Annotated in this window: 51 protein-coding genes and 2 tRNA genes (2 of these 53 only partly in view); 5 read left to right on the forward strand and 48 right to left on the reverse strand. The window is 49.1% G+C overall.

Annotated elements, in window-relative coordinates; translation table 11 throughout:
• A protein-coding gene (locus IMCC21906_RS13315; RefSeq protein ID WP_047012570.1) for a TonB-dependent receptor crosses the window boundary here: on the reverse strand, nt 1–1,095 show its 5' portion. The gene continues 1,062 nt to the left of window position 1, outside the view; the window shows 1,095 of its 2,157 coding nt (coding positions 1–1,095); it begins with the start codon at nt 1,093–1,095; its stop codon lies beyond the left edge, outside the window.
• 606 nt (nt 1,096–1,701) lie between these two features.
• On the opposite strand from IMCC21906_RS13315, the gene IMCC21906_RS13320 reads away from it, so the two are divergent.
• On the forward strand, nt 1,702–2,250 hold the full coding sequence (locus IMCC21906_RS13320; protein WP_197085901.1) for a TetR/AcrR family transcriptional regulator: 549 nt from the start codon (nt 1,702–1,704) through the stop codon (nt 2,248–2,250).
• A 67-nt stretch (nt 2,251–2,317) separates the two neighbouring features.
• Here the strand turns inward: IMCC21906_RS13320 and IMCC21906_RS13325 are convergent, their stop codons facing one another.
• The 12 genes from IMCC21906_RS13325 to IMCC21906_RS13380 all read right to left on the reverse strand — a co-directional run bounded on the left by IMCC21906_RS13325 (nt 2,318) and on the right by IMCC21906_RS13380 (nt 13,278).
• A complete protein-coding gene (locus tag IMCC21906_RS13325; protein ID WP_047012572.1) occupies nt 2,318–4,168 on the reverse strand; it encodes an AMP-binding protein in 1,851 nt (616 codons plus the stop codon).
• Nucleotides 4,169–4,193: 25 nt separating this feature from the next.
• Nucleotides 4,194–4,973 (reverse strand): fumarylacetoacetate hydrolase family protein, encoded by a 780-nt coding sequence (locus tag IMCC21906_RS13330; RefSeq protein ID WP_047012573.1) that lies wholly within the window; start codon nt 4,971–4,973, stop codon nt 4,194–4,196.
• 48 nt (nt 4,974–5,021) lie between these two features.
• Nucleotides 5,022–5,534 (reverse strand): aromatic-ring-hydroxylating dioxygenase subunit beta, encoded by a 513-nt coding sequence (locus IMCC21906_RS13335; RefSeq protein ID WP_047012574.1) that lies wholly within the window; start codon nt 5,532–5,534, stop codon nt 5,022–5,024.
• 1 nt (nt 5,535) lies between these two features.
• Nucleotides 5,536–6,789: an SRPBCC family protein gene (locus tag IMCC21906_RS13340; RefSeq protein ID WP_047012575.1), complete on the reverse strand. Its 1,254-nt coding sequence runs from the start codon at nt 6,787–6,789 to the stop codon at nt 5,536–5,538.
• A 76-nt stretch (nt 6,790–6,865) separates the two neighbouring features.
• The gene (locus IMCC21906_RS13345; protein ID WP_231580272.1) at nt 6,866–7,573 is read right to left on the reverse strand and encodes a class II aldolase/adducin family protein; all 708 of its coding nucleotides are present in this window, start codon (nt 7,571–7,573) and stop codon (nt 6,866–6,868) included.
• 11 nt (nt 7,574–7,584) lie between these two features.
• Entirely contained in the window at nt 7,585–8,619 is a 1,035-nt protein-coding gene (gene dmpG, locus IMCC21906_RS13350; protein WP_047012576.1) for a 4-hydroxy-2-oxovalerate aldolase, read from the reverse strand.
• A gap of 16 nt (nt 8,620–8,635) precedes the next feature.
• Nucleotides 8,636–9,532, reverse strand: coding sequence for an acetaldehyde dehydrogenase (acetylating) (locus tag IMCC21906_RS13355; protein ID WP_047012577.1), 897 nt, complete (start codon nt 9,530–9,532; stop codon nt 8,636–8,638).
• A 56-nt stretch (nt 9,533–9,588) separates the two neighbouring features.
• Entirely contained in the window at nt 9,589–10,416 is an 828-nt protein-coding gene (locus IMCC21906_RS13360; protein WP_047012578.1) for an alpha/beta fold hydrolase, read from the reverse strand.
• Between the two features lie 36 nt (nt 10,417–10,452).
• On the reverse strand, nt 10,453–10,818 hold the full coding sequence (locus IMCC21906_RS13365; RefSeq protein WP_047012579.1) for a non-heme iron oxygenase ferredoxin subunit: 366 nt from the start codon (nt 10,816–10,818) through the stop codon (nt 10,453–10,455).
• A gap of 11 nt (nt 10,819–10,829) precedes the next feature.
• Nucleotides 10,830–11,594, reverse strand: a complete 765-nt coding sequence (locus IMCC21906_RS13370; RefSeq protein WP_047012580.1) for an SDR family NAD(P)-dependent oxidoreductase — start codon at nt 11,592–11,594, stop codon at nt 10,830–10,832.
• Nucleotides 11,591–12,496, reverse strand: a complete 906-nt coding sequence (locus IMCC21906_RS13375; protein WP_047012581.1) for a VOC family protein — start codon at nt 12,494–12,496, stop codon at nt 11,591–11,593. Before IMCC21906_RS13375 ends, IMCC21906_RS13370 begins: the two co-directional genes overlap by 4 nt.
• 275 nt (nt 12,497–12,771) lie before the next feature.
• Nucleotides 12,772–13,278 carry a MarR family winged helix-turn-helix transcriptional regulator gene (locus IMCC21906_RS13380; protein ID WP_052763540.1) on the reverse strand — a complete coding sequence of 169 codons (507 nt, stop codon included), beginning with the start codon at nt 13,276–13,278 and terminating at the stop codon, nt 12,772–12,774.
• A gap of 294 nt (nt 13,279–13,572) precedes the next feature.
• On the opposite strand from IMCC21906_RS13380, the gene IMCC21906_RS13385 reads away from it, so the two are divergent.
• Together IMCC21906_RS13385 and IMCC21906_RS13390 are read left to right on the forward strand one after the other, a co-directional pair.
• Nucleotides 13,573–13,649, forward strand: a tRNA-Pro gene (locus tag IMCC21906_RS13385).
• A 218-nt stretch (nt 13,650–13,867) separates the two neighbouring features.
• Nucleotides 13,868–14,845 carry a sterol desaturase family protein gene (locus tag IMCC21906_RS13390; RefSeq protein WP_047012582.1) on the forward strand — a complete coding sequence of 326 codons (978 nt, stop codon included), beginning with the start codon at nt 13,868–13,870 and terminating at the stop codon, nt 14,843–14,845.
• A gap of 75 nt (nt 14,846–14,920) precedes the next feature.
• Here IMCC21906_RS13390 and IMCC21906_RS13395 read toward each other — a convergent pair whose 3' ends face one another.
• From IMCC21906_RS13395 to IMCC21906_RS13410, 4 genes are read right to left on the reverse strand one after another with little or no spacing between them, the layout of a single operon-like run.
• Nucleotides 14,921–16,048, reverse strand: a complete 1,128-nt coding sequence (locus tag IMCC21906_RS13395) for a thiolase family protein (protein ID WP_047012583.1) — start codon at nt 16,046–16,048, stop codon at nt 14,921–14,923.
• A 34-nt stretch (nt 16,049–16,082) separates the two neighbouring features.
• Nucleotides 16,083–17,018 carry a nitronate monooxygenase family protein gene (locus tag IMCC21906_RS13400; RefSeq protein WP_047012584.1) on the reverse strand — a complete coding sequence of 312 codons (936 nt, stop codon included), beginning with the start codon at nt 17,016–17,018 and terminating at the stop codon, nt 16,083–16,085.
• Nucleotides 17,019–17,031: 13 nt separating this feature from the next.
• Complete coding sequence (locus IMCC21906_RS13405) at nt 17,032–18,183, reverse strand: acyl-CoA dehydrogenase family protein (RefSeq protein WP_047012585.1); 1,152 nt, start codon at nt 18,181–18,183, stop codon at nt 17,032–17,034.
• A gap of 31 nt (nt 18,184–18,214) precedes the next feature.
• Nucleotides 18,215–19,354 (reverse strand): CaiB/BaiF CoA-transferase family protein, encoded by a 1,140-nt coding sequence (locus IMCC21906_RS13410; protein ID WP_047012586.1) that lies wholly within the window; start codon nt 19,352–19,354, stop codon nt 18,215–18,217.
• A 418-nt stretch (nt 19,355–19,772) separates the two neighbouring features.
• Here IMCC21906_RS13410 and IMCC21906_RS13415 point away from each other — a divergent pair, with 418 nt between their 5' ends.
• On the forward strand, nt 19,773–20,984 hold the full coding sequence (locus IMCC21906_RS13415; RefSeq protein WP_047012587.1) for an acyl-CoA dehydrogenase family protein: 1,212 nt from the start codon (nt 19,773–19,775) through the stop codon (nt 20,982–20,984).
• A gap of 209 nt (nt 20,985–21,193) precedes the next feature.
• On the opposite strand, the gene IMCC21906_RS13420 is transcribed toward IMCC21906_RS13415, so the two are convergent.
• The 5 genes from IMCC21906_RS13420 to IMCC21906_RS13445 all read right to left on the reverse strand — a co-directional run bounded on the left by IMCC21906_RS13420 (nt 21,194) and on the right by IMCC21906_RS13445 (nt 27,609).
• Nucleotides 21,194–23,395, reverse strand: coding sequence for a TonB-dependent receptor (locus IMCC21906_RS13420; protein ID WP_197085902.1), 2,202 nt, complete (start codon nt 23,393–23,395; stop codon nt 21,194–21,196).
• 377 nt (nt 23,396–23,772) lie between these two features.
• Nucleotides 23,773–25,008 (reverse strand): acetyl-CoA C-acetyltransferase, encoded by a 1,236-nt coding sequence (locus tag IMCC21906_RS13430; RefSeq protein ID WP_047012590.1) that lies wholly within the window; start codon nt 25,006–25,008, stop codon nt 23,773–23,775.
• A gap of 39 nt (nt 25,009–25,047) precedes the next feature.
• Entirely contained in the window at nt 25,048–25,809 is a 762-nt protein-coding gene (locus IMCC21906_RS13435; RefSeq protein ID WP_047012591.1) for a crotonase/enoyl-CoA hydratase family protein, read from the reverse strand.
• Nucleotides 25,810–25,860: 51 nt separating this feature from the next.
• Nucleotides 25,861–26,643: an enoyl-CoA hydratase/isomerase family protein gene (locus tag IMCC21906_RS13440; protein WP_047012592.1), complete on the reverse strand. Its 783-nt coding sequence runs from the start codon at nt 26,641–26,643 to the stop codon at nt 25,861–25,863.
• A 192-nt stretch (nt 26,644–26,835) separates the two neighbouring features.
• Nucleotides 26,836–27,609 (reverse strand): SDR family NAD(P)-dependent oxidoreductase, encoded by a 774-nt coding sequence (locus IMCC21906_RS13445; protein WP_047012593.1) that lies wholly within the window; start codon nt 27,607–27,609, stop codon nt 26,836–26,838.
• A gap of 266 nt (nt 27,610–27,875) precedes the next feature.
• On the opposite strand from IMCC21906_RS13445, the gene IMCC21906_RS13450 reads away from it, so the two are divergent.
• A complete protein-coding gene (locus IMCC21906_RS13450) occupies nt 27,876–28,877 on the forward strand; it encodes an AraC family transcriptional regulator (protein ID WP_047012594.1) in 1,002 nt (333 codons plus the stop codon).
• A gap of 36 nt (nt 28,878–28,913) precedes the next feature.
• Here the strand turns inward: IMCC21906_RS13450 and mce are convergent, their stop codons facing one another.
• From mce to ruvB, 26 genes are all read right to left on the reverse strand, one after another.
• A complete protein-coding gene (gene mce / locus IMCC21906_RS13455; protein WP_047012595.1) occupies nt 28,914–29,318 on the reverse strand; it encodes a methylmalonyl-CoA epimerase in 405 nt (134 codons plus the stop codon).
• Nucleotides 29,319–29,379: 61 nt separating this feature from the next.
• Nucleotides 29,380–32,220 carry a biotin/lipoyl-containing protein gene (locus IMCC21906_RS13460; protein WP_231580273.1) on the reverse strand — a complete coding sequence of 947 codons (2,841 nt, stop codon included), beginning with the start codon at nt 32,218–32,220 and terminating at the stop codon, nt 29,380–29,382.
• 43 nt (nt 32,221–32,263) lie between these two features.
• Nucleotides 32,264–33,997, reverse strand: a complete 1,734-nt coding sequence (locus IMCC21906_RS13465; protein ID WP_047012597.1) for an acyl-CoA carboxylase subunit beta — start codon at nt 33,995–33,997, stop codon at nt 32,264–32,266.
• Between the two features lie 437 nt (nt 33,998–34,434).
• Nucleotides 34,435–35,664 carry an MFS transporter gene (locus IMCC21906_RS13470; RefSeq protein ID WP_047012598.1) on the reverse strand — a complete coding sequence of 410 codons (1,230 nt, stop codon included), beginning with the start codon at nt 35,662–35,664 and terminating at the stop codon, nt 34,435–34,437.
• Between the two features lie 37 nt (nt 35,665–35,701).
• Nucleotides 35,702–36,370: a glutathione S-transferase family protein gene (locus tag IMCC21906_RS16410; RefSeq protein ID WP_052763541.1), complete on the reverse strand. Its 669-nt coding sequence runs from the start codon at nt 36,368–36,370 to the stop codon at nt 35,702–35,704.
• Nucleotides 36,371–36,430: 60 nt separating this feature from the next.
• Nucleotides 36,431–39,949: an indolepyruvate ferredoxin oxidoreductase family protein gene (locus IMCC21906_RS13480; protein ID WP_047012599.1), complete on the reverse strand. Its 3,519-nt coding sequence runs from the start codon at nt 39,947–39,949 to the stop codon at nt 36,431–36,433.
• A gap of 167 nt (nt 39,950–40,116) precedes the next feature.
• Nucleotides 40,117–40,878 carry an SDR family NAD(P)-dependent oxidoreductase gene (locus IMCC21906_RS13485; protein ID WP_047012600.1) on the reverse strand — a complete coding sequence of 254 codons (762 nt, stop codon included), beginning with the start codon at nt 40,876–40,878 and terminating at the stop codon, nt 40,117–40,119.
• A 59-nt stretch (nt 40,879–40,937) separates the two neighbouring features.
• Nucleotides 40,938–41,927: an EthD domain-containing protein gene (locus tag IMCC21906_RS13490; RefSeq protein ID WP_047012601.1), complete on the reverse strand. Its 990-nt coding sequence runs from the start codon at nt 41,925–41,927 to the stop codon at nt 40,938–40,940.
• Nucleotides 41,928–42,299: 372 nt separating this feature from the next.
• Entirely contained in the window at nt 42,300–43,727 is a 1,428-nt protein-coding gene (locus tag IMCC21906_RS13495) for an FAD-binding oxidoreductase (RefSeq protein ID WP_082117481.1), read from the reverse strand.
• Between the two features lie 5 nt (nt 43,728–43,732).
• On the reverse strand, nt 43,733–44,047 hold the full coding sequence (locus IMCC21906_RS13500) for a Rieske (2Fe-2S) protein (RefSeq protein WP_047012602.1): 315 nt from the start codon (nt 44,045–44,047) through the stop codon (nt 43,733–43,735).
• A gap of 39 nt (nt 44,048–44,086) precedes the next feature.
• On the reverse strand, nt 44,087–45,286 hold the full coding sequence (locus tag IMCC21906_RS13505) for a cytochrome P450 (protein ID WP_052763542.1): 1,200 nt from the start codon (nt 45,284–45,286) through the stop codon (nt 44,087–44,089).
• 65 nt (nt 45,287–45,351) lie between these two features.
• Nucleotides 45,352–45,768: an ester cyclase gene (locus tag IMCC21906_RS16415; RefSeq protein ID WP_052763543.1), complete on the reverse strand. Its 417-nt coding sequence runs from the start codon at nt 45,766–45,768 to the stop codon at nt 45,352–45,354.
• Between the two features lie 118 nt (nt 45,769–45,886).
• Nucleotides 45,887–46,648 carry an SDR family oxidoreductase gene (locus tag IMCC21906_RS13515; protein WP_047012603.1) on the reverse strand — a complete coding sequence of 254 codons (762 nt, stop codon included), beginning with the start codon at nt 46,646–46,648 and terminating at the stop codon, nt 45,887–45,889.
• A 9-nt stretch (nt 46,649–46,657) separates the two neighbouring features.
• On the reverse strand, nt 46,658–48,058 hold the full coding sequence (locus tag IMCC21906_RS13520) for an aldehyde dehydrogenase family protein (protein ID WP_082117482.1): 1,401 nt from the start codon (nt 48,056–48,058) through the stop codon (nt 46,658–46,660).
• Nucleotides 48,059–48,268: 210 nt separating this feature from the next.
• Nucleotides 48,269–49,336, reverse strand: a complete 1,068-nt coding sequence (locus IMCC21906_RS13525; RefSeq protein WP_082117483.1) for an AraC family transcriptional regulator — start codon at nt 49,334–49,336, stop codon at nt 48,269–48,271.
• 639 nt (nt 49,337–49,975) lie between these two features.
• Nucleotides 49,976–50,050: transfer RNA gene (locus IMCC21906_RS13530), tRNA-Lys, on the reverse strand.
• A gap of 110 nt (nt 50,051–50,160) precedes the next feature.
• Nucleotides 50,161–50,832 (reverse strand): 7-cyano-7-deazaguanine synthase QueC, encoded by a 672-nt coding sequence (queC, locus tag IMCC21906_RS13535; RefSeq protein WP_047012606.1) that lies wholly within the window; start codon nt 50,830–50,832, stop codon nt 50,161–50,163.
• Between the two features lie 30 nt (nt 50,833–50,862).
• Nucleotides 50,863–51,516, reverse strand: coding sequence for a 7-carboxy-7-deazaguanine synthase QueE (queE, locus tag IMCC21906_RS13540; protein WP_047012607.1), 654 nt, complete (start codon nt 51,514–51,516; stop codon nt 50,863–50,865).
• 60 nt (nt 51,517–51,576) lie between these two features.
• Nucleotides 51,577–52,476, reverse strand: a complete 900-nt coding sequence (gene ybgF, locus IMCC21906_RS16420) for a tol-pal system protein YbgF (protein WP_052763544.1) — start codon at nt 52,474–52,476, stop codon at nt 51,577–51,579.
• 20 nt (nt 52,477–52,496) lie between these two features.
• Complete coding sequence (locus tag IMCC21906_RS13550) at nt 52,497–52,991, reverse strand: OmpA family protein (RefSeq protein WP_047012608.1); 495 nt, start codon at nt 52,989–52,991, stop codon at nt 52,497–52,499.
• Between the two features lie 90 nt (nt 52,992–53,081).
• Nucleotides 53,082–54,371: a Tol-Pal system beta propeller repeat protein TolB gene (tolB, locus tag IMCC21906_RS13555; protein ID WP_047012609.1), complete on the reverse strand. Its 1,290-nt coding sequence runs from the start codon at nt 54,369–54,371 to the stop codon at nt 53,082–53,084.
• Nucleotides 54,371–55,135: an energy transducer TonB gene (locus tag IMCC21906_RS13560; protein ID WP_047012610.1), complete on the reverse strand. Its 765-nt coding sequence runs from the start codon at nt 55,133–55,135 to the stop codon at nt 54,371–54,373. The genes tolB and IMCC21906_RS13560 overlap by 1 nt, the downstream gene beginning before the upstream one ends.
• A 3-nt stretch (nt 55,136–55,138) precedes the next feature.
• Nucleotides 55,139–55,579 (reverse strand): protein TolR, encoded by a 441-nt coding sequence (gene tolR, locus IMCC21906_RS13565; protein WP_047012611.1) that lies wholly within the window; start codon nt 55,577–55,579, stop codon nt 55,139–55,141.
• Nucleotides 55,580–55,590: 11 nt separating this feature from the next.
• The gene (gene tolQ / locus IMCC21906_RS13570) at nt 55,591–56,265 is read right to left on the reverse strand and encodes a protein TolQ (RefSeq protein WP_047012612.1); all 675 of its coding nucleotides are present in this window, start codon (nt 56,263–56,265) and stop codon (nt 55,591–55,593) included.
• Between the two features lie 3 nt (nt 56,266–56,268).
• Nucleotides 56,269–56,682, reverse strand: a complete 414-nt coding sequence (ybgC, locus tag IMCC21906_RS13575) for a tol-pal system-associated acyl-CoA thioesterase (RefSeq protein WP_047012613.1) — start codon at nt 56,680–56,682, stop codon at nt 56,269–56,271.
• A protein-coding gene (gene ruvB / locus IMCC21906_RS13580) for a Holliday junction branch migration DNA helicase RuvB (protein ID WP_047012614.1) crosses the window boundary here: on the reverse strand, nt 56,679–57,671 show its 3' portion. The gene runs 72 nt beyond the window's last position; only the last 993 of its 1,065 coding nucleotides appear in the window; its start codon lies off the right edge, out of view — the gene reads right to left on this strand; it ends in the stop codon at nt 56,679–56,681. Before ruvB ends, ybgC begins: the two co-directional genes overlap by 4 nt.

Genomic DNA, 57,671 nt, shown 5'->3' on the forward strand with positions numbered 1-57,671 from the left:
CATAAAGAAAAGCCCACTAGTCCATTGCAGGGCGCCACCATCTGTCGAATTAAACTGAAATTCCTGGGTAAACTGATTGTTCTTTTCGTTAACAACAAAGTTCACCACATGAGATGGCCCTGAGTCCTGATCCAACAGTGTGTAAGAAGACACATCCGCCAATGCGGACGTCGCGATCAACTCAACACCCTCGAACTGGTGGGTAAGTTTGAAAGAATAGGCACGCTGACTGGAGTCGATCATTGGCGTCCAATCGGAATTGATATCTTGGTAATCGCCAGTGTATGTACCGCCACCGGCCGCAAGGGTTCCCTCTGCAGGTTGACGCGCGATACCCACATCACTGATTCGCGATGCATACAGAACCGAGAACAGCATTGATGTTTTTTCATTCATATCAAACAGCAACTTGCTTCGCAGCGAGCGATCTTCTTCACCGACTCGATCACTGCCGCTAAAAATATTTTTACCGTAGCCCGCATCGCGCTTTTTATAAAGCACCGAAATATCCGCAGCAACCCTGTCGCTCAAGCCCGTGGTGGCATAGCCGCCCAACTTCCAACTATCGTAGTTACCGCCGCCCGCTTTCAGTTTGCCAGAGGTTTCAAATTGTGGATCTTTGGTGACCACGTGAATTAAACCGCCTGTTGCGTTACGACCAAACAAGGTGCCCTGAGGTCCCCGTAACACCTCGATACGTTCAATGTTATTGAACTCCATCACCGAGGCCACCATTGAAGAATAGTAAACGCCATCGACATAAGTCGACACACTACTCTCATCGCCTGCCGAGGAATTCTTTGTCCCCACGCCCCGGATAAATGGCGTTGCAGAACCTAACTGACGTGTGTATTGAAGGTTAGGAACAACCATAGACAGCTCATCACTACCGGTAACACCCGATTTCTCCAGCCCCAGCTCAGACACAGCGGTCATTGCAATTGGAACTTCCTGAGCGCTCTCGGAGCGTTTTTGCGCCGTAACGACCACCTCTTCTAGCTGCGCATAGGCCATATCGGCAACGAGCATAGAACTGATACTGGCTACAAAAGCAGCTAACGGCCGCTTAGCGAATTTGAAATTAGTATTTTTCACCTTGTGTGTCTCCCCTTTAAGAATCAAAAATTATTCTTCAGTCGTTTATTGATTTCTTATGACGCTACCAACGCTTCCTTTCTCTGTTATGGATTGGATTATTAGAGTCCATATTTTTAAAGCCTTACTTTAGAAATATGCTACAAAACAGCCTTACATATAGAGCCTATATCCAGAGGTAAATAAAGACAAGTCGAGTTATATAGTCGACAAATCTAACCACCAAGCACACCGGTATGAAAAGCTGTTTAGTGTACTGCCGCAATCGATAAAATTGTTAGAATTCACTGCAACCCAAAGGTCTATTTATGTTTATTTACTTAGTTTATAACGTAGCTCAATAGTATTTTTTAGCTACAAGGCCGTCAATAGCTTAAACCCAGCTTTAGGCTTTTAATACTAGCAGCGTAACAATGGCAGGCACCGAAGCCGCAAGTAAACAAAATCGCGTCTCATTCATAGCGAAATAGCCTCAACAAACCACTATAATAGACCTATCTAATTCCATCAGTGACACACAAAAGCAAGAGATTATATATTTTGGCAGAAACAACAAAAAAAGTTAGAGTGCCTCAAGCTGAACGGACAGCCACAATGCGAAGCCGCTTGGCCAAAGCAGCATTTGAGGTGATTAAAGAAAATGGCTTTGCGAACTTTCGAACTTCTGCTGTCGCCAAACAAGCGGGGGTTTCCCAAGGCGCCCAACTTCACCATTACCGCACCAAAAATGATCTTACGCTAGCGGCGATGGAGTATGCTTATCAGCGCTCTCATCGTATTTTTAAAGCAAATATCGCCAAATTCACCGCTGACGAGGACCCAGTAGAAGCGGTACTTCGAGATGCGGAGGATTTCTATTTTTCAGATTATTTTTTAGTTGCCCTAGATATACTTATGGCCGGAGGAAAAAACGAAGAGTTACGTGAACAACAAATCAGGCTCGCCCTCAACAGTCGATCCACCGTTGAACACGCATGGATTGAAAAACTGGCTTCTTTAGGTTGGGAGCAAAGCAAAGCCGAAGATATTTTAAACATCTCCTTTTGCTTGGTTCGAGGTTATGCCATCAAACTTCTGATCACTGACAACATGTCTTCTTATCAGCAAATGATTGCCCGCTGGAAAAACCTGGTAAGCCAATTAATCAGCAGATAAACCGCAACCGCGGCCTATCTGCTGTAAAAGCGACGACAAATTCTAACGTCGTCCCACTGCACCCCCGTTAAGAAAACAGCCTTTCAGCGATTTCATCGAGAATGGCAGGGTCATCGATCGTGGCCGGCACCTTATACTCTTCACCATTAGCAATTTTCTGCAAGGTTGCCCGAAGAATCTTTCCTGACCGGGTCTTGGGCAAGCGCTTCACTACCACCGCACGCTTAAAGGCAGCAACGGGGCCAATTTCCTGGCGCACAATAGCCACCGCATCTTGCTCAATATCCTCAACAGGGCGATCAACACCGGCATTGATAACGAGCAAACCCAATGGCATTTGGCCTTTCATATCATCGTTAACGCCAAATACTGCACATTCGGCGACATCTTTTAATGATGCAAGCACTTCTTCCATGCGCCCGGTCGACAGTCGATGGCCAGCAACGTTAATCACATCGTCGGTACGGCTCATAATATGCACGTAACCTTCGTCGTCGATAAAGCCAGCATCACCCGCATTATAAAAGCCGGGGTGTTCGCTCAAGTACTTATCAATAAAACCTTGGTCATTTTTGAACAAGCTAGGCAGGGTACCGGGGGGCAAAGGTAAACGAATAGCAAGGGCGCCCATTTCACCGGCAGGCAACTCTTTACCACCTTCATCCAAAACCACCACATCAAAACCTGGCACACACTTACCAGAAGAACCGTATTTTACTGGAAATAAACCCAGACCCGCACAGTTAGCAACCGCTGGCCAGCCCAACTCGGTTTGCCACCAATGATCGATAACGGGAATATCCAACTGTCGCTCAGCCCAGTGAATTGTATCCGGGTCGGCACGTTCACCGGCTAAAAACAAATGCTTAAGACTGGACAGGTCAAAATCTTCTGGCCCCCTGCCCTCGGGATCTTGCTGTTTAATCGCCCGAATCGCCGTTGGCGCAGTAAACATCGCTTTTACTTTATGTCGCTCAATTAAACGCCAATACGTAAATGCGTCTGGGGTGCCAACAGGTTTGCCTTCAAACATAATGGCGGTAGCGCCGCGAATCAGCGGACCATAAACAATATAAGAATGGCCAACAACCCAACCGATATCTGAAGCGGCCCAAAACACATCTTCCGGGTCAATACCGTAAATATTTTCCAGGCTCCAGTTCATCGCCACCATGTGGCTACCATTATCACGCAATACCCCTTTGGGGTTACCCGTGGTACCGGAGGTATAAATAATATACAGCGGATCAGTTGCCGCTAAAGGTTCACATTCGCAAGCTTGTCCAGAGGACTCAACCTCGCTCCAGTCTAAGTCACGGCCAGCCGTCATCTCTGCAGCTAACTCGGGACGCTGCAGGATGATGCATTTTTCAGGTTTGTGCTGACAGTATTCGATTGCTTGATCTAATAGCGGCTTGTAAGCAACCAAGCGGCCCGGCTCAATGCCACAGGATGCGGAAATCACCAGCTTTGCTTCGCAGTCATCAATTCTTGATGCCAGCTCGTTGGCCGCAAAACCACCAAACACAACAGAATGAACGGCACCAATTCGTGCGCAGGCCTGCATGGCCACCGCTGCTTCTGGCACCATTGGCATGTAAATGACAACCCGATCACCCTTATTAACACCCAGTTCCTTTAGCGCGCCTGCGAAGCGGGATACTCTGTCCAGCAACTGTGCGTAACTGATGTGTTCCACCCTTGCTGTGACCGGGCTGTCATAAATCAATGCGGTGCGGTCACCATTTCCCGCCGCCACATGCCTATCTAAGCTGTTGTAACTGGTGTTACAAACGCCATCACTAAACCAGCGATAAAGGGGAGCGTGACTATCATCAAGGGTAATAGTTGGCACCTTAAACCAATCGATGCCCTCAGCTGCTTGTTTCCAGCGTGCGATATTCTCTTGCTGATTCATTATTATTCCCCGTTTGAAGTGATGATTATTTAAACTCAATGGCCAGCGCGCCAATACCACTAATAGTCAGCGACATCGTATCACCTGGCTGTACTGCCTCCAGCGGCACCAGTGATCCAGAAAGAATAATATCGCCTTTACAAAGGGGTATTCCGTATTCGCCAAGGGTATTCGCCAACCACGCCACGCAGGTTAAAGGGTTGCCCAAGGCCGCCGCGCCCAGACCTCGACTCAGCTCTTTACCGTTCTTCTTAACAATCATTTCACAGCCAACAAGATCCACACTGCGAGGGTCTTTTTGATCATCTTGATTCACAGCAAACATACCGCAAGACGCATTGTCTGCAACGGTGTCCTGAATTTTAATTTTCCAATCGGCAATCCGAGAGTCAACAATCTCAAAACATGGCATCACCGACTCAGTTGCCGCCAGTACATCCGCCTCTGTCACTCCGGGACCTTTCAAATCCTGTCCCAACATAAAGGCAATTTCACCTTCTGCCTTGGGCGCGATCATGCCTTGTAATGACAAGCTGCCGCTGCAAATCATTTTATCTGTCAAAAAACCAAAATCGGGTTGACGCACATTTAACATGTTTTGTACTGCGTCACTGGTTACGCCAATTTTTTTGCCTATTAATTTTTCGCCATCCGCTTCGCGCATTTTTAGCATTTCAAGCGACACTTGATAGGCATCGTCGATACTAATATCGGCAAAGCGATCAGTGAGTGGTGCCACTGCCTTGCCTTCACGCAAAGCACTGTAAAGCTCCTCGCTAATCGCTGTTATTTGTTGCTGTTCCATATATCGCGTCCAGAAAATTCGCACGCCTCGCCAAGCGAGGCATAAGATCTAAAGAATAATGCTGATTTTGGCTTGGGGCCGTAAGCCATTCAAAGCCAAGTTGCAGGTTTTTTTAACGATTTTGAGCTCACCCTTCTCGTCACGCAGTACGTAATCGTAATTACCCATAAACGTATCGGTTGTGCCATTTTTTGAGCGGTAGACAACAAAGGCGGCTTTTACATGCATCTGCCCTTGTTCGTCTTCACTATCCAGAAAAATATTGCCGATCAAATGCTGAACCTTTGAACGGGGATATTCGGAATGACAGGTCTTTTTATCCAGTCGAATGACCCGCTCCTCAAGACGTGCGCGATTATCAGCAATGTAATACAAATGCTTGGCGGGATCGGCGACCTCAGCGGGCACATCGGTGGGCGGAACAAAATAACTGCCATCCTCTGTAAACATCGCCAACCAGTCGTTAAGCTGCCAGGAGTCCAGCAAGTTCGCTTCTTTGTGGAGCAAATGCTGTATGCGATGAAACTGGAGTAGCTCGCTAATCGCTTTATCATTTGTCATCTTATTCGCCCTCCGACTCAGTAATACGGCGGTTCCATTCCCGCCAAAACGCGCGCATTTGTAGCTCATCATCAAAGGATGGTGTCTTCGCCGTTATCCCTTTAGAAATATCATTCCAGGGGACGTTGGCAGCAGACTGAAAACCGCGCTGACAGTTTTCCAAGGCTTCCACATCGTCAGGTGTTGCAAAGCCACCTGGGCCAATAAATTCTAAAAAGTTGGACAAGCGATACTCACGCCGCCAATCACTTTCATCTTTCACGCCCAGAGCAAAACCATTTACCATCATCTCGTCGGGAGCAGTGGGGTAAAAGGTTCTCACCGTGATTGCCATAATGTCGTTGATGACAAGATTGGGGAAAATAATCATATTGCGATTAAGTCCGGCCATCTGTTTGGCTTTCTCTTCGCCCAAACGCTCTACCAATTCCGCATAAACGCCATCGATCTCTTTCTTACCATCTTCGCCCCACATGGGTATCCACTGGGCAACCGGCCGCCCCCAAGGCGCACTGTACTCAATAACCGCGTGACCATTACCCAAGTCATAGCCTTTACCCGCCAGGCGAGTGGCCGTAAGACTGCCATTGGTATTCATCAGATAGTCGAGATACGTCGCATGGGTTGACTCAGCGTGATAGCCATCCACGCTATTTTCCACCAGTAGTTTCCAGTTGGCGGCAATGGAATATTCCTGTGTGCCACCAATAATTTCCATGCCAGCCGTCGATTGGTTGGCAACAATATCCAGATACTCTTTTGCCCCGGCGAGATAATCCGGCAGCGGCTCAATATCTTCATTAAAGCTAACAAAGTAAAAACCCGCGTAGGAATCAAAACGTGGCACGTGGCGTAAATTGCAGTTACCTTCTTCTTTGAAGTTATCTGCATAAGCCTGCTCACCAGACAGGTGCGCAATTTCGCCAGTATTTTTAAAAACCCAACCGTGATACATACACTGGAAGCTTTTCGCCTTGCCCTTTTTCTCCCGGCAAACCGTTGCGCCTCGATGAGGACAGACGTTGAATAGCGCGCGAATAACCCCATCACGGCCTTTGACGAACAGTAAGTTTTGACCTGCCACTGTACGAGAAACAAACTCTCCCGATTCATTCAACTCTGATTCATGACCGAGATATAACCAGCAGTTCTGGAAAATTTTATCCCGTTCCTGCTCAAATACTTCCTGGCTTGTAAACGTGGCACGGGCAACCTTAAACCGACCCGCCTCTTTGTCATCAATAATATGGGGCATGCTCTCCTCCCAGAATGTTCTTATCTTTTGTTTTCAGTGAATTGCTAATAATCAGTCATTGTTATGTATTTAGTTATCAATTTTCTTCGGTTTTCTCTTCAGGATCACCATCCGTCAAAAATTGCCACATCCGCCCAAATACATTGCCAGACATCACCTGCCGATCACGAACTTCATCTTCATCTAAAAGCCCCTCTTCAGGCGAAAAGCCTGCTGACCTAACACTTAATTCCAGTCTTGCCGTGTCTTCAAGAAACCATGCATAGCTAATAGCCTCTTCGAGAGTTTCTGCAGCCACCACTGCGCCGTTACCTCGCATTACCAAAGCAGTTCGTTCACCCATCAGATCCGCCAACGCTTGGGCTGCCTCATCATTACGCAGTAATCGTGGATCTCGCCAAAGGGGAATATCATTGGCGAAATAAGCGCTCAAGCCATGTCGGCATTTAGGGGTTACTCCCTGAGTCGACAGCGCCATGACCGCTGGCGACATAATGCGACACACTGCAGCAATATTTGGACGGCGCTGATAAATTGCTTGATGAATCCGCACTTCGCCTAACACCCCATCAGGCAAGTCACCGCTCACCGGTACTGGAGTATTGTCAGCCCCCGCAGGAATACAGCCCATTGGCTGTGCGGCACAAACCAAAAATTCATTATCTGAGGTTCTCACACTACAATGGCCAAAAGCGTGAACCAAACCTGCACGCCCTAGCGCCCGAGCCGCCATTCGCAGCTTTCGATGCTGTTCCGCGTCGACTTTGCTATTGTCCAAACTCACCGCCACGCTCCTTAGGATGCCATGCTGTTTTGTTTTTCTTTTGCCATAGTCAACGCAAGATCTTCAATCATATCTTCTTGTCCACCGACAGTACCACGACGCCCCAGCTCCACCAGCACATCTCTGGCAGAGATGCCATAACGCTGTTCAGCGCGCTTGGCAAATAAGAGGAAAGAGCTGTAAACACCGGCGTAACCCAAGGTGAGCGCATCGCGATCCAAACGGATTGGGTGATCCATCATCGGCACGACTAAATCCTCTGCTACATCCATTAATTTGTATAAATCAATACCCGTTTCCATGCCCATACGCTCCATCACGGCAAGCAGCACTTCCAATGGTGTGTTACCGGCACCGGCACCCAGCCCAGCAACCGAACCGTCAATACGCGCAGCGCCAGCTTCAATGGCAGCAATCGAGTTCGCAACACCCATTGCCAAATTGTGGTGGCCGTGAAATCCGATCTCGACCTTGGCATCGATGGCTTGACGCAAGGTAGCGATTTTTTCAGTGACCTCTTGCGGAAGCATATAGCCCGCCGAATCAGTGCAATAAATACAGTTGGCGCCATAGCTCACCATCAGCTGGGCCTGCGCCAACAATTTATCGGCTGGAATCATATGAGCCATCATCAAAAAGCCCACAGTGTCCATGCCCTGCTCCGCAGAGTATTGAATATGCTGTTGTGATACATCGGCCTCGGTGCAATGGGTGGCTACCCGAATGGTGCTCACACCACAGGACTGAGCCATGCGAATGTGATCGACCGTACCAATACCCGGAAGTAGCAACGCAGAAACCTTTGCTTGCTTCATTTTGGGAATAACGGCAGAGAGGTACTCTTCGTCAGTATGGGCAGCAAAGCCATAGTTCACCGATGCGCCACCAAGGCCGTCGCCGTGGGTGACTTCAATAAGCGGCATACCGGCTTCATCGAGGCCAGTCGCCACTGCAACCATTTCATCAATGCTGATCTGATGGCGCTTGGAGTGCATGCCATCCCGCAGACTCATATCATGAAGCTTTACTTTATATTGTTCAGTCATGGTCGTGTTCTCCAGCTTAAACAGCTGCAATTTCTTGCTGTTTTTGAGCAATCATCTCGGCAGTGCGCAATGCTGCCGCCGTCATAATGTCCAAGTTACCGGCATACTTGGGAAGGTAGTCGCCCAGACCTTCAACTTCCATAAAAATAGACACCCGTTTACCATCAAAAACTGGACCGTTCACCAATTTATAACCCGGAACATAACGCTGAACTTCAGCCAACATACTTTGCACCGACGCTTCAATCGCTTCTTTATTTGGCTCGTCTTCAACCAAGCAGTGAATCGTGTCCCGCATCATCAACGGTGGCTCAGCAGGGTTGATGACAATAATGGCCTTACCCTGCTTGGCGCCGCCTACTTTTTCAACCGCACTGGCAGTCGTCCGGGTAAACTCGTCGATATTCATTCGGGTACCGGGACCAATAGACTTGGATGCCACCGTGGCGACAATCTCGCCGTAACTCACCGTCTGCACTCGAGAGACTGCCGCCACCATGGGAATAGTTGCTTGACCGCCACAGGTGACCATATTGACGTTGTCCGCCGAGCCCGCCAGCAACTCCTCAAGATTCACCGGCGGGATACAAAAAGGCCCGATGGCAGCTGGCGTCAGGTCGATCATTTTCACCCCAAGCTCAGTTAGCTTGCGGCTATTTTCAGCATGAACATAGGCAGAGGTGGCGTCGAAGGCAACATCAACACCATCGCTTTTAACGTGAGCCAAAATACCATCAACACCCTCGGCGGTAGTTTTAATGCCCATGTCAGCGGCTCGTTTCAAACCTTCTGACTCGGCGTCAATTCCCACCATCCAAACCGGTTCCACCCATTCGGAGCGAAACATTTTAATTAATAAGTCGGTGCCAATATTACCGGACCCAATAATGGCCGCGCGCATTTTCTTACTCATATCCCACCTTTAAGCGTGTGCATGTTTCTTAGCATCTAATGCAATCGGAGCCGGTCTTAACTAAGAAAATTTTTGACCAGCTGAGCAAAGGCTTGCGGTTTTTCAACTTGCGTCCAATGCCCGCACTCGCCATAAATATGCAGCTCAGAATTTTTAAGAAGCTTGTGGCCTTTAATCGAATTTTCCATTGGCACAATCACATCTTCTCGGCCGTGCACCAGTAGAGCTGGATGAGAAATTTTGGCAATTTCCTCTTCGGGCAATGACAAGCCATCAAGTTTCTCTTGCATAGGCTCAGGGAACAGCTGCTCATAAGCTTCCTGGTAACCTGGGCGGATACTTGCTTCATAACGCGATTGAATAATTTCCTCGCTAACCAGATCTTGGCGATAAGCAAAAATCGACATCAAGCTGCGCATCGCCTCGACAGAAGGCTTATAACCCCATACTTCGCGCAAACCTTCCGTCATCTCAAAGCGGATGCCTGCCGCCCCCATCATCACAAAGCGGTCTACTCGCTCAGGGTGACGGGCCGCCATGGCCAAGCTCAAGGCACCACCAAAGGAGTTACCCACAAAATGGGCTTTAGACACACCCACCGCGTCCATGAAATCGCAGGTAAATTTCAGCCAGTTAGTCATGTTGTACTCATAGCCTTCTGGGTGATCGGTATACCCAAAACCAATCACATCAGGAGCCAATACATGAAAGTCATTTTCAAGCTGGGGCATTAACAAGCGCCAGTTAGCATAGCCTGTTACACCAGGACCTGAACCATGCAATAAGATGACGGTAGGATTTTCGCGACTGCCCGCTTCCAGATAATTCGCTTCGTAGCCACCAAGATCAGCGCGCTTTCCAATTTCAGGGTTATTTGTGCTCACGTTATATTCTCCAATTATTTTCCATCAATGCTAAATTTATGTTTTTTTGAAGCGGCGGGGCTTAGGTTGAATATACAGTTTGCCGTCATCTATTTTTGTTTCAAAACTACGCAACGGCGTACGACAAGGCATGGTTAAAGCTTCGCCGGTACGCACATCAAAGGTACCGTTATGCCAAGCACATTCCACAACGTAGCCTTCCAGCTCCCCTTCATCGTACAAGGAGGCCGCCCCGTGTGTGCAGCGGTCTGTGGTGACAAACACCTCGCCATCAATATGGTAAATAGCCAAATCCAGGCCACCAGGATGTTTTGCCGTGCTGATTTCACCCTCAGGTAAATCATCAAACTCACAAAGATAGGCCCACTCTTGTTCAGTGCTGGCGATGACATCATTACTCATTTCTTACTCCATCAAAGCATCGTGCTGCCGCCATTGACACTGATCACTTGACCAGTGACAAAAGCAGCATCGTCCCCAGCGAGATAAGAAACCATAGAGGCTACCTCCGATGTTTTGGCTGCTCGTCCCATGGGGATAACGCTCAAAAATTTCGCTGCTGTTTCGGGATTTTTTTCTAAAAACTCATCTAAAATTGCCGTCTGCACCGCGCAAGGTGCAACCGTGTTAACCGTAATATTATCTGGAGCAAACTCTCTGGCCAGCCCTGTCGTCAAACCATGGACGCCGCCCTTGGCCGCATTATATGCAGCATGTGAAGCAAGGCCGTTTCTCACCGAGTCGGCACCAATATTAATAATTCGACCAAACTGCTTTTTTTTCATTTGCGGAATTGCCGACCAGCAGCACCACAATGCCGTCCACAGGTTTCTATTTACTGTTGCTTCCAAAGTTTCTGGGGTGTGCTCCAGAAAAGGCTTTATTACGCCGCCACCTGCGTTGTTGACCAATATATCGACACCACCCAGCTCAGCGGCTAAAGCCATCAGTGTTTCAACATCGGCCTGGCTAGACAAATCACCTGCTTGAATATGTACTTTCACGCCAATACCAAAAAACTCATCACGCAGCGCATTGAGCTTGTCTTCATCTAGATCGGCCAAGATGACGTTGGCACCTTGTTCCAGCAAGCCATAGCAAATAGCGCGACCAATATCACTGGTCGCGCCAGTTACCACCGCTAAACGATCAGCCAGAGCAGCTTCATTCAAGCTCATTTATCCGGCCCCGCAATCACCCCTTTATTACTAAACTGAGGTTTGGGGCGACCACCCCAGAGGTCCATCGTTCTTGCGGAGTTTTCTAACATTCGGGGCTGGCGAGCACCTTCAACAGGAAATTCTTCCATACCAAAACTAAATTCTGCGGTCATTCCATCGGGGTCAAGAAAATATAAAAACACGCTACCAGACGGTTTATGACGGCCCGGCCCAAAGACAATCTCTACACCAGCATCCAGCAGTCGGTTTCTCGCCCGACCGACATCATCCAGCTCACTCACCATAAAGTTAACGTGGTGAAGACCGTCTTCCTCACTCCCCACCAAGGCAAAGCTATGATGCAAGGGGTTGGGATAACAGCGCGCCCAAACCGCTTTATCAACAACATAATCAGAGGGAAGTAAGCCGAAATTTTCAGCCAGTGACGCCCAGCATTCGTCTAACCGAGTAGTGCGAATAACGACGTGACCCAAACGCTGGATTTTTGCCAAGCGAGGTACAAACGCTTCACCTGGCTCAATCATATTATCGAAAAATTCGAAGGTGATACCGGTTTCAGGCTCAAGCACTCGAAAGGCTTGATCAATTTTCAAAAACGGTTTTTCACTTTCGGGGACATCCCATACATCCAGCCCTTTGCTACAAAAAAACTCACGGGCTTTATGAAGGTCTTCAAGAGAAGCTAACTGAAAACCGACCCGCCGCAAGCCAACGCTTTCAGACTGGTAGAGCGCCAAGCTCATCGCATGCGTATCGCAGCGCATAGCAACACTACGCCCTTCGTCTTCACCAGACACATCAAGCCCCATCATGTCACGGTAAAACAGCTTCGAACGCTGCAAATCAGACACATTCAGAGCCACATAGGCCAACCGTCTATACAGAAAAGGGATGCTCATCTTCTTGGACCTTATTCATTATGTGTACTTGGACTGTCCGGCTAAAGCCTATTACAGCTCAAGAAAATAACATACAGTGTAGACGCATCGTAAGTTTATTAAACTTTATCGTCAACTGCTATTTATCAAAAATGCTTATAAGGTAAGGGCCACGTAAAGCTGAATGCTGTGATGACAAGGCCGACGCTTATCTGGCCAAACACTGTTGTTCTTTTAAGTTATTGTTATTAGCTTATTTTTTCGAGGCCTTCTATTCAATAGGCCTCGTTCAGACTTCAAGCCAAGCCGTTTTTAATCGACTTTAGATTTCTGTTAAGTTTACGCAAGGTTTCTATGGTGTTCAAAATTTCATCAAAATCGATGCCTTTGAGCATCTTCTCATTGCTATCCAGAGTCAACTGTCGCATCTCTTTAATAACCCGACGCCCTTCCTTAGTAATGAAAATACGCTTAATACGTCGATCAGAGGGATCAGAACGGCGTTCTACCATGCCAACGTCTTCCAGGCGATCAATAAGACCACTCAAGGTGACTTTCCCCAAGTTCATATCATCGGCCAGATCAGATTGAGTCAAACCATCTCGGCGAGACAAAAATGCCAATGCCCAAGCCTGAGAACGCGTCACTCGCAGGGGCCGAAACACCTCATCGATAACAATTCTTCGCAGACGAGCCGCATCGTGAATTAAAAACCCCAGCCTTAGCTTTTGATCTTCATCCGAAATCTGCACCTCACTAGAAAGGGCGTCGTTATAGCCTTTCGAACTGGATGATTTCTCCATTGCTTCCCCAACCACTCATCTATTTACATGAATTTATTAACTGTTCACATAGTAACAGTATTTATGATAAATGCACCTCCCCCAAATCAATGGAAACCTGCAAAACAGCCCCTCTGGGCGATACCTCAGACTAGAGCTACCCGGAAAAGTAGCCTTATGGGTGCAATGCTACATACGCTTATAAATAATGCATTACTTTAATGTTCGCTTGCTAAGCGTTAGTGACAAAACGATCATTGAGAGAATAAAAACACTTTGTTATCTTTTCTAATTAAGCAAAGACCACATAAATTACGGAGTGTAGCTCAGCTTGGTAGAGCACCGCCTTCGGGAGGCGGGGGCCGGAGGTTCAAATCCTCTCACTCCGACCAGCAGATCTCAGACAGCCTCTATGCCGAATCAAACCTGACCCACCCAAATTCAGCCTAGCCAATGGATACCACCCTTTTTAGCTGCAGAATGTAGCCAGACATTCTTTGACTTTTTGATGGTGTGAATAACAAAAATAGGCTAAAAGTTTATTTAGCAACACTCTAATTAAGCTTTTGGCCATTCCAGAGCGCGTGTCCAAACCAGAACAGGTCGCCCTATGTCATTCACAGCAGAACTCAGTCAATTAATGGCAGCGGTGTTAGGTCGAGAGCCCACGCTCAATGAAATGATTCTGATCCCAATGGTGCCGCTATTTGTGGCAGGGTATTTAGTCGAGTGGTCATCCTTTCGTCTTAACAGTGGAGGCTGGGGAACAGCTCAGGGAAAGCCGTTTTATCTTCGTGAGGTGATCGCCAATTTTTCATTAGGTACGGCTTATTACGCATCCAGTGCCATTATGAACATCCTCTATGTTGCCGCCGTGTTTGCCTTTGTATGGGAACACCGAATACACACTATTCCCATCAGTTTTGGCACAGTGATATTGGCATTTTTTGTACAGGAATTTTGCTACTACTGCTACCACCGAACGTCACACCGCGTGCGCTGGTTCTGGACTCAACATGTGTCCCATCACTCAGGGGAAATTATGAATATGTCTACCGCAGCCCGGCAAAGTATTCTTAATGGCATCGTCGGTACATGGATTTTTTATGCCCCTGCCGTATTTATTGGTTTTAACCCCGATTTGATTCTTGGATTGCTAGGCGCCAACCTTGCGTTTCAATGGTTTGTACACACCGAATCCGTCGGAAAGCTTCATCACTGGATCGAATGGTGGATCAATACACCGTCTAATCACCGTGTTCATCACGGTCGCAACTCTGCCTACATCGACAAAAACTATGGCGGTGTCATTATGTTATATGACCACCTATTTGGAACCTATCAAATCGAACATGAAAAAGTGAGATACGGTATTCGGCAGCAAATAAAAAGCCATAATTTCTTAGTGCTTAACGTCCATGAATTTATTGACATGCTTCGTGATGTAGCTGCGCCAGGAAGATTTAATGAGCGTTTGAAACATATATGGAAGCCGCCAGAATGGACCCGCGCCGACCACAATCCAATTCACACTTGGCCAGTAAAAGGAGAACATCCATCAGCGCAAAAACCTAAAGACACATTTTAAAAAATATTGTCGCGTCAAAAGCAGCAACTAACCGTCAACAATACAGACGATCACTTTCAAGCATGCTACAAAAAATCACACTAACTCAATAGCAATCGCCGTCGCTTCACCACCACCAATACACAAGCTTGCAACGCCACGCTTTAAACCCCGGGCTTTAAGCGCATATAACAGGGTGACAACGATTCGGGCACCTGAGGTACCCAGCGGATGACCGAGTGAACATGCACCGCCGTTTACATTGATTTTTTCCAGTGGAATGCCCAGCAATTTATGAGGTAACAAGGCAACTAAAGCAAAGGCCTCATTGATTTCAAACAGGTCAACATCATCGACTGTCCAGCCGATGTCCTTCATTAATTTTTTAACACAGTGTACTGGCGCAACAGGAAACTGCTCTGGCGCACCGGCAACTCGGGCATACCCCTTAATGGCAGCCAAGGGTTGTGCATCAACACCTTCGCTACCCACTAACAATGCTGCAGCGCCATCTGAGATAGAACTGGCATTTGCTGCAGTAATGATGCCGTCAGGAGAGAATGCCGGTTTTAGCGTTCGGATTTTTTCCGGACGCGCATTGCCCGGCTGCTCATCGCTGGCGATGCCATTCACCGACACAATTTCTTCGTCGAAGGCAGCAGATTTCTGGGCGCTTAACGCGCGCTCTAAAGAAAGCAATGCGTAGTCGTCCAACTCTTCACGACTGAAGTGATATTCAGCGGCAACCACTTCACCCACTTGCCCCATTAATTTTCCCGAGTACGCGTCTTCCAAACCATCGACAAACATGGCGTCACGTACTTGGTTGTGGCCAAGGCGGTAACCCTGCCGTGCACGTTCAAGTAAATACGGCGCAGCACTCATGCTTTCCATACCACCAGCGACGACCAGCTTGCTACTCCCAGCTTTGATTTGGTCGGCAGCGGTAATGATAGACTGCATGCCTGAGCCGCACACCTTGCTAACCGTCACGCAGGGAATCGACTCGCTCAGCCCCGCGGCTAACGATGCCTGACGTGCTGGCGCCTGCCCTACCCCAGCAGAAATAACATTTCCCATCAGGACTTCATCGATACTGGCCCGCAGGTTTTCCGCACATGCACCTTTAATCGCAGCGGCACCCAGCTCCGGTGCTTTTAGCTTTGCAAATTGACCGTTCAGTCCACCCAGCGCAGTGCGCTTCGCGCCATAAATATATTGCATTACTGTTCTCCGCGCTCATCAACCGCGCTATTGGCTATTTAAATTCAGAAAGCCGCTGAAAGGCTTGGGTATATTCGTTTTTAAATTTATCCACAATTTCAGCAACGGTTTCATAAGAAGCAATCGCCCCCACGCCCTGGCCTGCAGACCAGACATCTTTCCAGGCTTTTGCCTCGCCACTCAGCTCATGCTCGGCATCCATTGCGGGCGTGGGTGTGTTATCAAGATCAATGCCAGCAGCATCCACACTGGGTTTGAGAAAATTGGCATGAACCCCGGAAATTTTAGGGGTATACACGATATCGGCTGCAGTTTTTTCAAGCAGCATGTCTTTATAAGGCTGACTGGCGAGACTTTCTTTAGCGGCAATAAAACGGGTGCCCACATAAGCAAAATCAGCACCGCAGGCCCGGGCTGCCAATATTGAATCGCCATTACTAATACAGCCTGAGGCAATAATCGTTTTATCAGTAAGTTGTTTTAACTCCGAGATAAAAGCAAAGGGGTTGTAAGTGCCAGCATGGCCACCTGCACCAGCGCACACCGCAATCAGGCCATCTACCCCCGCTTCCAGCGCTTTTTTAGCAAAGCGCACATTGGTGACATCATGAAAAACCAGACCACCGTAACTGTGGACTGCATCCACCACGTCTTTAGCTGCGCCCAATGAGGTAATCACAATGGGCACTTTATATTTCACCGTCAGCGCGATATCCGCAGCCAATCGAGGATTGGTTTTGTGAACAATCAGATTAACGGCAAAGGGGGCATCCTCTTCAGTCAACGCGGCTTGAACTTCTTGCAACCATTGTTCGTAGCCATCACTACTGCGCTGATTTAGCGCCGGAAAACTACCCACCACGCCAGATTTACAGCAGTTAATAACCAGTTCGGGGCCAGACACCAAGAACATCGGCGCAGCGATAACCGGCAACGACAGCCGATCTTTAAATATTTCGGGAAGGCTCATTATCAATTCCTTATCATTGGGCCAAAGCGTTTCTGGCAATAATCATACGTTGAATTTCGCTGGTTCCCTCATAAATACTGGTGATTCGAACATCGCGAGCATAGCGTTCGAGGGGATACTCACGATTGTAGCCATGGCCACCCAAAATTTGTTGGCCAGCATAACAAGCACGATTGGCGGCTTCAGTGGCAAATAATTTTGCCATAGATGCCTGAGCAGCGAATGCATTGCCGCCCTCTTTAAGGTAAGCCGCTTGCATAAGGAGTAGTCTGGCAGCTTCCAGCTCTGTGTAGCTATCTGCCAACATCCACTGCAGTGCCTGGAAACTGGAAATGGGTTTACCAAATTGCTCCCGCTCTTGGGCATAGCTTTTCGCGTAATCAGTGGCGGCCAAACCAATACCCAAAGCAAGCGACCCAATGCCAATACGGCCACCCGCCAGCTCACCTAAGGCCACTTGATAACCTCGATTTAGCTCGCCCATCAAGGCGTTTTCTGGAATACGACAGTTGTCAAAATAGACAGGATTGGTAGCCGAGCCTTTCTGACCCATTTTTTCTTCGGCGGGCCCCACTTCCAGCCCTGCCGTTTCTCGCTCTACCAAAAAACAGGAAATGCCTTTACCTCTAGGGGCCTCTTTATCTGTCACCGCCCAAACCACAAACACCCCGGCAAACTCACCACTGGTGATGTAAGCTTTGGAGCCATTCAATATCCATTCACCCCCATCCTTTACTGCACTGGTTCGCATGGCCGAAGGGTCGGAGCCTGCACCGGGCTCAGTCAAACAGAAACCCGCAGCAGGATATTCACCACTACAAATTTTGGGCAGGTACTGGCGTTTTTGCGCCTCGGACGCCACCGTTTGAATAACCTCCGCCACCATATTGGTCACCGACACGGTTACTGCTGTAGAGGCACAAGCCCGAGCCAACTCAGTAATCGCCAAACTAAACGCAATGCTACCAGCGCCGCTTCCTCCAAAATCTGGCGCAATATTTAAGCCCATAAAACCCAGTTCGGCTAGGCTGCGAAGATTGCTAAAAAACGTTTCTTTACCCTCGCCGTTATCCAAACTAGCGGCATTGCCAGCCAAGGCCTTTTGAGCAAACTCTCTGGCAGTATGCTGTATAAGCAACTGCTCTTCACTTAATGTCATATTCATTATCGTATCTCTTATTTCTGCTCATATAGACTCAGGTCAATACACCTTGCTCTCGCAACGCGGCAATGTCTTCTGCTGGGTAGCCCAAGGTAAGCAGCAAGGCTTCGGTATCTTCACCCGCAAAACAGGGGGACTCCGGTTGAGGCGGAACGCTACGGCTGAATTTAGGAGCAGGAGACGGTTGTACAACGCCGTCACTGGTATAAAAACTTTTTCGAAATTGATTATGCGGGTGCATTGGTGCCTCTAACATAGACAGAACAGGCGCAAAACACACATCAGAGCCTTCCAGCAATTCACACCACTGCTCACGGGTTTTTGTTTTAACTATATTGGCAATTTTTATTTTCAGTTCTGGCCAATTCTGGATATTGTTTTGGTCGTCATACTCTGGTGAGTCCAGCGCCATTTTCTCGCGCATTAATTGATAAAATTGCGGCTCCAATGCACCTAGAGTGATGTATCTATTATCTTGGGTTTCATAGCTGTCATAAAAATGGGCGCCACCATCGAGTAGATTGACACCCCGCTTATCCTGCCAGTTTCCTGCCGCCAACCACGCGTACATCATATGCATCAGACTGGCGGAGCCTTCAACCATCGACACATCAATGACCTGCCCCTTGCCAGAACGACCCGCTTCAAAGATCGCACACATGATGCCAAAAGCGAGAAACATCCCACCGCCGCCAAAATCCCCAACCAAATTCAATGGTGGCTTTGGGGGTAAGTCCGGCCTTCCCATACCGTGCAAGGCGCCAGATAAAGCAATGTAATTTAAGTCATGCCCCGCCGCGTGAGCCATTGGGCCATCCTGCCCCCAGCCTGTCATGCGGCCGTAAATTAATTTTTCATTGCGAGTAAGACATGCTTCGGGACCAATTCCTAGTCGCTCCGCCACACCCGGCCGAAAGCCCTCAATCAATACATCAGCGGTTTCACACAGCTTGAGAATAATCTCAACGCCTTCGGGGCTTTTAAGGTTTACGGCAATACTGCGTTTACCACGCTCACTAATGGCATCGGGGCGAGGTTGCGTATTGGTTTTTCGGGTCACCGAGATCACCTCCGCCCCCATATCTGCCAGCATCATGCCGCAGAATGGCGCAGGGCCAAGCCCTTCAATTTCGACAACACGTAGACCATGTAGAGGGCCTTTACTGACTGACATAGTTGCAACCTTCCTCACGTTGGCCGTACCCACTAAGCGGAAATTCTAAAAACACCACCTGACTACCGTTATTGTTAATAGACATTCACTCACCCCTAAAAAGTAAATTTCTAAAGCTGCAACACTGATCTCGTGCTGCATTATCAGAATCTATTTTGAAGTGAGCGCGATTGCTTACGCCATGATCAATTAAGTGTATTTTTTTAACATTTCGTTACAGCGACGGGGAATGAGAGCCCAGTTATACTCGACCAAACCACCGCCCAAACCAAAGCATCGAGTATGAGCATTTCCGATAAAAACTCCCTAGTCTAAAGTTGGGCACCGTCATAGCAAAGAACGACTAAACTACGTTTACTTGACTACAATTACTTAGCTACGTTTACTTAACTACGAGCGACTTTCAGGACTCAATAATATGAAACGGCACGCCGACACGCTTTTTAATGACATTTTTATTCCCGAAGAAACACTCCTCATTCGTAAAGAAGCACGGGAGTTTGCCGACGATGTTATTCGCCCTGTCGCCCACCAGCTCAACACCACTCCTGAGTCCAAAGATAGCTTTGCTCGCGAGCAATTTGATGCCATGGCAGCAGCGGGCTTATATGAGATCCCCTATCCCGCAGATGTCGGCGGTAGAGGCTTGGAATTCCCTACGCTGGCGACAATGACAGTATTGGAAGAGCTGGGCTACTACTCGCCCAGCCTGGCCTCAGCTTTTTACGATGGCCAAGCCATTTTGGTAGGCAAAACACTGGATAATGCTCAGGCATCGATTCGAGACTCGTTTTTACCCAAGCTGATCCGCGGCGAGTTTGTTGGTTGCTTTGCCACCTCAGAACCCGCCGCCAGCACGGACTTGTCCGTTAACTCAATCGAAACTCTTGCCGAAAAAGTCGATGGCGGTTACCGCATCAACGGCGTTAAACGATGGATCACCAACTCACCCGCCGGCGATCTGATTTTAACCCTGTGCAAAACCGAAGACTCCCTTACCATGCTGCTGGTCGACATGAATCAGGACGGCGTTAGTGTCTCTGACCCGGACCTTAAAATGGGCAACCACGTTCAGCTCACCGCCGATGTTAGTTTCAACAACGCTTTCGTCAGCGATGACCGAGTAGTTGGCAATGTTGGCAGCGGTCTTCGCACTGCGATACAAGCCCTAGTGCAAGGGCGTATGGGAATTGGCGCCATTGGCTGCGCCATGGCGCAAGCCGCATTTGATTTTGCCACCGACTATATGGGCCAACGCAAAGTATTTGGCAGAGAACTGGCAAAGTTTCAACACTGGCAATACAAGTTTGCCGACTACGCCCTACAAATCGAATCCGCTCGAAACCTCACCCAAAAAGCGGCATTACTCTATGACCGTTTAGGAATTGCCGATACCGAAGCCGCCATGGCCAAATTGGCCGGTTCACGAGTCGCCTGCGATATTGCCCGAGACGCAATTCAGGTCTGCGGTGCCTACGGTTTTGTAAAAACCTTATCGGGTCCCCAAAAGCATTTCCCGCTGGAGGCAATTTATCGAGATTCTAAAATTGGAGAGATTTACGAAGGCGCTAACGAAATACAAAGCTGGGTTATTGCCCGACGTATTTTTGGTCGTGAAATGACGGGCTAAGCCTCTTTTATTACAGTCATATCTACTAGCTAAAATTGCATTAATGTTTCTTTGTTAGTCATTAAGTATAGGTAGCACTACACAAATAATTCATGGCACCAACTTTTCTTAAGCAAAAAAAAACGCTGCTCCAATCGTGGGCAGCGCTATCAACAAAAATATGATTAAGAGTAAGAGACCTGGGTGGTCTTTAAAATTTAGCTAAAAACTTAAAAATGGTAGGTAAAATCGACACCGTAACTACGTGTTGGAGCGCGGTAATTGACTGACAAGACACCAAGCAGCGGTACCACCTCCTGATAATATTCTTCATCTGTCAGGTTTTTACCCCACAATGCCACCTCCCATTGAGCCCCTTCTGCCAAGGTTAAACGACCATCGACGATAGTCACCGGGTCGCGCTCAGTACCTGGGGTATTGGCAACATCCCACCAAATTGAACCATAACGAGTGACTTCAAGACGGGGGGTTAACGACAGACCGTTGCTCAGTTCAAAGGTTTTTGTCACGCCCAGGGTAGCGGTGGTTTTAACAGAACCTGGCGCGGTATTACCTTCAAAACTGGGGTTGGCAGCAAACTCCGTCACTTCGCCATCGGTAAAGCCATAACCACCAAATACCTCATATTCAGATGGCAGCAATGCAGTAAAGTCGACATCAAAGCCTTTTAGCTCCACTTCATCAATAGACGTCACGGTTTGCAAACCGGCTGATGGGAAAAACTCAAACTGTTGAGCCCCTTCAACCACCGTATGGAAAATACCAATATTGACACTCAAGCGTTGATCAAAGAATTTGCCTTTTGCGCCTAACTCAAAAGACTCTGAAACCTCTTCCTCGAACTGGTCTTGAACAAAGATGTCACTTTCATCGACACCGGCACCAGCGCCAGCCGTAATCAGTGCCTGTCTACTCCCAAGTGGGTTATAGCCACCACTCTTATAGCCTTTACCGTAATTTGCATAAAGTGTCAGGTCGTCACCTGCCAAATAAATGAGTGAGGCTTTGGGCGAAAAATTTCTAAAGGTTGTGGAATCGTTACACGCTGATAAGGGCGTTGAAAAAGCCTGAACACACAAGTTGAATGCTTCAGGTGCTTTTTCTGTTACCTCGCGCTTTTCAACATCATATCGGCCTGCGAGTTCCAGTGTCAGCCTGTCGCTCAAATCCATTTGCATATTGGCAAACACAGCATAATTCGTGGTTTCAAATTCGCTGTTCGTGTAGCTTGCCGTGGGTGCAATCGTATCCGGGCCGTCAACACCGCGGGTCCGCAACAGGGTGCCATTAACGTCCTGGTTTAATTCACTGATCTGATCACGCTTAAACTGCAGAAAATAGACACCAGCCATCCACTGAATACGGCCATCGGCATTTGATGAAACTCTGAACTCCTGCGAAAAAACCTCATCATCATAGGTATACATCTGGGTAAGAGCGCCCTCTGCACCACTATCGGCAATATAAGGCACGCCATCGCCACCAAAGGTTTGGTCAAAGCTATTCAGGCTCGTGATGGAGCGAATGCTGCCAAAATCGAGCTGCCTTTCTACATCCAGCGCCATATCAAGCATTTCTTCTTCAGAGAAGCCAGCGACGTTAGATACAAACGGTAACATTAAATTGGCATCCAGTGCTGGCACCGGTACACCGCCGATGGGCACACCGGCAAATTGTCCGTTATAGGCTGTGCCACCCCCTTTTGAGTCATGGGCAGCTAAGCGAAAATTAACACTTGTATCATCATTAGGGTTATAAAAAAGCCGCAAGCGCCCCAGCGAAGTTTTATAACGCTGCACTTTTTCGCCGGTCAGTTGATTGGTAAAAGGGCCATCGGTTTCCCGTGTTGCCGCAGACAAGGCAAACTTTAGCTCATCACTAAATGGACCGCTTAAGCCAACTGACATCCGGCTACTACCAAAATTACCCATACCAGCAGACATCGAACCTTCGGTTTCGTCACCTGGTTGCTTTGTGGTAATAACAATGGCACCCGCCGCTGCATTACGGCCATACACCGCACTCTGCGGGCCTTTTAAAACTTCAATTTGTTGAATATCAAATAAATCCTGGTTGAATGCTTTTAAGCTGACCAGGGGCACGCCATCAATAACCACGGCCACATTCGGGTCAGAGTTCCGCACAGCGGTTTGCCCACGTATATTGACATAAACCTCGCCCGCATTATCTTCAATAAAGGTAACATTCGGTACCGTTGCCAAAAAATCCTTGGGCCGTTTAATACCGGCTTCCGCAATATCTGACTCAGTTAATACGTTTACTGATGAGGGGACATCCTGCAGCGCCTGATCACGCTTTGTACCAGTAACAACAACCTCTTCTACAGGATTATTTTTTTGTGCATTTGCTGATAATGCCGCAAGCATTATCGGAAAGGATAAAAACTTCATATAATTATTCATGCATCGACCCAACTATAATTTTTATAAGATATTTATAGTGCTGAGAAAAATGGAAGAAATCCAAAGAAACTCAACGTGGGTAAATACTAGAAAATATACAAGTAAATTAAGATGGCTTTCCGCGTCACCGAACAGCAATACAAGACATTATCGCCATTACGCAAAAGCGCATTTTTTATTAATGTATCTTAGCGGACAATATCCGGCCTCAATACGGCATCTACGCTGGGATATTAATGAGAAAAAGCAGATAGGTATAAACACTATGATGGGAAAGGCTTTTGCTAAAATAGACACTGGCGAATCCTAAGCAAGCCCTGATTGTTCAAGCCCTCTATTACAATAATAGAGGGCTGTCACAGCAATCAGATTCGCTCAATAATAATGGCTGGCGCCATACCGCCGGCAGCACACATGGTCACTAGACCTCGTTTAAGATCACGGCGCTCAAGTTCATCTAGCAATGTGTTAATCAGCATGACACCCGTACAACCTATAGGGTGACCAAGCGCCATTGCACCGCCGTTTACATTTACCTTGTTGCGATCCAGTTTAAGATCACGAATATATTTTTCTGCTACTACAGCAAAAGCTTCGTTAATTTCAAACAGGTCGATATCGTCTATGCTCAATCCCGCTTTGGCCAATACCTTTTTAGTCGCTGGCACAGGAGCATTCAGCATCAAGGTGGGTGAGTCACCCATATTAGCCATGGCAACGATTCGAGCACGAGGCTTCATGCCGTGCTTTTTAGCGTAATCTGGAGAAGCCAGCAACATTGCTGCCGCGCCATCTACCACACCCGATGAGTTGCCTCCGTGGTGAACATGCTCCACTTTAAGGTCAGGGTAGGCTTTGCTGATAAGGCTGGCGTAAGTGGTGCCCTCCTCATCCAGTGGGATATTGGCCAGTTTAGCAAAAGACGGATTCAATTCAGCCAGAGCATCCGCTGTGGTACCGGGACGGGGAAACTCTTCTTTATCTAAGGCTAAACTACCGTCCTGCCGGTAGACGGGAATCAAGCTTTTGTCGAAGTAGCCATTGGCAATCGCATTGGCTGCACGCTCCTGGCTGACGGCTGCCAACTCGTCCAGAGCTCTACGGTCAATGCCTTCCAGACTGGCAATGGCATCAGCGCACACACCCTGATGGGGCTGCGGATGCATCTCCCGCAGCACCATATTGCCGTTGTCCATGAAGGCAGGCATATCGTTACCAGCATGGCCGTAGTTGGACATCATTTCGGTGCCACCGGCAATAACCAAATCTTCAAAACCTGAGGCAATATTCGCTGCAGCAATATTGACCGCCGTAATACCAGAGCCGCAAAAGCGATCCAGAGTGACAGCACTGCTGCGGACATCATAACCTGCCTGAAGGGCGGCCATGCGACCAAGGTCACCACTTTGCTCCCCACGCTGGGAGCTCGTGCCCCAGACAATATCGTCTACTTCAGCCGTGTTCAGTTTATTACGTTCAGCAAGAGCTTTTAATACGGTTGCCCCCAAGTGCTGGGGATGAATTCCCGACAGTGCACCCTTGCCCGGTTTGCCAACACCCCGGGGAGTGCGGCATGCATCAATAATCCACGCTTCATTCATAGATTCACCTCTGTTTATAACGTTGCAGCAAGCTATTAGTTACTTGCCTTTCCAGTTTGGGGCGCGTTTCTCTGCGAAAGCCTTGGAGCCTTCAATGGCATCTTCACTGGCAAACACCGGATCGATAATCGCGGCCTGCTTTTTAAACATCTCATCGCTGGACCAGTCTTGGGATTCAACAATTACCTGCTTGGAGGCCATAACCGCCATCGGGCCATTGGCCGCAATCGCTTTTGCCATGTCCTTCGCACCCGCCAATGCTTGGCCAGCATCCACGATGCGATTTACCAAGCCCAGCTCATAAGCTCGTTGAGCGTCGATAAAGTCCCCTATCAAGGCCATTTCCATTGCGACCCGGGATGGGATTTGACGCGGTAAGCGCATCAAACCACCAGCGGCGGCTGCCAAGCCTCGCTTGGCTTCTGGAATACCAAACTTGGCATTGTTTGCTACCACCACTAAATCGCAGCTCAATGCCAGCTCACAGCCTCCTGCCAATGCATAGCCTTCTACTGCAGCAATTAATGGTTTTTTGGGTGGCTGTTCACACAAACCCGCAAAGCCTCGACCTTTAACCATGGGCATTTCACCACTGACAAACGCCTTCAAGTCCATGCCTGCACAAAAAGTGTTGTCGGCACCCGTTAAAATCGCCGCTCGAATATTCTCATTACTATCCAGTTCCTCCATTGCTGCCGCAATCTCTATTGCTACAGCTTTATTAATGGAGTTTTTTGCTTTGGGACGGTTAATGGTGATAACCATGACTCCGTCTTCAACAGTGACCAACACATCGCTCATATCAAACTCTCTCTATGAATGGGCAGCTAATCTCTCGCACCATAAAATTCGCTACTTACCCTTAAATACCGGCTGACGTTTTTCTTTAAATGCGACAATCGCTTCCTGAGAATCTTCGCTGGCCAGGCAGGCTAGCTGAGCGTTTGCCTCAGCAGCAAGCGTTTGCTGATAGGTTTCCGTCGCCGCTGCCCGCAACAGTTTTTTGGCGCTACGCAAGGCAATGGGCGGTCTTGCCGCGAGGGCTTTTGCCCAGTCTTGAGCAGATGTCAAAACCTCCTCTGCGGGAACCAGCCGGTTAACCAAACCCGCAGCAAGACAATCTGCAGCCTTCAATTGCCCACCTTCAGCAATCAGTTCAAAGGCACGCTGATAGCCCAAATAACGCAGTAAATTCCAGCTGGCACCGCCATCAGGAACCAGACCGACATTACTGAACGCCATAACCATACGACCAGTATCCGCCATAACCGACAGGTCACATTGCATAGCAAAAGCAGCACCGATCCCCGCCATAACACCGGGAATAGCGGCAATTACCGTTTGATCCATATCGCCAATTTGACGAAGTATAGGGCCATATTCTTCCAGCAATTGCTCTTCTACGGTTTGATCGGGCTCAACAACCGCAGCAAGGTCAGCCCCCGCAGAAAACGCCTTACCAACACCACTCAACACCAATACACGAATGGCAGAATCGTGGGCTACGCTTCGCACGGCGGCCAGCAGCTCAAGACGCATCTCGCGATTAAAGGAATTAAGATTTTCCGGCCGATTCAAGCAAATGGTGGCAACTTGCTCGTTTACCTCTAAGGTAACGGTGTTGTACTCACTCATGTCTTACTCCAATAACGAGAGCACCGCTAATTAATTTAGCGATGTTCTAACAGACCCCTAGCAGGCTGTTGATTTTCTATCTGCGTTGCCAGTGCGGCGTTAAAAACAGGCTTAAATTGCAACCATCAAGGCTCTAAAAATCAAATAATAGTAGGAATGGGCAAAAAGCCCACTCCTGATAACACCGACTTCTTATCGAGGTTGCATGCGAATCGCGCCATCTAAACGAATACATTCGCCATTCATATATTCGTTTTCAGCAATCATTACCGATACATGGGCGATCTCTTCAGGGCGGCCCAGACGTTGAGGATTCACAACGCTTTGTTCTAAGGATTTGTAGGCAGCTTCTGGAATAGTTTCAAACAAAGGCGTATGAATCAGACCAGGAACGAGGGTATTCACTCGAATGCCATACGATGCCAAGTCCCGCGCCATCGGCAGAGTCATACCCACCACGCCACCTTTAGATGCGCTGTAAGCCAGCTGCCCCACCTGACCTTCATATGCAGCAACAGATGCCGTGTTGATAATCACACCGCGGGCATTTGCACCATCATAAGCTTCGTTTTTCGCCATTTGTTCGGCGGCTAAACGGGCAACGTTAAACGTCCCCACCAAGTTCACATTAATAATTTTGCTGTATTCTGCCAATGGAAAGGGACCATTTTTGCTCAGCGTCTTCACTGCGCTGCCAATACCTGCAAAGTTATTACAAATATGAATGGCACCAAACTTGGCCATTACACCGTCAATTGCCGCTTGCACAGACGCTTCATCCGCCACATTCACATTGAAAAACGCGACTTTGTCCGCACCAAGCTCCGCAACAATGGCGCTGCCTCGCTCTTCGTTCATATCAAAAATAGCGACCTTGCCACCCTTTGCAACATAGGCACGCACCGTCGCTTCACCTAAACCTGATGCTCCACCGGTGACAACGGCAACTTTATCTTGAATATCCATGATGTTCTCCTTATTTCAGCTATATCTGGCTGTGTTACAAAGTATTCCGCTTTACTCCAACAGCAATAAAACGGGATGTTAAATCGTCTCATTCATTTCGTTGTGACCAAAAACTCAATACGCTTTTGTAATACCTCTGCGCCAACAAACAACGTAGTTCTCAAGCTAACATTTTGCCCATTAGCCGCAACAATGACATGACAAAACATGGCAGTGATATTGACATTTCATTATAGTAACCAGGTGTTTTCATCGAGTTTAAAACCATGCATGCGCCAACAGTCTCCATCTATTTTGTCAATGCCGCATTGGCCTCACTACGGGAGCAACCGGAGACCTTTCTGCGTTTAATTGAGCAAAATCACATTCCCAAAGAACTGCTAAAAAATGACTCTGCCCGGGTACCCGGTGTCGACTTCTCCAATTTACTGCGAGACATCATGCTCGAAACCAAGGACGAGCAAATGGGCCTTGGCCCCTCACCACTGCCATTAGGCAGCTGGGCAACACTGGCCCAATTGAGTATCGCCGCTAACAATCTAGGTGAAGCCATAAGGCGCTTGGCCCGTTTTTACCGCCTGCTTCCTTTGGGTATTGATACTCGCCTGGATGTATCGGGCGATGTTGCCAGTTTCAAAATGATAAAAACGGCGGACCACCCTTTTCCGGATTACGTTTTCGAATCCTTTCTCTTTTATGTATCCCGGTTCAGCAACTGGCTTATCAACAAACTGATACCACTCATATCGGTTGATTTTTGCTTTTCAGAAACGCCGCATCGCAGTGAGTACCGCAACTTGTTCATCACCAGCAACGTTAATTTTAACTGCGAGTGCAGTCAGTTTAACTTTCCCCGCCGCTACCTCAATGAGCCCATACGTCAAGACAACTACAGCTTGGCGAAGTTTTTAGAACACAGCAATTTGTCCATGGTGGCCCAACGCACACAACACAAAAACTGGCGAACCAAAGTACAACAGCAACTGATTTTAAAACTGGATCAAAACCCCAGCGTCAACGACATCGCTCAAAATCTTGGCGTACACCCTCACACACTCCGCAGCCATCTCCGCCGAGAAGGCGTACAATTCAAAGATATAAAAGATCAATTACGTTGTGAAATCGCCATTGATCTTCTGCGCAAGCAAGGCTGCAGCGTAGCGGAAACCGCTATTAAAATAGGCTTTTCTGAAACCAGCGCCTTCACCCGTGCGTTTAAAAAATGGATGGGTGTCACACCCATTATGTATAAACAATTTAACAATTGATTCTAAAGACCAGACTGCTCCCTGGCAGCCGTGCCGTTACGCTGAAGGTTGACTCAACTCAATCAATACGCCATCACAGGATTTAGGATGAATAAAAATCACCTTACAGTTATGGGCGCCCAAGGTGGGGGCATCTGATAAAAACTGATACCCCTTAGCGCGCAAGTGTTCAACATCTGCATCGATATCGTCACTTCTAAAACACAGGTGATGAAGACCACCCGGCTTTTTCTCTAAATATTTAGCAATGGGGCCTTCACCATTAAGGGGATGAACCAATTCGATGCTGGTCGGCGGTAGAGGAAAAAAAGCGGTAGAGGTTTTTGCACTCGCCACTTCCTCAACACCCTCAAAGGGCAGACCAAAGTCTTCCATAAAGCGTTTGATGGCTTTATCCAAATCCGGTACGGCAATGGCGATATGATCAAGCGCGGTAATCATAAATACGGTCTCCAGGCATTGCTGGCATCACCTCAGTAAGCCAGCATCTGCATTATTTTTTCTAAACTAAATTCTGTAAAAAACCATCGGTTTTCTCACGGCGCTCTGCAGCAATTTTCTCAGGGGTCACCACTTCAATAACTTCATCAGGGCTGATTTTAAACAGTGGCTGACCTTTCTTGATGATCACACCATCACCCTCTACCAGCACTTTTTCGACAGTACCGGCAAAGGGCGCCAACACCTTGTTGAACATTTTCATGACTTCAACAATGTACAAGGTATCACCGGCTTCAAAGTGATCGCCTTCATTCACAAACACATCCATACCCGGCGCTTCACGTGGATAAAACATGCCGCCACTGAGCGCCAGTATTTCATCTGATTTGGCCGCTGGCGGTGGCACCAACACTTTGGCCATCCGTTTCTGCAGGCTCACATCGGTCAAGCGTTCGGGGATGGTAATACTCAAATCCGCATTGACGGCCAGCTCACAGAAGCCCGTTTGGGTCGGGATATGAGCCAGGATACTCAGCAGTTCAGTACCCGCCTGATAAGCAATATGCGCGCTCTGCGCCGCGGCCCACTCGTCTGCAGTCAAATCACCCGCTGGGGTATCAGCTGCCAACAGCGCAGCAATCTCTGGGTAGTTCTGGGTACCCAAGCGGCTTTCCAGCGCATCATAAAAGGCCAAAGCATCGCTGAGAATGTCGTGGTCGTGATCCCAAATCATGTATCGGGCGGGCTTACCCAGTTCATAATCCATATTGAGATAGTGATACAAGCGATCCAGCAGACGAATAGGATTTTGATGCCAAACCACCCCGTCCGCCGACAGCGTTAACGCGTCTTTGTGAACACTAATCCAACCCGCCATGTAATGCGGTTCGTTAAACAAGCGTTCAAGGGGGCGAGTCAGCAACAATTGTTTGGCATTCAACACCTGGCGCCACACCCCAGCATTATCGGCATCAGCGACAGCATAGGTTTCGCAAATACGTTTGTAGGCGTATTCAAGGTCAATTTGTTGCGCCTGCTCTTTCAGTTCACCCACGGCTGTTAAATAGGGAACAATAAAATTAGTGGCAGGCCGGGCATTAATACCGTTGCCGATAAACCAGTGCAACAGGCCGTAATGAAACTCCAGGTTGGTGGACAAATCTTTGCCCCGCAATTCGGTCTGGCGCAGTATTTCTGCTAGGCGCTGGTAGCTATCCAGGCGACTGTTACCCGTGGTCAGCAACAAAGCGATATTGGAATCGTAGGCCCCTGCCAAGTGATACTTCATAAAGACATCAGTATCAGGGTTGTGGGTAGAAATACCCTGGTCATCGCGAATCTCACCCTCAACCGGGTTCGACCAGTTCTCGATAATCCCGCCGGCATGGGGCTGCAACGCTTGGTTGGTAGCATTCATGCGGGCTTCAACCGTATTCTTTTCCCGGAGTAAGCGGCTTGGTTTTGGCAGCGCCTTACCGTGGCGAGCCAACAACACCATAACCTCTACCAAGCTCTCGGCCACAAAATAATCGGCCGAATCATCGGGGTTACTAAACTTGAGCTTGTAGCAAAGCTCGGTGACCCGGTGCTCCACCTGAATACGCGTATTCATCTCCATAAAGTAGTGGGCTTCGCCATCGACGATGCATTCAAAAGTGCCCACCGAATCCAGCTTCACGGCCTCACCAAACACCGCACCTTCGTGCTCCATTTTTTGGAGAATCAACAGATCTTTTTTAAGCTGCTGCGCTTCCTCACTGAGTCCGGCCTGTTCCGCAGCAGCAATGGCCTCTTCCAGCTCTTCCTGGGTGACGGAAACTTCGAGTAGTTTCTGTTCATGCATTTGCAGTGAGCAATCACGACCGCCCATGGTCATGCACCACTCGCCGTTACCCACCACCTGAATTTCCTGGTGTCGGGTGGTGTCAATGTTCATTTCAATCAGAACATTCTTATTGTCGCCTACACCATTGGTTTTCAGCTCAATCAAACACTCTTTCACCAGCGCGGGCACACCGGCAGCAGCGTTGTCCACTTTCGCCTCAAGGCTGTCTCCGTCACAGGAATTGGCCGACTGCAAAATCCGCTGGCCCTTTCCCCCGCCACCGGCAATGGCTTTCAAACGAAAACGGTTATTGGGCTTCTCCGCCAACATCCGCTTGGCTTCAACTTGCAGTGCCGCGCCAATATCGTCGGCATCAATAATGTCGATGCCCGCATTATAAGAAGCTGACAACAGCGCGAGGGCTTGCTCTTCTTCGTCTTTGCAGGCCGCAAAATCGACGTCGAGTTGATGATCTTTGGCGCATTTTTCCAAACCATCACGACCATATTTGGCAAACAGTGCCAGGCTAGTGGCGTTATTGACGCCGGGCGTCACCGAGACACCCGTCTCCAGTGCTGTGCGCTTGGCCTGGTCTTTCATGCCTGCCGAACGCTGGGTAAAAGAGCAGGGGCCGATAAAATTCAACCCGGCCTCTTCCATGGCCTCGACCATTTCTGCATCTTCAGACATAAAGCCGTAGCCAGCAAAAATCGCGTTATACCCATTTTCATGCGCGATGCGAATAATCTGCTGGATGCGCTTCTGACGCTCACTCTTGGTAACACCGCTGTAATCAGGTACGCGATGGATACGATTGGGATCTTTCAGACTGCGAAGCTCTGGTGCCAAAGCATTGGTGTAGGTAATCGAGTCTTTTTCTGACAATAAAATGCCATACTCGCTGATACCCATTTCCTCAAAGACATCAATAGCCTCTTTGCGGATAGGGCCACGGCATATAATCAGGGGCTTGATATCACTGCAGTCAAAGCGGCGCACCCAAGCTGATGGGGCGTCGGCAAGCTGGCGATTGCGGTGAACCAGCGGATTGCTAAGGTAGTAACTATTACGGCGCACGTTCAACATCCTCGTGAAAAATTCGTCGTTGGGCTGGCAGGCATTAATGGAATTCGCGCTGAACACCACTCATAGGTGCAGGCGTATAACCTTTCAGGTGGAGTTCTAGCTGTTCGCCTAATACTTTGCGCAGCTCCGAGGGCATGACGATTTGAGAGATGGAGCCCAAACTGAGGGCTTCATTGGGATTCATTAACTCGCGCTCATAACGTTGGCTAAGCAGCGCTTCTTCTTGTTTTTGCCACTCACCCACAGCCGTTTTGGCTGCTGCCGCGGCATCGGCTTCAGACATACCCGCCGCCCTATTTTGCTCGGTGGCTTTTTCAATGCGGCCTTTGATGCTGTTGCGAATATTGCGCACTTCATCTTTGTACACATATTCCACCCCGGCCGGTCCCATCACCGCCAAACGCGTGGTGGGCAGCGCACAGACAAAGTCAGCTCCTGTTGGGTAGTTATTGAATGAGGCGTAAGCACCGCCGTAAGCATTGCGAACAATCAACAAAAATCGCGGTGTACGCAGATCAATAATGGCGTCGAGCATGGCGCGGCCTGCTTGTACAATGCCCCCCGCTTCCTGCTCGCGACCAGGCAAAAAGCCGGTGGTGTCTTCCATAAAGATCACCGGAATATTGTAGATATTACAAAAACGGATAAAACGGGCATTTTTATAGGCCGCATCAATGTCTATCTGCCCGGACGCGACGGCAGAATTATTGCCTACAAACCCCACCACATTACCGCCCATCCGGCCCAGTGCACAGATTGTATTGCGCGCGCGCTCAGGCTGAATTTCGAAGTAATCGCCATGATCACACAGTTGCTGAATAATGATGCTGATATCAAAGGGGGTATTAAAACCCGTGGGACTGTTAAAGGCTTTTTTCAGCAGCAGATCGACATCCCAGGTTTTGCGGTGAAGAGGGTCTGACGTAGGCTGAAATGGCGGCGCAACACCGGCGTTGTCTGGCAGGTAGTTGAGCAATTCTTTCACCTTAAGCAACGCAGAGACTTCGTCGGGCACGACAAAGTCAGTAACACCGCTGCGGCTGTGGACAGACGGACCACCCAACTCATCAGCCGTAACGTCTTCGCCCAGCACAGACTTCACCACACCGGGGCCCGTTAAGCCAAAAAAAGTCTCGTTGGGTTGAATAATAAAGGAGCCTTGTCGGGGCAAATATGAGCCACCCCCGGCGTTATAACCAAACATGCACATAATGGATGGCACCACACCATTGATCTTACGCAGTGCGGTAAAGGCTTCCGCGTAGCCATCCAGGCCACCCACCCCCGCTGGGATATAAGCCCCGGCAGAGTCATTCATGCCCACCAGTGGAATGCCCAGCTTGCCAGCCATGGAAAACAGTCGAGCCAGTTTGCTGCCGTTGGTGGCATCCATGGAACCGGCGCGGACGGTGAAGTCATGGCCATAAACGGCCACATCACGACCATTGACCTTAACAATCGCCGTCACCAGCGACGCACCATCTAAATTGGGGCCCCAGTTTTGGTACAGAATTTTAGGGTCGGAGCCTTTGTCCGCCAGCACTTGCATGCGCTCCCAAACCGTCATCCGTTTTTTGGCGTGTTGCTTTTGAATGCTGCTGACCCCAGCCGCCCGAACAGGGCGCTCTTGCAGGTCATAGCCCGACTTCAGGGCGGCTTCGTATACACCAGGGTCATAGTCGATTTGCCCCGGCACGGTAAACTCCATTTCCTGCTTTTGCGAAAAAGGGTTATTCAGTGAAGGTGTTATGGGAGATTTATCGGCCATACTTATCAATTCCAGTCAGTGCGATAATTTTTAGTATTTCTTGTTGGCTAGACCGACGCTTTCTGCAGGCTGAATAAGATTAGCGTCGAAACAAACAACAAGCTGCATTTTCTAACACTGCGTGTGCGGTAGAAGGTTTATCCATTCTTTATAATCCTGCTCACCCTAGAGTACATAATTTAAGGGAGAGACACATCGCAGAGCCTGTGCATTTATCCAGACTTATTCTCTGCGAGGACTCTTTTATCAACAATGATAAGCGCTAACAAATATTTTGACATATCGTTACAAGGCATGGGCGAACTTCCAAGCCGGTACAGCGCAACCCCCAAAAGCACACTCACCTCAGGGAGATTGGTCTAAAACATGAAATTTCGAGGATTTTAGTAGAACTTATGCAGATTTAAGATTGTTTAAGCCATGTTACATAACACAGCTTAAGCCACTTGCTCGCGACGAACTTGGCCATCGACATTAGGCAGCGCCAAACAACTTACCGCCGCGGCTAAAATCAAGCCACCACTTACCAACAGCGGTAAACTATAGCTGGAGGATGCATCACGCAGCTCGCCAACAACATAGGGGCTTACACCATAACCCAGTGCAAAAACACTGTATTGCCAGCCATAAATAGCACCATAATGGCGAGCCCCAAAATAACTCATGGTGAGATAGGCCAGTAGATCAATCTCAGCACCTGCAGCCAGGCCAAGCAGCGCCACCGCAATATAACCGGTAAGCAAACCATATTGCCAAAGCATAAAAATGCCACATGACGCCAATACCAAAACGGCTATCGTGACTAACACCGTCGGCAAACGATCCAGCACATAGCCAATCAATAGTCGCCCCACAACACTTGCCAAGCCAACCGTAGAAGCCATTTTGGTGGCCTCGATTGCCGTGCCCCCCAAGTCCATAAAAAGTGGCAGCAAATGCACCACCACTCCGGCAATGCCGCAAGCCATGGCAAACGACATCCACGTCAGCAACCAGTAACTGCGAGTTTTTCTGGCTTGGGCATGACTATAGCCCCCACATTCGTCTGCACTGACACTCACCGCCACGACACTCGACGTAGTGGTGTCTCTAAATCCCAACCAGACAATCGGCGCGGCCAACGCAGCAACGGCTGCCAAGGCCAAATAGGCTTCCCGCCAGCCGTAATACGTAATCATCCAAGTGACCAGCTGGGGCACCCAAAAACCGGCAATACCCGCCCCAGTTAGCGCGATGCCCAAGGCAATTCCACGGGCGGCATTAAAATTAGTGGTGATGGGGCGCACCATGGCGATAGGCGTTGAGCCTACCCCGACAATGGCGATACAAAAATAACCGATCCAAAAGTGGCTTAAGGTTTCCATTCTGGACACAACTACCACGGCGATGGCATAAGCTAGCAAGCTCAAGCTCCCCACCTTGCCCGCCCCGTATTTATCACAGAGCTTGCCCGCCAAGGTGCCACTGATAAAAACGGCTAAGGTAAGAAACGTTGCGCCAAGAGAGATGTCACCCCGGCTCCAGTCAAACTCCTTTTGCAATGCGGGAATAAACGCACCCAGACTATAAAACATGGTGGCGGTCATACCCGCCGTTAAGCCGATGGCAGAGGCGTATAACAGACGCTGCAATTGAAACAGTTCTTTGCACTGAGCTTTGGTCAGCATACTTTTTCCTTTAACACAGCGAAGCCTATCGTTGCTGTTAGCGTGCCGCGGCCTCGGCGGCTTTTTTATTTAGGTAGGCCGTCATAGCCTCATCTCGCTGGCTGCACAATACATTGACAAAATCCAGCCTGCCAATTTTCAGCATTAATTTTTTCAGCAGCGGCTTGGCTTCGGTGATGCTCCAGTTATATTGTGATTCTGTCACCCTGCCAGCCAAGGCCAGCGAAAAGTAAGTGTAGAACTCAGCAGCGTTTGGCGCTCCATCTTGGGGATAATCCTTATCGGCCAAAATCAGCTCGGCCGCGATCAAGCCCCGCTCCATTACCGGCCGCACTTCGTCAATGTGAAGCGGGTCATTGTCCATAAACCAAAAAACACCGGGGAATAAACGGCGGGCGGGAGACTCAACATACAGCTCAATAAACTTCATTAATTGCCGTTGCCTGGCCCGTTGCAGTGCGGTGCCAGGAAACAGTTTGGGACCGGCAAAGACCTCATCAAAGTATTCAACAATCGCCGAAGTCTCCGAGAGATTAACCTCCTCATGCTTTATATAAGGAATTTTGCCCATCGGGCTGCGCTGCAGAAACGCCGAGTCGCGGGAGGCCGGAACCGCCTCTCCCACGTACCCAAGCTGCTTGTATTCTGCGGCCGCCACAACCGTGTTATAGCAATTGCTGACCGGCGAACCGTAAATACCTATCATAGTTTTATCTCTTTTATTATCGCTGGCAGATTCATATCTGCCAGCAGTGGCTTACAACGATCAAGCCTGAGGCTCAAACACCTCCACAGAATCCACAGCAATTAAATTTGCAGCCTCGGGATCAACTCCGGCATTTTCAAACTGCTTCCAAAGTCGAGCCTGAGAACGGCGTACCGTTTTTACGTGCTGCTCTTTGATATGGCCAAAACCGCGAATATGCTCAGGAATCGCCGCAATTTCCACTGCGGTATCATAGGTGTCAGCGTCAATCTCAGTACATAATTTTGCAACCGTTTGAAAATACTCTTCAATCAAAGCCCGCTCCATTTTACGCTCAGCGGTATAGCCAAACACATCCAAAGCGGTGCCACGCAAAAACTTCAGCTTGGCCAATAACTTGAATGAAAACATCATCCAGCTACCGTATTCCTTCTTGCGGGGCAAGCCACTGTAGGCATCCGTTTTGGATAACAACGGCGGTGCCAGATTGAACTTCAGTTTCATATTGCCCTGAAAGGTTTCTTTTAACTGACGCATAAATTCAGGGGCAGTATAAAGCCGAGCCACTTCGTACTCGTCCTTATAGGCCATTAATTTAGCGCCATAGCGGGCAACTGTTTTAGAAAGCGCCTGATTCTTCTCGGGGAACCGCGCATCCACTGCCACCACAGAGTCCACCAGCGCCTTATAGCGACTTGCATACGAGGCATCTTGATAGTTTTCAAGCAATGCCATTCGATGGGCCACAATGTCATCGAGCGCTTCTAAACGCTCAATAGGAGCCGTGTTGTTAACACTGTTTAGCAGGGCTTCAATCTTTTCAGGTGCATGCACACACAGACGCCCCAAATTGAAGGCCTCTAAATTAAACTTCACCGCCACACCATTAATTTCAATGGCTCGCTCAATAGCGGCCACTGACAAAGGCAACAACCCCAGTTGAGTGGCATAGCCCACCAGCATCATATTGGCGGCAATAGAGTCACCGGACAACGTTTGGCCCAAGCCACTTGCATCAAGCGGATGAACAGCATCGTTACCCACCATATTGATAAAACGTTCCAGTAGCTCCCGGCTGCTAAATTGCATATCCGGATTTTTCTGAAAGGCCGCCGTGGGCATGACTTTGGTATTGGCCACAATCTTGGACATGTGCTGATTCACCGCCAGCAAGGGTTCGGCAGATTGCGCCGCGACCATATCAAAAGCCAGAACCAAATCTGCTTCACCCGCACCCAAGCGCTGAGAACCGATATTGTCTCTGGTCTCAGCAATACGTAAATGACTGTAAACCGCACCGTTCTTTTGCGACAAACCAGTCATATCAAATACCGATGATTGCTTGTGCTCCAAATGTGCCGCCATCGCCAGTACCGCGCCCACGGTCACAACACCGGTGCCACCGATACCCGAAATCATCACACCGTAGCTATTCACAATTACAGGATGCTGGGGTTCGGGAATATCCGCAAACAAACCGCTACCCAGGTCGGCTTTCTCCGGCTTACGAGGCTCGCCACCCAATACCGTTACAAAGCTGGGACAAAAACCTTTAACGCAACTGTAGTCCTTATTGCAATTAGACTGATCTACCGCTCGCTTGCGGCCCAGCTCGGTTTCTTTTGGTACCAGACTGACGCAATTGGACTGCACCGAGCAATCACCGCAGCCTTCGCATACGGCAGGGTTGATAAACATGCGTTTTGCCGGATCAGGAAAATTGCCCCGTTTACGACGGCGACGTTTTTCGGCCGCGCAGGTTTGTTCATAAATTAAGACCGTTAACCCCGGCACCTTGCGAAGACGATCCTGTACCTCTTGAAGATCATCACGGTGATGCACTTTAACCCCAGGCGCTAATTTACTGGCGGGGCCAAAAAGCTCAGGCCGATCACTGACCACCACGCACTCATTGGCCCCTTCTGCCAACACCTGATGGCTGATTTCACCGACAGATAGATTGCCCTCAACAGGTTGTCCACCCGTCATCGCCACAGCATCGTTAAACAAAATTTTATAAGTGATATTTTGGCCAGAAGCCGAGGCAGCTCGAATAGCTAATAAACCCGAGTGATAATACGTCCCGTCTCCCATATTCTGGAAAATATGCGGCAGCTTGGTGAAATGCGCCAGACCAATCCACTGGCCACCCTCGCCCCCCATATGGGTGTTGGGCATCATATAGTCATGATGATACAAGGCCATAGAATGGCAACCAATGCCACCAGCAGAATAGCTGCCATCAGGTTTTTTCAAGCTGGAGTTATGGGGACAACCCGAGCAAAAGAAGGGTGAGCGGGCAATGGGGGCGACGGAGTTTTTCTCCGAAAAAGCCTGTTCAGCTCGAATAATATCTGCCCGGGTTTTTAAATCTTCGTCAACCATCTCAGCCCGCAGCATACGCTGGAATACCGCCAATGCGACCTCAGATTGGGTGAGCTGTATATCTTCAGGCAGCAAAAATTTACCCTGATCATCTTGCTTGCCACTGATACGTGGAGCATCGACACTGCCATAGAGAATGCTGGTTGCCTGGGGCTGAACCACTTCTCGCTTCTCTTCTACAAACAGCAGCTCTTCATGACCTTTGGCAAAATCTTTTAGACCTTCGGGTTCCAATGGCCAAACACAACCCACCTGATATACCGAGATACCCAGTGCTTTGGCACGCTCAGTATTAATACCCAGCTTGGTCAATGCTTGCATGACATCTTGGGTGGCCTTACCGGCGGTCACAATCCCTAGCTTGCGCTTGGGCGCATCAATTAACACCCGATCAATATTGTTAGCCCGCACAAATTTATGCACCAAAGGAATACGATAGCGCGTTACCACCACATCACTGCGCAGCCGGTCAATATGGGTTGAAACGAAATGCACCCCCTCCTCTGGCAACTCGCCTTTATCAGGATAGATAAACTGGTAGCGAGAGGTATCCACATCCACCGTGGCGGTAAGTTCCAAGGTTTCGTTGGTGGCCTTAAAACCCGTGTACAGGCCAGAATAACGGGACATGGCAAAACCCGCGGCGCCAAAATCCAGACAGTCCTGCACATTCGCCGGGGCCAGAATAGGAATACTACAATGGATAAACGCCCGCTCACTCTGGGCGGCCAATGTTGACGATTTGCCCGCATGGTCATCCCCCGCCACCACCAACACACCACCGTGGGGATGGCTGCCCCCAAAGTTTCCGTGCTTAAGTGGATCGCAGGAACGGTCTATGCCCGGCGCTTTGCCGTACCAAATCGCAAACACACCATCAACAGTGGTATCAGGAGTATCGGCTATTTGCTGGGTGCCCCAGGCCGCAGTTGCCGCAATATCCTCATTCACACCGGGTTCAAACACAATCTGGTTTTCGACCAGTAGCGTCTGTATTTGCCACAAGGCCTGATCATAACCGCCAATAGGTGAGCCACGGTAACCCGAAATATAACCGCCAGTATTGAGTCCTGCGGCCGTATCAAGGGCTTTTTGCAACAGGGGAAGTCGCACCAATGCCTGAGTGCCAGACATTAAAACCGTACGGTTATCGGCGAGGTATTTATCTTCTAGGGCAACGTCTCTCAGCGCCATCGGTAACTCCCATCATTATCTTTATAAACTAGCGCTTACTATATTGCTCTGCCTTGGCAAGCTGAATAACGCGGCAGGCCGCGACTAAGCCAAACGTGACAATTTAATTGTCACGTTTGTTATTGAGACCTTTACGGAAAGACGCTATCAAGACAAAAACACCGCCCTCACTGCTCCATCACCACTCCAAAAGCCTGCATCGACGTACCGGTACTCCAGCCACCATCAACAGAAAGAACTTGCCCGGTAATGTAACCCGCATCGTCACTGACCAAAAAATGAATCGCCGCGGCAAGCTCTTCTGTTTTTCCAATCCGCCCTAACGGTGCGAAGATTCGTGCATTTTTTGCGACCATTTCAGGCGCTTCTCGCATGGCCATCGGCGTATCAATAATGCCCGGCGCAACAGCGTTAACCCGAACATTTGCACAGGCACATTCAATCGCCGCCGTTTGAGTTAGCGCAATAATTCCCCCTTTAGCGGCGCCATATTCCGTCCACTGTGGAAACCCGCGCACAGCCGTAATCGAGGTAAGATTTACAATCGCCCCACCATTTTTCATTCTGGCGGCCGCCTCTTTTGTCCCCATTTGAGCACTCAGAAAATTGACCTTCCAAAATCGTAGCGAGTTCTCAGGGCTATCAATATCAGCAAGCATTCGGCCCGTAGACACCGCCGCATTATTGACCATGATGTCTAATTTGCCATATTGAGAAACGGCGTAATCACAAAGCTCAATAATCTGCTGATGCTCACTCACATCACAATGCCGGTAATCACCACCCCAGGCAGCAACTGCTTCAGAACAGTCTGTAATATCGGCCACAATCACAGTAGCGCCCGCACGCTGCAGGCGCTGGGCGGTTGCCTCACCAATACCAGAAGCCCCTCCGGTAACAATGGCAACCTTGCCTTCAAGTGAAAACATACTCTCTCCCGACTTGTACTCAATAACACGAAATTAATACGTGTTTAAAATAAAAATGCTTAGCGAACGCTATCGCCATACACCGCTTTTAAGACCGGATCAGATAATTGATTATCAGCGCCGATCCGCTTAATTAAGGCCATCGCCGGACCGCCTCGCAGCCCCATTAAACTGATCTTGCCATCGACTACCATCGCGTATCGCTGGGCCACCGCATAAGCCAGCTGTACACGCTGACCATCATTGCCAAGAATTGACTGTCGTTGCAGGCACTGCAGCGTGTGCGCTCTATCACTAAACTGCAGCTCTAATGAAGCATCCATTAACTGAGCTGGCTGGTGATTCACATTCGGCGCTTGCCAAGCGTTCGCGTCATAGGGCTGAAAGTAATTCACTCTCAAACGCTGCAGGCCGTCATCACACTGTACGACCAGTTCCGCAAGGGCGTTATCAAGGCTGGCTCGAAATTCCGAGCTATTTTCATCAGCGCCCGCCGCCAATAAAACAACCACGCTATCGCCACTGCCTTCAGCAGCCAGCGTCGCTAATGGTGCAGCACTACGCAGCGTTATACTGTCTCCTGGAAGGGCCCCATATAAATAGCTAAAGCTAAATACATTCTGTTCGTCATGCTTAATCAGCTCAGCCTGGGAGCTAGACGCCAAACCAGCGATAGCCTCCGCGCTGCAAAAGCTCACATCAGCAAAACCCGCCAACGGTTCTACGGTTTTATCGTAAGCTTCGGGCAGTTGCCGCAGCTCAGTGAGTTCGCCGTTGAGATGGTATTGTCGATAGGCCCAAAACCCAGGAATGCGGGTTGCCAACATCCCGTGTATATCCCGCCAGTAAGCATAAAAGTCAGCACTGCTAACGCCCTCTCGCTTACCGAGTAAAGCCACCGTCGAAAAAGGCCCTGCTTCACCAGACCGGCACAGGGGCTCGCCATCGGGCGGTGGCGCAGCCTGAGCAAGAACTTCTGCAGGTGTACCCTGCAGACCGAGAAAAAGACAACATACGCCCAAGGTTTTGATAATAGCTTTTTGGTACATGATCAAATCTTCTTATATTTATTAAAAAACACGAAACAATAATGTCGATCATTAAATTAAGGCAGTTCTGATTAATTCGGTGATATCTCAAGCTTAGCCAAAAGCGGCTCAACAAGGCGCCGACATGAAGGAATGCTGATTGCCTTTCAAGTGGTGGCAACGCAGTTGAGCCGCTTTTGGCTAAGCCCCGAGGGGCGGGCCTCTGGCGCACACTGAACTGCGTTGCCATGCTCATTAAGGACAACCAGCCTTAATCTCGGCAACTGCTCCTGCGTTGCGCTAACTCCTGCATCCATGCAGTCGTTCGCATCGCGCCTTGCCAGTGCGCGCCAGAGACTCCGTTGAAACATTACCGAATTAATCAGAGCTGCCTTAACTATAGCTGTCCAGTACTTTGTTTGGGTTAAGAATTCCTTTGGGGTCCAGGGTCGTTTTCAATAACTTCATCAAGCTGATTTCTTCAAGACTTCTGGACAGGTGTAGAAAGTCCTTCTTTTCAAGACCAATACCATGTTCGGCCGAAATACTGCCGTCGATACTCGCCAACGGTTCGTATACACAATGCTCAACGGCCCGTCCTGCACCCGGCTCTTTGCTGCCACAGCCCACTGCGATATGCAAATTGCCATCCCCTACATGACCAAGAAAACACACCTTCCCTTCCGGCCACTTGGCTTTAATATTCTGGGTAACATCCGTCATATACTGCTGCATATCGCCAATAGGCATACTGACATCAAAGGCCTGAAACGGCTGCAGATCCTTTACCACATATTCAAGGTCTTCACGTAACTGCCAAATGCTTTCTCGTTCTGCCTGCGATTTAGGTATCACCGCATCGGCAATTATTCCAGTTTCCAGTGCATCAACCAGCACTTGTTCAAAGCGGCCAGCGTCCAAATCAATATCAAAGCCCAGAGACTCGGTAATAACATAATAGGGATAGCTTCCCTCAATAGGCGCACTGTGACGACCCGGGGCGGTATTGATACCGTAAAAATGGGCATCCAGAACCTCAAAGGCGCTGAGGTTACCGCCCAGGCTTTTATCCATATAGCGTAAAAACCGGCTCACACTATCAAAATCATTCAGGGCAACCATCGCCGCATTTTCACTTCGGGGTTTCTCATAAAGGCGCAATACCAGTTTGGTAATAACACCCAAGGTACCTTCGCTACCCATAAACAGCTGCTTAATATCGTAGCCCGAATTGTTTTTGAGCATCTTGTTCATCGAGCTGATCACGGTGCCATCCGCCATCACCGCTTCCAGCCCCATGACTAGCGAGCGCATCATGCCGTAGCGAATCACTCGAATACCGCCAGCATTGGTAGCGGCATTACCGCCTACCTGACAAGAACCCCTCCCTCCCAGATCCAGAGGAAAAATCAGCTCATACTGCTCAAGATTTTCTTGCAGGTTTTGTAAAATCACCCCGGCTTGTACAACCGCCGTTCGATTCACCGTGTCTACAGACTCAATCTGATTCATTCGCTCCATAGACAAAATAATATCCTGGGGCCGGGTTTGCGTTGCCCTTACCCAACCCGACATACCCCCCTGGGTCACAACAGGACGACCAGCGTCATTGCACAGTTTTAAAACCTGAGAAACTTCTGCCGTGGTGGTGGGCCTCACCAATAATTGGCTCTCTACTCGGTCCATGAAATAACCTGGACTGCGAGAGGTAACCGTATCGCCTTGCAATACCCCGCTGCTGCCGACAATATCAATCAGCTGCGCGATAAAAGCACTATCCTCTGCATTGCTCACTGCTGCGGTGTCGCCATGCTTATCCATAACCTTCACTCCACCGCAATTCGCACAGTGCCATCTTCCACACTAACCGGATAGGTTTTCTGGGATAGCGACGGATCCATTAAACACTCGCCGCTGCGAAGGTCGTATTCCCAACCATGCCATGGACAAGTAATCACCATTTCATCATCGATGACTTCGCCCCGGCACAAAGGCCCACCGGCATGTCCACAAACCCCATCTACCGCATAAAATTCGCCATCAATATTAACCAAGGCAATCACTTGCTTGCCGTGTTCAATTTTATGAATTTTCCCCGGCTGCAAATCGTCTACCTGGCCAGCAGTTATTGATTCTGTCATTGCTTCTTTCTCCTCTTCGCCACGTCTTATCTACGCCATTCAAGCCAGTTCGTAACGAACCGGCAAAGTGGCAGGGCCATGCGCAAAATAGGAATCTATCCAGCGAATTTCTGCTGTTTTTTGTAGCGGCTCAAGCACTTTAAAGCGATCAAACAACCTGTTTACCGCGATAGCGGCTTCAAACTTGCTCAGAAAACTGCCCATACAAAAATGCGGCCCTTGACCAAAGGTGCAATAGCCTCTGACATCGCGATTTAAATCAAACTTACCCGGGTTCGGAAACTTTTCAGGGTCACGGTTTGCGCTGCCCAACAAAGGCATAACCATCGTGTTTTCAGGAATGGTGACGCCACCCAATACGACTTCACGAGTGGTATGACGAAACAAGCTCTGGACCGGCGGCCGATAACGCAACTGTTCTTCTAGTAACTGCGGCACCAAAGACCGATCCGCACGGGCAGCAGCAAATGCTTCGGGATACTCGTTAACACCGGCAAACAAGCCACCTATAAGATTTGTGGTAGTTTCCGTGCCGCCGATCAGCAACAGAATTGACAAATTCAACACTTCAATTTTGCTTAACTTCTCGCCATTAACCTCAGCCTTGATAAAGGCACTGATCATATCGTCGCCGGGATTCTCGGTGCGCTCATCAATAATCTTGCTGAAGTAGGCACGCAGGCTGTCAGAGGCGTGTTTGATTTCTTTTAATCTTGCCTCGTCGTACACCGCCCGATTAGAGGCCGCCAGTAAATTATCAACCCAATGCTTAAAATCCAGTCGCATGCTTTTATCAATTCCCAGCATTTCTGCAATCACGCTAACGGGGAACAACGCCGCAAAATCCCAGGCCATGTCAAAGGTATTGTCATCAGAAACCGATATCGCATGCTCGACTAATTCGTCGGAGATTTGGATGATTTTCTCTTCCAGCTTCTTTAGTTCGCGGGGCAAAAACGCTTTTTGCGCTAAGGTCCGGGTCCGCAAATGATCAGGGGGATCGAGGGAAATCATTGGCTGCACTTCAGGCGCTGGGTCATACTCCCCCAACAGGATCGGCCAGAATTTAGATGATGAATATTGATCTGAGTCGGTAAGCACCGTCATGATTTCATCGTAGCCAGCAACACAAAAACCCTGCATGGATTCTGACCAGATTACGGGCGCCTTCTCTCTAAGCTCATCGTAAAATGGATAGGGATTTTGCTGAAAATCGGGACTCATAGGGTCGAATTGCATGGGTATACCTCTACTGCAGCGGGACTGTATTCAGTCCCCCACATCTAAATATATCGGATGTATTTTTATTGATTAACAATACCGAGCTGACGGAATATTCTTAACAGATCACAGATGCTTTCTTCGCGCGTGATCTTGCCGTTTTCATCCCACTCCATCAGGGTCATGCCACGGGTCTCTGTTTCTTTTCCCGCCGCAGGCAAGCCCAAAAAATCACCTGCGTGTTTGGCTTTCCAGGTCCACTGAAAACAGCCTCGGCGCTCATCACCTGCGTAATCAAATACGTCAAAATAATCGTATTTTTCTTCCGGATTACTGTTATCGAAAATACCGTGAAATTCTTTAAGCGCCTCAAGATCATTCTCAATCTCAATTTGCATATTAATATCGATAAAATAGAATTCGGGGGCATAAAGTGCGATTAATTCTTCGCCTTTACGATCAAATAACTTAATCCAATATTGAACCCAATCTTTATTCATAGTGTTATTCCTGTTGTTTATTATTAATTTACAGTCTACGTTTTATTCCTGCGGAGGAAATGGCACATAGGGTCAGCTCAACACCAATGCGGACATTTATCCCGCAATAAGCTTGTCACTACTTTAATAAAACGCCGCCTTCCAGTGCCGTAAGCTGCCCGGACACAAATGCCCCGGCGCGACTGCACAGCGCAATACACATGCCGCCAATATCTTCAGCCGTGCCCAGCCTCCCCAGCGGAGTTGCATCAATAATGGCGTCTTTCAATCCGGGCTGTGCCGAAAAAAATCCATCGGTCATTTCACTGGGAAAATACCCCGGCGCAATGGCATTAACGGTAATATGCTGAGCACTGAGATCACTGGCGAGAGTACGAGTCAAATGATGAAGCGCGGCCTTACTGGCGCCATAGGCATAAGCCATATTGCTGGAGCCCATAATGCCCGCAATAGAGCCAATATTAATGACCCGAGCAGGATCAGCGGGTGAACCCGATGCCAACAATAACGGCATGAGTTTTTGCACCAGAAAGAAGGGAGCCTTGACGTTTAAGCCCATTACCGCATCAAAGTCATCGCTTTCCACACCCTCTATAGGCGCAGCTGAAAAATAACCCGCATTGTTAATTAAAATATCCAGCTTGTTCTCATGGGCCTTAATCTCTGCAACCAGCTCATCCCGCCCCGCATCACTGGCCAAGTCGCATGCAATCGCTTTATGACCACTGGAGCTATCCGCTGAGCGCGAGGCAATATAGACTTTGCATCCGGCTTGAGATAGTGAGTCGGCAATCATTTTGCCAATCCCTTTATGACCACCAGTAACCAGTGCGACCTTGCCCTCTAAACCAAAAAGCGAACCTAAATATGATGCCGCCACTACTGCCCCCTATTTTTTTATATTTACAATTTTAAGGTTTGTGTATTCCAGCAAGCCTTCGCGTCCCGCTTCAACGCCTTGACCAGAATGCTTGCTGGTAGGGAATGGAATACTCGGGTCAATCGCGCAATGCTGATTAACCCACACCGTTCCCGCCTCAAGACGCCCAGCAATCTGTTGCGCTTTATTCCCATCGGCCGACCATACCGAAGCACCCAGGCCGAAGCTGGAAGCATTGGCGCGCCGAATAACATCCTCTACATCGCTATATTTGATAATCGGCAGAATCGGGCCAAAGGGCTCTTCATCAACGATACGATCACCATCACTCACATCTCGCACCAGCGTTGGTGTAATGAAATAACCTTTACCTTCAGGCACATCACCACCGCAGATAATAGTGCCCGTCGATTTTGCCTCTTCCAGATATGCTTTAACCTTTTCAAACTGCGCGGCATTCTGGATCGGACCAAACTGCACATCCGGGTCCATACCGTTGCCCATCACCGCTTGAGAAAGCCCCGCAGCAAGGGTGTCACACAACTGGTCGTAAATAGATTCATGCACATACAAGCGCTTAATCACCGCACAGATTTGCGCGCTGTTAAAAAATGCCCCAAAGATCAGTTCGGGTGCAATAGCGGCAACATCCACGTCCGGCAGGACAATCGCCGCATCGTTGCCACTCAACTCCAGGGTGACCTTCTTAAGCTGCTGAGCCGCTGCAGTCAGTATTTTTTGGCCGGTTACAGTCGAGCCGGTAAAGGCGATTTTGCTCACATCGGGGTGGGCCACCAAGGCGCCCCCCAAATCATTGTTGTCGCAGATAATATTGATTACACCCGGAGGGAAAATCTCATTGATCAGCTCGCCCAGTTTTAAGGTGGAAAGCGGCGACGTAGGCGCAGGCTTAAGAATAATACTGTTCCCCGCCAACACAGCTGGCGCCAGCTTATTAATGGCAAGATACAGCGGCGCATTCCAAGGTAAAATCGCCGCAATCACACCCAAAGGTAAGCGGTGAGCTTCGACCCGTATTGCCTCGTCTTCGTGGATCAACTCCACGTCCAGACGCTGCTGGCTATAAAAATCGCAGCTCTTTTGCACCAACTGGGCTTCAAAATGAGACAAGGGCAAAGGACGCCCCACCTCTTGGGTGATCAGGGTGGCAATATCTGCCTCATGGGCTTGCACGGCTTCGCCCAGTCGCTTCAAACACGCCGCACGCTCATCAATGGGGGTTTGCGCCCATTCGGGCTGTGCCCGCTTAGCTGCCGCGACAGCCTCATTCAGCTGGTTTTGATCAGCAACCGGACTGTTAGCGACAATACTTTCATCAGCAGGATTAATGACCGGCACGGTGTTCGCACCAGCCACCTGTTTTCCATCAATTAGTAGCTTAAAACTCATAATTTGACCTTATGCATTATTCTAATCCACAGCAAAGCATGGACTTGTCTCAATAGGGAAGCGCTGGACAATGTTTGCACAAGGTATCGGGAATTGAATAAAGGCTAAATAGCCAAAGGCTACCCAAGGTGGCAGAACGTGCCATTTTAGAATGGTCAATCAAAAGTGGGGCATGTCGTTAACGGGAGTGAGCAAAACCGCGAATAAAGTTTACTCGCTGGCGGCTTCTTCCTGCTCCCCCAAAAGCTTCACTTGCTCACTGCGCCACTCAGTGGGGCGTTTGCCGGTCCAGCTCTTAAACGCCCGGGAAAAAGTACCTCGATCAGAGAATCCCAGCAGATAGGCAATTTCTTCGATATTCAGCTCTGTGTGCTTCAGGTAGGAATAGGCCTGTTCTTCTCGCAACTGCTTGAGAATTTCGTAAAACGTGGTGTTTTCTTCGGTTAACCGCCTGGCCAAGGTTCGCTCGGTCATCGCCATACTATGGGCCGTTTCTGCCCGAGAAGGCTCGCCATTGGGCAGTTTAACCAACAAGACTTCTCGTACCCGGCGGGAAAACCGCCCCTGCAAACGGTCAAGCAAATATCGTGAAGCCAGCTCATCTAATAATGACGCCAGCTCATCATTCGCCCCCGGTATTGCCCTATCCATATCCGCCGCATCAAAAACCAATACATTAGTATCGCTTTCATAGCTTATCGGGCATTGAAAAAAAGCCTCATACTCCTCAGGCTTCTCCCCCACAGAATGGCTAAACGCCACCGCCCGGGGATTAATATCGTCGTGAAGCATCCAGCGGCAGTACTCTAAAAACCCCGCCAACACCGTGTCAAAAGCCTGATATCTAGGCAAACTGCCACCCGTTTCCAACGCTATGCTCAATTCACAAGCGCCCTCCCGCTCAGTGAAATTCACCACCGCAGAATCAGATATTAATTTGGCAAACCGGGCAAACCGACGACTGGCAGACCGAAGCGTATCGCTGCATAACATCGCCTGACCGACCACATGGTAGCTGGATGGGCGGATATGCTTAGCCACTTTTAAGCCGAAATTAGGGTCGCCCGTGCTTTCCACCGCCAAGCGCCAAAGCTGGGTCACTTTCTCTTGGCTGTAACGGTAACCAAAATCCTCAAGCCTCTGGTGCTCCATTCCCAGCCGGTTCATAAGCGCGCGATGATCCACACCGGCCTCCGCCATGGCATGTACCATGGCAAGCACATAGCCCGACAGTGCAGTTCGGTTAGCTGGTGGTGTCACAGGGGATGATTTCGACATAAAACATTATTATATTCAGCATATACGGATCACAGCATAGTACTGCAAAATGGTAGTGTAGCGCGAAGGCAACTTACCCTATTGCTAGACTACCTAGTAAAACATCGCTGAAACATTATCGAACTGATCGCTTCGGTTTCGTTAACCAAGACAAACTTCAGTGTTACCCATTATCACACCATGACAAGCACGGCTAATTTATTGAATCAAAACTTTAACCCTGTGTGGAAAAATCAAATTTGAATAGGGTGTATCGCCTATTTATAAACAGTCTAAAATCAGGTGTCTCTAGCGAGAGTGGTAGATTTCATCTCCGCCGCATAAGCGATTTGGCAATAGATAAGCGCACGACGACAAAATGTTTCAGCCGAGTAATGTTAATAATTTGCAAGCTTCGCCAAGCATTTGAAAATTAGTACTTCACAACAATAAAGACCTACAAGCACAAGTAAACTTTACATAAATTGCTGGGAAGGTTGGCATAAATACCTCATCGGGCGATGCGGGCACGAGCAGGGAGAATGTCGGGACGAACATTTCTTGAAGTAGCTTAAAGCCACAAAGTGACCACAGAGAAAAAGTCCAGGCGAAAAAAAAGCGCTGCATATATGCAACGCTTTGATTTTCTTCGGAATTTGATGGTGGGCCGTGATGGATTCGAACCATCGACCAATTGGTTAAAAGCCAACTGCTCTACCACTGAGCTAACGGCCCCGAAAGAGGCGCTTATGATACGGATTTGAGACCAAAAGACAACAGTGAAAATGGAAAAATTTCAATTTTATCAGCCAACTATAGTAATCAGGGGCTAAGATAGCGATAAGTCATAGGTAAGCTGTCGGGTCAAGCAGTCCCGCTTCCATAAACCCTTGACTCCGCAGCTGACAACTGTCACATCGTCCGCAGGCTTTTCCAGCTTCATTTGCCCGATAACAGGAAACAGTTAAACCATAATCCACCCCAAGTTTACTGCCCCAAGACACAATTTCGGCCTTGCTCAACGCCATTAACGGGGTTTGCACGTGGAGCTTATGCCCCTCCACTCCGGCTTTTGTTGCAAAATTGGCAAGGGTTTCAAAGGCGTTAATAAAATCGGGCCGACAATCAGGATAGCCGGAGTAATCGACAGCATTCACGCCAATAAAAATGTCATCGGCCTGCAAAACTTCAGCCCAGCCTAGGGCTATCGACAGAAACACGGTATTTCGGGCGGGAACATACGTTACGGGAATACCGCTGCCACCGGCATCGGGCACATCAATATTCATATCGGTGAGGGCAGAACCACCAATACTGCTTAAATCGAGCTTAATAATTTTAAATTCTTCGGCACCTTGGTGCTCACAAACACGTTGGGCGGCCAATAACTCGGCCCGGTGACGCTGCCCATAATCAAAGGCTAAGGCATAACATTGGTAACCCTGTTCTCTGGCAATGGCCAGGACGGTGGCACTATCTAAACCGCCTGATACCAGTACAACTGCCTTCTTCTTCACCCTTTCCTCCTCTCCATACGTTGTGGCTTGTTAGTGACCAGCGGCATCATTCCAGAGCAATTTGTGCAACTGCATCTGAAAGCGCACCGGCAAATTATCTGCAACGATCCAATCAGCCAGGTCGGTCGCATTTAATTGGCCAAAACTGGGAGAGAACAAGACCTCACCCACTTTGCCCACCAAACCGTGACGCTCAATCTCAAACCGCGCCCAGTCATAATCTTGTCGGTCACAAAGTACAAATTTGAGTTGGTCGTTACTGCCCAAAAAAGCCAAATTTTCTATTAAATTGCGGTGTTGCTCGCCCGACGCGGGGGTCTTTAAGTCCATCACCTTTGACACCCGCGGGTCCACATCAGCAACTGGCATGGCGCCGCTGGTTTCTAAAGAGACTTCATAGCCTTCGTCACAAAGCGCCTGCAACAAGACAAGGCAATTCGGCTGGGCAAGGGGTTCACCACCGGTAACGCAAACATAGCGGGGCGAAAATGAGGCGACAATGGCCATGATATCCGCCAGCGTTTTACGCTCGCCGCCGTGAAAAGCGTATTCAGTGTCGCAGTAATGACAACGCAGGGGGCAGCCGGTCAGGCGCACAAATACCGTAGGCAAGCCCAGACTGCGAGACTCACCCTGTAGGGAATAGAAAATTTCGGTAATACGAAGCGAGGTAGTAGCGCTCATGCAAAAATCCGCTTGGCAGCGCACCCCAATGGTTCGCCGCCATAAAAAAGCGCTAGCTTATCAGAAATTCTTGCGTAGAAACTCCCGAGACTTTTGTACTGCGGAGTTTCCAGTGTTGCTATAACGATCAATGACGTGGGTTAACAGCTCTTTAGATTTCTGTTTTTGATCATTAAGAAAATAAACCGTTGCCAGCTTATACATTGCCGCCGGAATTTTGCCGCTATTGGGAAAGTCTGCCAGCAGCTTTTGGAAGGCCTGGGTTGAAGCCTGCAAATTTTGGGGTTTTACGGCAAGATACAGCTCACCCAACCAGTACCAAGCATTTGGGGTATAGCGCTCGTCAGGGTATTTAGCGACATATTCATTAAAGGCGACAATCGCCTCATCAAACTTGCGGTCTCTCACCAAGCCATAGGCTTTTGCGTAATCACTGGATGGATCACCGGTGCTACTGGTATCCGCAGGCTCGGCCACCTCACCCGCTACACGGCTGCCGCTAGCGGCGGCCCCAGTGGATGCAGATGTTGGCGAGTCACCTCCCGAGCGTCCCCCAGTGCCTGCAACAGCACCAACTTGGGCTCCGGCACCTGCTGCAGCCATTCCGGCATCGCCGCTGTTTGCCACAGCGTCACCGTCAAGCATGGTGTCTTCTGCTTCGCTAGCGGGCACGGTGTTTGCCCCTGCTCCACTAATACGACGGTCCAGATCAATATAGCGATCTAGACTTTGTTGTTTGAGTTGGCGGATCTGATGCCCTTGCTCTTCAATGGTACCTCGCAGCTGCATCATCTCCTGACGAAGTTGTTGCAACTGTTGGTACAACTCACCCTGCATGCTTTGCTGGCTATTTGCCTGTTGACGACCACCGCTACCGATATCCACTACCGGCGCTTGGGCCACAGCCAAACCAGGTAACACAACAAAGCTCAATAAAAGAGAAAGTTCTTTAAAATGCATCAGTCCGCCTACAAAGTTACTTACTTAAGTTCAACACGACGGTTTTTCGCGTAGGAAGAATCGGATTGACCGAATGCTGCCGGACGCTCTTCACCGTAGCTTACTGTTTCTATACGGTAGCGAGGAATGCCGTTAATTGCCATGTAATCAGCAATTGCGTTAGCACGACGCTCGCCCAGTGCTATGTTGTACTCGCGAGTACCACGCTCGTCTGCATGACCTTCTAGACGGATAGGACCTGTTGATTTTTTCAGACGTGCAATTTGCGCGTCCAAATCAGCACGGGTGCTAGCGTCTAAGTTAGCTTGGTCAAAATCAAAATAGAAAACCGTTTCCAAACTGGCTGGATCTACCTCTGCTTGATAGCTAGAAGCGGTATCGGTTTTTTTGTCGACGTAGGTGCTCATGCCATCATCACCAGCTTGACCACTGCTATCGGTATCGGTAGATGCACAACCGGCTAACAATGCGCTCAGTAACGCAACGCCGAAAAACATTTTACTTTGGTATTTCATAGCATTTTCCCTTCACATTTAGATTAAACACACCGGTCAATAAGGCTACTATCTCTCACTGACACGGACATTCCATTTCCGGCTACATCATTAATGCAGATAAGGCGACCAAGCCGGTTCACGCACATCTCCGAATCGAGAGGGCAAGCGATACTTCACATTGCCATCTATCGATACTGCTGCGAGAACACCGCTACCGTTATGCTTTGTTGCGTACAATAGCATACTGGCATTCGGTGCCACGCTAGGTGACTCGTCCAAAGCCGTCGAGGTGAGCAGTTCTACGCGATTGCGCTTGAAATCCTGCACGGCAATGTGAAAGTTCCCCCTTGTTCTATGTACCATAACTAGCCCCAAATCGTCGGGCAAAACTCTAGCTCTGGCGTTGTAGTCACCTTCAAACGTGACGCGTTCTACATAACCACTTGCCAACTCCACCTTATAGATCTGCGGTTTGCCGCCTCTATCCGAGGTGAAATACAGCACCTTGCCATCTGGCCCCCAAGCGGGCTCAGTATCAATTGCAAAATGATTAGTCACTTTTTGCAATTGCTCGGTCTGTAAGTCCATTACATAGACATCTGGGCTGCCATCCTTTGACAACACCATCGCCATTTTTCGCCCATCAGGCGAAAACGCTGGCGAACTGTTCAAACCTTTAAAATCGGTAATCTGTCGACGCGCTCCCGTTCCCAAATCTTGAATATAGATTGCAGGGCGGGAAGTCTCGAAAGAAACGTAAGCAATTTTCTTGCCGTCTGGCGACCAGGTAGGGGCCATAATGGGTTGCCGACCATCAAACAGCACCTTTTCGTTGGCACCATCAATATCACTCTTTAACAGTCGGTAGCGGACACGATTGTCGCCTTCTCTGACGGCGGAAATGTAGAGCAGCTGAGTGCGAAATGCACCGCGGATATTCGTGAGTTTTTCATATATTTGGTCGCTGATGGAGTGAGCCAAATAACGCAGCTTGTCGCGACCGGCAGTTTCAGTGCCGGCAATAATCAAACGCTGTGTATTAACGTCCAATAACTCATATTGTGCAATCAAATTGTCACCCGCTGCCTTCAGCGTTCCGACCACAACATAGTCAACCCCAAGGCTCTTCCAGTCTTTAAAATACACTTCGGACGAGGAGTTAGGACGGCTGAGCATATCGTTGCGGCTCAAGGGCTCAAACAGACCGCTGCGGTGTAGGTCACTCTCAACAATTGAGGCGATATCTTCAGATACAGACAATCCAGGATCCCAACCAAAAGGCACAATGCCTATGGGAATCGGGTCATCATTACCCTTGTTAATTTCAATAACCAGCTCTGCCCTGGCCACATTCGCAAGACAGCACACAAGTAGTACTGACAAAATTCTAGTAAGCATTAGCGCCTCAATTCCGTCGGTGCAAATTTAAATCGGAAGCTGCGGAAGTTTCCTTCATAGGCAGACATATTCTCTCTTGCCAAATCCGCTAACTCATCAATTTTCCCAAGTCGGGCAATCGCGGTAATGACCGAACGATCAAACGCAGGATTGCCACTACTTTCTACAATATATTGATTCACGATATCCCCAGTGGGAACCGTTTCAATTTTAACTACAGCCACCATGCCATTGCGCGCGGTTGGCGGCGGCGACCAATTTTGCTCCACCAACGCCTGAATTAACTCGGCATAGCTGGAGGTTTGCTCTGCAGAGTCAAGGATTTCAGACTCTGCCGCGAGCGCATCGGCCAACTCACGTTCTTGCTGCCGACGAATACGCTCTTCCAGTTCCCGCTGTTTCTTTTCCTCGGCCTTACGCTCCTGCTCCTTCTTCTTACGAATTTCCTCTGGTGTTGGGCCTTTGGGCTTCGGTTTAGGCTCAGGTTTTGGCTTGGGTTTAGGTTTTGGCTCCGGCTTAGGCTCTGGTTTGGGTTTAGGTTTTGGCTTAATCACCGGTTTCGGCTTGGCTTCAGGTGGCGCAGGCTTGGAAGCGGCTCGACTGCTGGGCTTATCGATAACCAACTTAGCTTGAATCACCTTAGGTTTTGGCTTCACCTGCAAAGGCTCAGTGCTACCGGGCAAACCCACTACCAACACCACAATCGCCAGAGCATGAAGGCAAAACGTGACAGCAGCAGGAACCAGTTTAAATTCCGACGACATGCGCTATTTCCCGCTGCCAGCCGGTGGTTCCTCGGTGATCAAGCCGACAGATTCCGCACCCGCTCCCTGCAGAACCGCCATTGCCGACACAACACTACCGTAATTAACCGCATTATCCCCTTTCACCATGACGGGCGTTTTGGGCTTGTTGCGTAAAATTTTCTCCAGTTTTTCACCAATCACACTCAGCGCGACCGGCTCACCTTGCTGATCAGGGTCGCCTAAGGTGACAAAGTACTGTCCGTCCTTATCTACCGACACCACAATGGGATCGTCGTCGGTTTCTGGCACCGGCTCGGTAGAAGCTTTTGGCAAATCAACCTGTACCCCTTGCACAAGCAAAGGCGCTGTCACCATAAAAACAATCAGTAGCACCAACATAACGTCGATATAAGGAACGACGTTAATGTCGGACATGGGTTTGCGTTTATTACGCCGCGACATCCCCGGACTCCTTAGCGCGAATGGACCTGACGATGAAGGATGCTGGAAAATTCCTCCATGAAGGTCTCATATTTACCGGCGTAAGAATCCACCCGAGAAGAAAAGCGGTTATACGAAACCACCGCAGGAATAGCGGCAATCAGACCCATTGCCGTGGCGACCAACGCCTCAGAAATACCCGGTGCAACCGTTGCCAAAGTAGCCTGTTGAACCTGACCTAAACCGTGGAAAGACCCCATAATTCCCCATACCGTACCTAACAGGCCGACGTAGGGACTGGTGGAGCCCACGGTTGCCAAGAATGGAAGGTTACTTTCCATTGCTTCTTCTTCGCGTGACAACGCCACCCGCATGGCCCGTTGACAGCCTTCCATCATCGCGTCATTGTCGATGCGCTTTTTTGCCATTCGGGTAAATTCTTTAAAGCCGGCACGAAATACAGACTCCATCCCCATTGCCGACTGGGCTGTGTCGCTGCCCTCGTTGTACATGGTATTAAGATCCACCCCCGACCAGAAGCGTGATTCAAAACGCTGCATTTCCCGGTCAGCCAGGTTGAAATACATTACCCGCTGGGCAATGACATACCAGGACACCACTGATGCCAATAGCAACACCAGCATAATCAGCTGTACAAATAAGCTGGCCTGGCTTACCAATTGCCAAATGGAAAGCTCTTGTCCCACGTTTCAACTCCCTTTTTCTGATGATTCCGCAAGCGCGGTTAATAGTGTTTCTGGAATTCGCTTGGGCTTATGGGATACTCGATCCACACAGGCAACTTGCACCTTGGCCGTAAATAGCTTTGTTCCATCGCGATAAATATCTTGCTCAAACTCAAGACGGACTCTGGCGACAGTTGTTACGGTAGCTGTGACCACCAATTCGTCATCCAGTTTAGCCGCATGTAAATATTTAACAGTCATACCACTGACGACAAACATCAGTGCGTCATCAAATATCGCCGCTTTATCAAAGCCCAACGCCCTAAAACACTCTGTACGCGCGCGCTCAATAAACTTTAGATAATTGACATAATAAACAATACCGCCAGCGTCGGTGTCTTCAATATAAACCCGAACAGGAAACTGAAATACACTCAAAATAGCGTTCCTGACTCATTGTTACTGTCGCTTTCAGCAGCTTGATCTACGCCTTTCCCTAGCGAGTCTAAGCCAAAATGACGATACGCGTTATTGGTCACCACACGCCCTCTTGGGGTGCGCATAATAAAGCCTTGCTGAATCAAGAAAGGCTCCAATACATCTTCAATCGTGCCCCGCTCCTCACTGATGGCCGCTGCCAAACTATCTATCCCCACAGGGCCACCATCAAATTTCTCAATCATAGTCAGCAGCAACCGGCGGTCAAGATGATCAAAGCCACTACTATCGACACTGAGCATATTCAAAGCTCGGTCCGCAATATCCGCGTTAATTGTGCCGTTGCCCTTCACTTCAGCATAATCTCTCACCCGGCGCAGCAAGCGGTTGGCAATGCGTGGCGTTCCCCGCGAACGGCGGGCAATTTCCAGGGCTCCAGCTTTATCCAGTGGCATCCCCAGTATTGATGCGGAGCGGCTGACGATGGTAGCCAAGTCTTCAACACCATAAAACTCAAGTCGCTGAACAATGCCAAAACGATCACGTAGTGGCGACGTTAATAAACCAGCTCGGGTAGTAGCGCCCACTAAGGTAAAGGGTGGCAAGTCCAGTTTAATTGACCGAGCAGCCGGACCTTCACCAATCATAATATCCAGCTGGTAATCTTCCATTGCCGGATAGAGCACCTCTTCGATATGAGGGCTCAAGCGATGAATTTCATCAATAAACAGAACATCGCCAGCTTCGAGGTTGGTCATTAACGCCGCCAAGTCACCGGCTTTTTCCAACACCGGACCAGAGGTCGTTTTCAGCGAGACTTGCATTTCATTGGCAAGAATATTGGCAAGGGTAGTTTTGCCCAATCCGGGAGGGCCAAAAATCAAGGTGTGATCTAAGGGTTCGCCTCGACCCCGGGCAGCGCTGACAAAAATCTCCATTTGCTCACGCACAACCGGTTGACCAATATAGTCGCTCAGGGCTTTAGGTCG

Origin of the sequence: Spongiibacter sp. IMCC21906 (assembly GCF_001010805.1) — a bacterium.
In the GTDB taxonomy this organism is placed as follows: domain Bacteria; phylum Pseudomonadota; class Gammaproteobacteria; order Pseudomonadales; family Spongiibacteraceae; genus Spongiibacter.

Coding starts and splice junctions, on each gene's coding strand:
- tolB (WP_047012609.1), bottom strand. CDS start 54,371: ATGCTTACTAGAATTTTGTCAGTACTACTTGTGTGCTGTCTTGCGAAT.
- dmpG (WP_047012576.1), bottom strand. CDS start 8,619: ATGACTGAACAATATAAAGTAAAGCTTCATGATATGAGTCTGCGGGAT.
- IMCC21906_RS13365 (WP_047012579.1), bottom strand. CDS start 10,818: ATGAGTAATGATGTCATCGCCAGCACTGAACAAGAGTGGGCCTATCTT.
- IMCC21906_RS13485 (WP_047012600.1), bottom strand. CDS start 40,878: ATGTTTTCACTTGAAGGCAAGGTTGCCATTGTTACCGGAGGGGCTTCT.
- IMCC21906_RS13420 (WP_197085902.1), bottom strand. CDS start 23,395: ATGAAGTTTTTATCCTTTCCGATAATGCTTGCGGCATTATCAGCAAAT.
- IMCC21906_RS13390 (WP_047012582.1), top strand. CDS start 13,868: ATGTCATTCACAGCAGAACTCAGTCAATTAATGGCAGCGGTGTTAGGT.
- IMCC21906_RS13480 (WP_047012599.1), bottom strand. CDS start 39,949: ATGGCGCTGAGAGACGTTGCCCTAGAAGATAAATACCTCGCCGATAAC.
- IMCC21906_RS13450 (WP_047012594.1), top strand. CDS start 27,876: ATGCATGCGCCAACAGTCTCCATCTATTTTGTCAATGCCGCATTGGCC.
- queE (WP_047012607.1), bottom strand. CDS start 51,516: ATGAGCGCTACTACCTCGCTTCGTATTACCGAAATTTTCTATTCCCTA.
- IMCC21906_RS13325 (WP_047012572.1), bottom strand. CDS start 4,168: ATGAATCAGCAAGAGAATATCGCACGCTGGAAACAAGCAGCTGAGGGC.
- IMCC21906_RS13445 (WP_047012593.1), bottom strand. CDS start 27,609: ATGGATATTCAAGATAAAGTTGCCGTTGTCACCGGTGGAGCATCAGGT.
- IMCC21906_RS13410 (WP_047012586.1), bottom strand. CDS start 19,354: ATGTCAGTCAGTAAAGGCCCTCTACATGGTCTACGTGTTGTCGAAATT.
- IMCC21906_RS13520 (WP_082117482.1), bottom strand. CDS start 48,058: ATGAGTTTTAAGCTACTAATTGATGGAAAACAGGTGGCTGGTGCGAAC.
- IMCC21906_RS13495 (WP_082117481.1), bottom strand. CDS start 43,727: ATGGATAAGCATGGCGACACCGCAGCAGTGAGCAATGCAGAGGATAGT.
- IMCC21906_RS13500 (WP_047012602.1), bottom strand. CDS start 44,047: ATGACAGAATCAATAACTGCTGGCCAGGTAGACGATTTGCAGCCGGGG.
- IMCC21906_RS13330 (WP_047012573.1), bottom strand. CDS start 4,973: ATGGAACAGCAACAAATAACAGCGATTAGCGAGGAGCTTTACAGTGCT.
- IMCC21906_RS13465 (WP_047012597.1), bottom strand. CDS start 33,997: ATGGCCGATAAATCTCCCATAACACCTTCACTGAATAACCCTTTTTCG.
- IMCC21906_RS13470 (WP_047012598.1), bottom strand. CDS start 35,664: ATGCTGACCAAAGCTCAGTGCAAAGAACTGTTTCAATTGCAGCGTCTG.
- tolR (WP_047012611.1), bottom strand. CDS start 55,579: ATGTCGCGGCGTAATAAACGCAAACCCATGTCCGACATTAACGTCGTT.
- IMCC21906_RS13415 (WP_047012587.1), top strand. CDS start 19,773: ATGAAACGGCACGCCGACACGCTTTTTAATGACATTTTTATTCCCGAA.
- IMCC21906_RS13355 (WP_047012577.1), bottom strand. CDS start 9,532: ATGAGTAAGAAAATGCGCGCGGCCATTATTGGGTCCGGTAATATTGGC.
- ybgF (WP_052763544.1), bottom strand. CDS start 52,476: ATGCATTTTAAAGAACTTTCTCTTTTATTGAGCTTTGTTGTGTTACCT.
- IMCC21906_RS16415 (WP_052763543.1), bottom strand. CDS start 45,768: ATGAATAAAGATTGGGTTCAATATTGGATTAAGTTATTTGATCGTAAA.
- IMCC21906_RS13405 (WP_047012585.1), bottom strand. CDS start 18,183: ATGAATATGACATTAAGTGAAGAGCAGTTGCTTATACAGCATACTGCC.
- IMCC21906_RS13505 (WP_052763542.1), bottom strand. CDS start 45,286: ATGCAATTCGACCCTATGAGTCCCGATTTTCAGCAAAATCCCTATCCA.
- mce (WP_047012595.1), bottom strand. CDS start 29,318: ATGATTACCGCGCTTGATCATATCGCCATTGCCGTACCGGATTTGGAT.
- IMCC21906_RS13370 (WP_047012580.1), bottom strand. CDS start 11,594: ATGAGCTTGAATGAAGCTGCTCTGGCTGATCGTTTAGCGGTGGTAACT.
- IMCC21906_RS13525 (WP_082117483.1), bottom strand. CDS start 49,336: ATGTCGAAATCATCCCCTGTGACACCACCAGCTAACCGAACTGCACTG.
- IMCC21906_RS13380 (WP_052763540.1), bottom strand. CDS start 13,278: ATGGAGAAATCATCCAGTTCGAAAGGCTATAACGACGCCCTTTCTAGT.
- IMCC21906_RS13395 (WP_047012583.1), bottom strand. CDS start 16,048: ATGCAATATATTTATGGCGCGAAGCGCACTGCGCTGGGTGGACTGAAC.
- IMCC21906_RS13440 (WP_047012592.1), bottom strand. CDS start 26,643: ATGAGTGAGTACAACACCGTTACCTTAGAGGTAAACGAGCAAGTTGCC.
- IMCC21906_RS13400 (WP_047012584.1), bottom strand. CDS start 17,018: ATGAGCCTTCCCGAAATATTTAAAGATCGGCTGTCGTTGCCGGTTATC.
- IMCC21906_RS13435 (WP_047012591.1), bottom strand. CDS start 25,809: ATGAGCGATGTGTTGGTCACTGTTGAAGACGGAGTCATGGTTATCACC.
- IMCC21906_RS13375 (WP_047012581.1), bottom strand. CDS start 12,496: ATGAGCATCCCTTTTCTGTATAGACGGTTGGCCTATGTGGCTCTGAAT.
- IMCC21906_RS13550 (WP_047012608.1), bottom strand. CDS start 52,991: ATGAAATACCAAAGTAAAATGTTTTTCGGCGTTGCGTTACTGAGCGCA.
- IMCC21906_RS13490 (WP_047012601.1), bottom strand. CDS start 41,927: ATGTACCAAAAAGCTATTATCAAAACCTTGGGCGTATGTTGTCTTTTT.
- IMCC21906_RS13340 (WP_047012575.1), bottom strand. CDS start 6,789: ATGCCCCATATTATTGATGACAAAGAGGCGGGTCGGTTTAAGGTTGCC.
- IMCC21906_RS13430 (WP_047012590.1), bottom strand. CDS start 25,008: ATGAATGAAGCGTGGATTATTGATGCATGCCGCACTCCCCGGGGTGTT.
- IMCC21906_RS13560 (WP_047012610.1), bottom strand. CDS start 55,135: ATGTCGTCGGAATTTAAACTGGTTCCTGCTGCTGTCACGTTTTGCCTT.
- IMCC21906_RS16410 (WP_052763541.1), bottom strand. CDS start 36,370: ATGATAGGTATTTACGGTTCGCCGGTCAGCAATTGCTATAACACGGTT.
- IMCC21906_RS13335 (WP_047012574.1), bottom strand. CDS start 5,534: ATGACAAATGATAAAGCGATTAGCGAGCTACTCCAGTTTCATCGCATA.